A 56617-nucleotide genomic window follows, 5' to 3' on the forward strand; every position below is an offset into this window, starting at 1 on the left:
TGGCGCCACCAGCACCCGCAGTGGCACCCGTGCCCTCCGTTGCAGCACCCGCACCCGCACCCGTTGCGGCAGCGCCTGTCGCGCCTCCGGCCGCCGAGCCCGTTCGCGCCGAACGGCCGAGCGCACCTGCCCAACCGGCAGCCCGCCCGCCGCTTTCGGCTCCGCGTCCGCCCGTTACGGCCCGTCCCGCGACGGATGCACCGTCACATCGCCCCGGCGGTCCGCAGCAGCAGCGCCCGCGTCCGACGAGCAACGATACGCGCTTTGCTCCCCGCGCAGGCGGTCGGCCCATGCAGATCGATCTGCCGCGTCCGGCCGCTCCGCCGCCGTCCGGCGACCGTTCGAGCACCGAGCCGACGAAGCTCGTGCGCGATGTCCGCGCGCGTCCCGTTCCGGTCACGACGGCCGATGACGACGAGAGCCGCGCCATCAAGCGCGGCGGCAAGCTCGTTCGCGTGCCCGTCAAGGCGCCCGTCGTCGACGAGAAGCGCGAGCGCGGTAAGCTCACCATCAATAACGCCCTCGACGAGCAGCAGCGCGAACGGTCGCTTGCTTCGCTCAAGCGCAAGCGCGAGCGCGAGAAGCTGAAGGCCATGGGCATTCAGCAGCCCAGGGACAAAATCGTGCGTGAAGTCGTCATTCCGGAAGCCATCACGATCCAAGAGCTTTCGAACCGCATGACGGAGCGCGCCGTCGACCTCATCAAGTTCCTGATGAAGCAAGGCGCGATGCACAAGATCACCGACGTGATCGATGCCGATACGGCCGAGCTGATCGTGTCCGAGTTCGGCCATACGGCCAAGCGCGTGTCGGAAGCGGACGTCGAGACCGGTTTCATCGGCGAGAAGGATGCCGAGGAACACCAGCAGCCGCGTGCGCCCGTCGTGACCATCATGGGCCACGTCGACCACGGCAAGACGTCGCTGCTCGACGCCATCCGCCAGACCAACGTGGTCTCGGGCGAAGCCGGCGGCATTACGCAGCACATCGGCGCCTATCAGGTGACGACGCCCAGCGGCGACAAGATCACGTTCATCGACACGCCGGGCCACGCCGCGTTCACCGCGATGCGCGCCCGCGGCGCCAAGGTGACGGATATCGTGGTGCTGGTGGTTGCGGCCGACGACGGCGTCATGCCGCAGACGGTCGAGGCCATCAATCACGCCAAGGCGGCGAACGTGCCGATCATCGTTGCCATCAACAAGATCGATAAGCCGTCGGCCGATCCGAAGCGCGTTCAGACCGACCTTCTCTCGCACGAGATCGTGGTCGAAAGCATGGGCGGCGATACGCTCGAAGTGCCGGTTTCGGCCCTCAAGCGCACCAACCTCGACAAGCTGCTCGAGACGATCCACCTGCAGGCCGAAGTGCTCGACCTCAAGGCGAACCAGGACCGCTCTGCCGAAGGCGTCGTGATCGAAGCCAAGCTGGAGCGCGGCCGTGGCCCCGTGGGCACCGTGCTCGTCCAGCGCGGTACGTTGCATGTCGGCGACATCGTCGTGGCCGGCATGGCGTGGGGGCGTGTGCGCGCGCTCATCGACGACCAGGGCAAGAACGTCGAGACAGCGGGTCCGTCGATCCCGGTCGAAGTGCTGGGCTTCAGCTCGGCACCCGAAGCCGGCGATCAGATCGCTGTCGTCGAAAGCGAGAGCCGCGCCCGCGAGATCACCGATTACCGTATCCGTAAGCGCCGCGAGACGCTCGGCTCGGCCGGTACGCCGCGTACGCTCGAGCAGATGATGCAGACGCTCAAGGATTCGGCCGGCAAGAAGGACTTCACGCTGCTCATCAAGGGCGACGTGCAGGGCTCGCTGGAAGCGATCCAGGGCTCGCTGAAGAAGCTCGGCACGGACGAGGTGGAAGCCCGCGTCGTGCATTCGGGCGTCGGCGGCATTACCGAGTCCGACATCGCGCTCGCAGGTGCTTCGAAGGCCGTCGTCGTGGGCTTCAACGTCCGCGCCAACGCGCAGGCCAAGCAGGCAGCCGACGCACAGGGCATCGAGATCCGCTACTACAGCATCATCTACGATCTCGTGGACGACGTGAAAGCGGCCATGTCGGGTCTGCTCGCGCCGACGGTGCGCGAGAACTTCCTCGGCTACGCCACGATCAAGCAGGTCTTCAACGTGTCGAAGGTCGGCAAGGTCGCGGGTTGCGTGGTTACGGAAGGCAAGGTCGAACGCGGCGCAAAGGTGCGATTGCTGCGCGACAAGGTCGTTATCCACGAAGGCACGCTGTCGATCCTCAAGCGCTTCAAGGACGATGTTCGCGAGGTGCCCGCCGGCCAGGAATGTGGCATGGCGTTCGCCAACTACCAGGACATCCGCGAGGGCGACGAAATCGAGTGCTTCCAGGTCGAGACGATTAAGAGAAGTCTCTAGGCGCTCACGGGCGCTGATCCCGTTCGCCGAGAGGCGAACGGGGCGCCCTCCGCGGGGGCGGCGCATTGGCGCCGGGTCGCCTTGCTCCCGGGCTGCTTCGCAGCGGGTATTAGTCACGAAGAGGCAATAGCCTCGTGCCGGTCCGATCCCGGTGGATTGAGAAGACATGTCCAGAAGAAAATCACATTCAGCCAAAGGCCCGACGCAGCGTCAGTTGCGGGTGGGTGAACTGGTCCGCCACAAGCTTGCCGAGATGCTCGCGCGCGGCGAGATCTATGACGACGTGCTTGCCTCGCACGTCGTGACGATCACGGAAGTGCGGATGTCGCCGGATCTCCGGCTCGCAACCGCCTATGTCATGCCGCTCGGCGGCAAGGACACCGAGGTCGTGCTTGCCGCATTGGCGCGCAACAGCAAATACGTGCGTGGTGAAATCTCGCAGGCGGTCGATCTTCGCGTCGCGCCCGAAGTGCGCTTCCGCGAGGACGAGACCTTCGACGAGGTCACGCGCATCGATCGGCTCCTGCACAGCGAGAAGGTTCGCCGCGACGTCGAGAAGCGCGGCGACGCCGATAACGACTGAGCGCGTTTCGCTCCCGTTTCGCGGACTGATCGCGAGATCGCATCGTCGTATCGAAAAATCATATTCACCCTTCCTCTCCCTGCTCCAAGCCGAGAGGCACGCGAGACCTTCCATGGCACGACGCAAAAAAGGCAATCCCATTCACGGCTGGCTCGTGCTCGACAAGCCGCTCGAGATGACCTCGACGCGCGCGGTCGGCATCTTGAAGCGCCTGATGTTCGCGCAGAAAGTCGGGCACGCGGGCACGCTCGATCCGCTGGCGACCGGCATCCTACCGATTGCCTTCGGGGAGGCGACCAAGACGGTGCCGTTCGCGGTGGACGGCGAGAAGGTCTATCGCTTCGTCGTGCGCTGGGGCGCGGAAACCAAGACCGACGACGCCGAGGGCGATGTCACGGCGACGTCCGATGCGCGCCCGACCGTGCACGACATCGAAGCGCTGCTGCCGCAGTTCATCGGCGAGATCATGCAGGTGCCGCCGCAGTTCTCGGCCATCAAGGTGGACGGCGAGCGGGCCTATGCGCTTGCGCGCGACGGCGAGCATGTGGAGCTCGAGGCGCGCCCCGTGGTGATCGACGAGCTCCGCCTGATCGACGTGCCGGACGGCGACACGGCCGTATTCGAAGCTCGCTGCGGCAAGGGCACCTATGTGCGTGCCATTGCGCGCGACATGGGCCGCGCGCTCGGATGCCGCGGCCACGTTGTCGGGCTCAGGCGGACGCGCGTGGGGCCGTTCTCGGAGGACGCCGCCGTCGACCTCGCTGAGATTGAGGATGCGGCCGAGGCCGGCGAGGACCTGTCGACGTTCCTGCAACCGGTGGAAGTGGCGCTGGGCGATATCCTCGAAGTCAACGTGAGCGCGGCCGATGCGGCTGACCTCGCGCAGGGCCGCAGCGTGCTGATCCGCGGCCGCGATGCGCCGATCCTGGGCGGGACGGCTTACGCCATGTCGAAGGGCCAGATCGTGGCGCTGGGCGAGATCGAACGCGGCGCGCTGCATCCGACGCGCGTCTTTAATTTCGGCTAGGGCAATTTCCGATCTGACGGAATCGGCAAAAGGATCCAGGTGACTGGATCCTGGCGTCAGCCCAGGATGACGTTGGGAATGAGCGGTCCGTAGCGACCAATAAACCCGTCACCCTGACGAAGGTCAGAGCCCAGTCACGCTACAAAGTCACGCCTCAAGCCATGCGCATCGGCGGACGACGCGAAGCCGTGTGATCGGAAAATGCTCCAGGGCTGTCGGCAGGCTCGGCTGGCCCCCGCTGGTCATCAAATACGACGTCTGATCTTTTCCAGGCGGCGTGCTAAGACGTCCTCATGCGCTGGCGCGATCCTGCGCGGTGATGAGGAGGCTGGCCATGTTCCCGCACGACATCACGCAAACGAACCGTGCCGTGCGCAGGCTCATCGACAAGACGGAAACCCCGCGCCATCGGTTTCTGCTGATGGCCTTCGATCGCCATCGCAACCTGGAGATGGCGGGGCGTTACGAAGAGCTGTTTACGCCGGACATGATGGTGGGCGAGCCCGTCTATCACATCCGCGCCAACCGGGTGAATCTCAAGCTCGAAGGGGCGGACCTCGTCAAAAGCCTTTACCGGATGTGGGCGGCGACCAATCAGTCTGTTTTCTACGTCGAGAACGAAGAGGTTGCGGTGGCCGACAATTTCGTCGCGTCGGTGGCCGTCGGCTTTCAGCAGGTGTCGGGGCGCTCGCTCCGCATTAATCGTATCCTGAACTATGTTCCGAAGTTCATCGGAGACCGGCTGGTCAAGCGCGTGCTGGCGAGCGGCAAGTTCGAGGCCGATGACAACGCGATGTATCTCTACAAGAGCACTTATCAGATGTTCTGGCCGTACGACGCGCAGGGCCGCCTGCTTGGGGAGGACATCTGGGAGCCCGATCCGGACAAGGCCGTCATTACCAAGCTCGATCCGGCCGACGTGCTGACCATGGAGCAGTCGCGCCGCCTGCTCGATCCTCTCATCGCGCCGCTGCCCTCGCATGACGAGATGGTGCGCGGGACGCGCGCCTGAGATTGCGTTGCTCCGCCGGCGATCCGGGATCGACCGGATCTGTTTTGGTGCGAGTGCATCCCCATATGCCTTTCAAAGCGGCGCGGTTTCTCGCCGGAATCCGTGGGCAAGGGAGGTTGGATGCACGCCTTCACGCACGTCTCAAACGGCGGACGATCCGTCTTCGCGCCGATCTTTGCCGCGGTGGTCGCGGCGCTTCTCGCTTTCTCGATCGCCGTCTCGCCCGCTTTAGCGCGCAGCGAGTCGAGCGCCGAAGTGTTCGACGAAGCGGCACGGCTCGTGCGCGACAACTTCTACGATCCCAAGCTGCGCGGGAAGAACTGGGACGCCATCGTCGCGCGGCACCGGCCAGGCTATCTCGCGGCGGACGGCGCGAAACAGAAATCGGCTGCGATCAACGCCATGCTTGCTGAACTCGATGCGTCGCACATGATCCACGCGACGCCGGAGGAACCCGCGTACTACCAGCTCGCGGACATTTTCCGGTTTGCTATCCGCGATGACATGAAGAGGCATTTTCCCTACGGCATTTCGTATCCCGGCATCGGCATTTTCACGCGGGAGATCGACGGCAGGACGTTCGTTTCGGGCGTTCTCGCGGGGCTCGCGGCGGACGAGGCGGGGATCAAGACGGGCGATGAAATCCTCTCCGTTGACAACGCGCCGTTTCAACCTGTGGCGTCGTTCCGGGAGAAGACGGGCTCCGCCGTCAAGGTTTCGATCCGGCGCGACAAGGACGGGCCGGTGTCCGTGATCGAGGTGCGGCCGGAGCGCATCGAGCCGGGCAAGGCGTTTCGCGCGGCAATGCGCGACAGCGCGCGGATCGTCGAGGCGAACGGCAAGCGCATCGGCTACATCCGCGTGTGGTCGTATGCCGGTCAGGACTATCAGGACATTCTGGTCGACGAGCTGAGCAAGGGTAAGCTCAAGGACGCCGACGCTTTGATCTGGGATCTGCGCGATGGATGGGGCGGCGCGCAGCCGCGCTATCTCGACGTCTTCAATGCCCGGGCGCCGGACATGACGTTCACCGGGCGCTCGGGCGACCGGGACTTCGCAAGCTTCAGGTGGCGCAAGCCGGTGGCGGTGCTCATCAACGGCGGCACGCGCAGCGGCAAGGAGGTGCTCACCTACGGCTTCAAGAAGTACGGCTATGGCGAGGTGATCGGCACGCGGACCGCGGGTGCGCTGTTGGCCGGGCGCGGATACTTGCTGTCCGACGGCAGTTTCCTGATGGTGGCCGTGAACGATGTGGCGGTGGACGGCGAGCGGCTCGAAGCCAAGGGCGTGACGCCTACAATCGAGGTTCCGTTCGACATCCCCTACGCCGGTGGGAAGGATCCACAACTCGACAAGGCGGTCGAGGTGCTGAGCGAGGGGACGCGGGGGTGATCTTTTGACGGTGCGCCTGTTCACACTGTCATCCTCGGGCTTGTCCCGAGGATCCAGGGTCGCGCTCTGGGAAGGCAGACAAGGTGCGGCGATCCCTGCGCGAGCGGACGGATGGATCCCAGGCACAAGGCCTGGGATGACAGTCGGCAAACGAGGATCGATAATTTTCTATATTTATCAGCACCTTGATTCATATTTTGTTTAAGGGCTAGGTGTGTCGCCGTTCGTTCAAACTCCTGACAACGAGCTGTTGCGGTTTCTGCGCCATCCCGTATAAAGCGCCATCCCGTTCGTGCCGTCAGGCGCGGACGGCGTTTTCGTTTGCGACCTGGCTGGACGACATCCCGGCCAAGGCCGTCATCCGACCGGAGCCGAAGGCGCCGGTCCTCCAATCTGAAAGGAGCTCCCGATGTCGCTGACGCTCGAACAGAAGTCCAAGGTCATTAAGGACAATGCCACCAAGGCGAACGATACCGGTTCGCCCGAAGTGCAGGTTGCGATCCTCACGGAGCGCATCAACGGTCTGACTGAGCACTTCAAGGCCCACAAGAAAGACAACCACTCGCGCCGCGGTCTGCTCAAGATGGTGAGCCAGCGCCGCCAGCTTCTCGACTACGTGAAGCGCAAGGACGAGCCGCGTTATCAGAAGATCATCGAGAAGCTCGGCATCCGCCGCTAAGCTGCCACATTTCCTGCCGGCGTCGGCCCTACCGGGGTTGGCAGTGAGCGGACACTCGGTTTCCTCTCTGTTTTTGCAGGGACAAATCTATCCGTAGCACTGATGGCGCCGCTGACCTTTTGGTTCGCGGCGCCTCTTGCATTCGTGCTAAGGAAACCGCGCATCAAAGATACAGAAAACAGACACAACGAAAGAACGGACATGTTCGACATCCACCGTGTGGAAATTGAATGGGGCGGACGCACGCTCAAGCTTGAAACCGGGCATATGGCCCGCCAGGCCGACGCGGCAGTCTACGCACAGTACGGCGAGACCAGTGTTCTCGCGACCGTTGTCGGCGCCAAGAGCCCGAAGCCGGGCATCGACTTCTTCCCGCTGACCGTGAACTACCAGGAACGCACCTACGCCGCCGGCAAGATCCCGGGCGGCTATTTCAAGCGCGAAGGGCGCCCCACCGAGAAGGAGACGCTGACCAGCCGTCTCATCGACCGCCCGATCCGCCCGCTGTTCGTCGAAGGCTTCAAGAACGAAGTTCAGGTCGTCGTCACGGTGCTGAGCCATGACCTCGAGAACGATCCCGACATCGTCGGCATGGTGGCCGCGTCGGCCGCTCTGACGCTCTCGGGCCTTCCCTTCCTCGGCCCGATCGGCGCGTCGCGCGTCGGCGTGATCGGCGGCGAGTTCGTGCTCAACCCGATGATCGACGAGATGGCCGAGAGCAAGCTCGACCTCGTCGTGGCGGGTACGCAGGACGCCGTGATGATGGTGGAGAGCGAGGCCCAGGAGCTTCCCGAAAGCCAGATGATCGAGGCCGTCGTGTTCGGCCACAAGCACATGCAGCCGGTGATCGCTGCGATCATCAAGCTTGCCGAGAAGGCCGCCAAGGAGCCGTGGGACATCCAGATCCCAGACAAGGCCAAGTACAAGGACAAGGTCACGGCGATCGCCGGCGACCTGCTCAAGACCGCCTTCTCCACCAAGGAGAAGGGCAAGCGCCAGGATCTCGTCGGCGAGGCCAAGAAGGCCGTGCTCGCAGGCGTCGAGCTCGCGTCCGACGATCCGAGCGAGAAGGTGCTGCTGGTTGACGCGTTCAAGACGCTCGAAATGGACATCATGCGCGGCGACGTGCTGAAGACCAAGCGCCGCATCGACGGCCGCGATCTCGAGACGGTGCGTCCGATCCTGTCGGAAGTTCACGTTCTGCCGCGCACGCACGGCTCGGCGCTGTTCACGCGCGGCGAGACGCAGGCGCTCGTGGTGGCGACGCTCGGCACCGGCGAAGACGAGCAGTACATCGACAGCCTGGAAGGCACGAAGAAAGAGCGCTTCCTGCTGCACTACAACTTCCCGCCCTACTCGGTCGGCGAAACGGGCCGCATGGGCTCGCCGGGCCGCCGCGAAATTGGCCACGGCAAGCTCGCTTGGCGCGCCGTGCGTCCGCTGCTGCCGAAGTCCGACGAGTTCCCCTACACGCTGCGCGTCGTCTCGGAAATCACCGAGAGCAACGGCTCGTCGTCGATGGCAACCGTGTGCGGCACCTCGCTCGCGCTGATGGATGCGGGCGTGCCGCTGAAGTCGCCGGTGGCCGGCATCGCCATGGGTCTCATCAAGGAAGGTGACGACTTCGCCGTGCTGTCCGACATCCTCGGCGACGAGGATCACCTCGGCGACATGGACTTCAAGGTGGCTGGTACCGCCAACGGCGTCACCGCGCTGCAGATGGACATCAAGATCACCGGCATCACCGAGCAGATCATGCGGGTTGCTGTGGAGCAGGCACACAAGGGCCGGCTGCACATCCTGGGTGAAATGGCGAAGGCTCTGACGGGCGCTCGCGAAGAACTCGGCGAGCACGCGCCGCGCATCGAGACGATCAAGATCCCGACCGACAAGATCCGTGAAGTCATCGGTTCGGGCGGCTCGGTCATCCGCGAGATCGTCGCGGAATCGGGTGCCAAGATCGACATCAGCGACGACGGTACCGTGAAGATCGCGTCTGCCAACCGCGAGAGCATCGAGAAGGCGCTCGCGCGCATCAAGGGCATCACGCAGGAGCCTGAGGTCGGCACGATCTACAAGGGCAAGGTCGTCAAGATCATGGAGTTCGGCGCGTTCGTGAACTTCTTCGGCGCGAAGGACGGCCTGGTGCACATCTCGCAGCTCACGCAGGGCCGTCCGCAGACGGTTGGCGAAGTCGTGAAGGAAGGCCAGGAAGTCTACGTGAAGCTCTTGGGCTTCGACGATCGCGGCAAGGTGCGTCTGTCGATGAAGATCATCGACCAGGAGACGGGCCAGGAGATCCCGCGTGCCGAGGGCGAGCCGGAGGAGGTGTTCTCCGCCGAGCGTCCGCCGCGCCGCGAGCGTGAAGGTGGCGGTGGCGGCCGTGGCCGTCGCCGGGAGTAGATCTCTCCCTTTTTCTGAACGAGACAAGGAAAGCCGCGGAGCATGTGCTCCGCGGCTTTTTCATTTGGTGCAGCGTTGCGTCCGGCGCGTTGGCTAGGCGATCGGTGTTTCCGCGAATGTGCGGAGCGCGGCGGCGATGAGGGGGGCTGCGGCAGGGGAATTGCCGATGGCGCCGGTGTAGAGCGCGCGGGCGCCGGTTTCGGCAATCGCTTCGGGCACGTCGTCGCCGCCATGCATGCCGTCGCCGAAGAAAAAGCCCGCGACGACGGTCGGCGCATGACTTGCGCGCAAGGCGTCGTCGACGAAGGGCTCTTCTTCGAGGAATGCGGTCGCGACGCTGGCGAAACGGCGGGCGAGGGCGGCGCGGGCGGCGACCTTGCGCGTGGCGCTTGCGGACGCGGGGCCGAGCTTCGAGCCATGACCGACGATCAGGAGACGCGAGGCTTCCGGTGCGAAGCCGCCGCGTTCGGCAGTTTCGGTCGCGCTCGCGACGATCAAGTCCGGCAAGGCGGGATCGAGGCCGAGAGGTGTGAGGAGCTGCGCCCTCTCCGCGAAGCCCGCAGCGGCGATGCGGTCGCGGACCTTCTGGACGAAGTAGCCGTCGGCCATGAAGAGAGGATAGACGGCGATGCGTGGCGCGCCCGATGCGGCTGCTTCGGCGAGCGCGCTTTCGAGTGCGGGTTCGCCTTTCAGCACGCCGGTCCAGACGAGAAGGCCCGTGAGCGCGCGAACGGCCTCGGCCTGGCTGCGCAGCGCTGCGTTCGGCTCAGATCCGCCGCGGTCGCCGTGGCTGGCGAGGACCACTGCGATCGATGCCGGGTCGAGGGTCATGGCGCTGCGGCCGCCAACAATGCCGCATCGAGCGCGGCGCGCACGGGCGCTGGAAGATCGAGCGTGAGGGCGGCTGCTTTGCCTTCGTCCGACATCTTGGCGAGCGTCTTGACGAGGATGGAGACGACCTTTTCGGGCGGGTGCTTGGCGGCGAAGTCTGCGGCGTAGTGGGCTAGGAAGACGAGTGAAGCGATATCCTCCACGGCCTGCGCCTCGGCGTCGCGCCGGAAGTTCTCCTTGCGGACGAGCGCGCCGACGCGGGCCACTTGCTCGGCGCTGTAGCCGACGCGCTCCAGGATTTCGCCCGCCCATTCGGCGTGCTTGCGGCCAAGATCCTTGCGCCAGCGCAGGTAGCCGGGACGGTCCATCGGGTAGCTCGCGCGCGGCACTTCCCAACGCCGGATGTGCTGGGCGCGCACGGCGAGGCGCACGTCGTCGGACGCGTCCGGGTAGACGCGTGCGAGCATCGCAGTCATGCGCTGGCCGTAGAAGAGCTCGGCGGGCACGCTGGCGCCGCCGTCCGAGATCAGGTTCGGATCGCGGGCGTTCGCTTCGTCGATCAAGGCATAGGCGGTTTCGAGGTTGGTCACGCGCGGCTCCGCTGCGATGGCCCGTGTAGCGCGCGCTACAGCGGTCCGTGGAAAATGAAGTAGGCGCCGCCAATGATCAACCCGAAGCCCAGGACGTGATTGATCGTCAGCGGCTCCTTCAGGAAAAAGACCGAGAATCCGGCGAACACCACGAGGGTGATGACCTCCTGGATCGTCTTGAGCTGGGCGGTTGAGTAGTACTCATGGCCGATCCGATTGGCCGGGACGGCGAGGCAGTATTCGAAGAAGGCGATGCCCCAGCTCACGAGTACGACGATCCACAGGGCGGTCGTTTTGTACTTCAGATGCCCGTACCAGGCGAATGTCATGAAGATGTTCGAGACGAGAAGCAGCAGCACCGGCGTAAGTGCATTCGACAGTCCTGGCATCGATCCCCGTGCCTCCGCGATAGGGTTTGAGACAGTGCAGCCCGGGCAGGGCTTCGCGCTTTTCATTAAGGCAAGCTGCCGTTCCTGTCTCGACAGTCCACGGCAATTGGCTATTACTGTGCGCGGCCTGGCCTGCCGCCGAGACGCGGGGGGCGGTTCGACGGCCGATCGGGGCGAATGGATATGTCGCGTCACCAGCTCGATGCATTGATGGCCGGCGTCGCCCGAGGCGACGAGGCGGCCTTTGCCGAGCTGTATCAGGCAACTTCCGCGAAACTCTACGGTGTCGCCCTGCGTATCCTTCGCAGCAAGGAGGCTGCGGAGGACGTGGTTCAGGATAGCTTTTTCAAAGTCTGGGAGCGGGCAGGGGATTTCGATCCCAAGTTGGCCGGACCTGTGACGTGGATGGTCGCCATCGTCCGGAACCGGGCGCTCGACGAGCTTCGGCGCCGCGCCGCGCGGCCGTCGTCGGATGTGTCCGAGCTTGACGACCTGCCGGGCGACGACGAGCATCCGATCGAGGCGATCGGCCGGCGCGAGGATTTCGACCGGCTTCTCAAGTGTCTGGAAGGCCTGGAGCCCGACAAGCGCCAGATGGTGCGGCTCGCCTATCTGGACGGCCTGAGCCGGGAGGCGCTCGCGCAGCGGTTCGACCGGCCCGAGGGTACGATCAAGACGTGGCTGCATCGCAGCCTGGCGATGTTGAAGGGATGCCTCGAGCAATGAGCGAGCTCGACAACATCGATGGACTGGCGGCCGAGTATGTTCTCGGAACGCTGACGCGCGCCGAGCGTGCGGAGGCGGAGACGCGCCGGGCGCAAGACGCGGCGCTCGACACGGCGATCCTGGCCTGGGAGCGGCGGCTTGCGCCGCTTGCCGATGTCGTGGCGCCCGTGACGCCGCCGGCCGGGCTCTACAACAAAATACGCGCCCAGATCGGGCTCGCTTCGCATGTCGTATCGCTCAAGGCGCGCGAGCAGGCGATCACGCGGCGGGCCAGCCGGTGGCGCGCGGCAACGGCGGGCATGACGGCGCTGGCGGCATCGCTCGCGGGCGTTGTCGTCTGGCAGGATCATCAGCAGCGTCTGATGCCGACGCAGTATGTGGCGGTGCTGCAGGCGGGCGAGTCCCTGCCGGGCTTCCTGCTGACGGTCGATACCAAAACCAACATGTTCGTCATCTCGGCGATGCAGAAGCCGACGGAGCCGGAGAAGTCGTACCAGCTCTGGCTGGTACACGATGGCATGCCGCAACCGAAATCGCTCGGCGTGTTCGACGACAGCGAGATGGATGTGCGGCCGATGCCCGGCGGCAAGGACCACGACATGTACATGGACGCCACCTATGCGGTGAGCGTGGAGCCCAAGGGCGGTTCTCCCACGGGCGCACCGACGGGGCCGGTCGTGTTTTCCGGAAAGCTCGTCAAGGCGACGCCCTGAGTTTGGCCGCATTGATTTGCGCGGCCTGAATCCAAACGGCTTTTCCGGATTACGATTTTAAATCTCGCTGATTTGAAACCGCCGCGATCGACGCGCGTAATAACGGACATGCTTCTGCTGTCCGCAGCCCCCCGGGGACGGGAAGCGCCATGACTTTCAAAAGTCAGGGAGGTTTCATGAAAGGAAACGCCTATGAAGATTTCAGTCTCGTCGGGTTCCGCACTGGCTGCCGCTGCTGCTGCGCTTCTCCTCTCCGGCGCCGTCGTGGCCCCGAGCTTCGCTGCTGAAGACGCCAAGGGCCACTGCGTTGGCGGTAACGCCTGCAAGGGCACGAGCGCCTGCAAGACCGCGACCAACGCTTGCAAGGGTCAGAACGCCTGCAAGGGTCAAGGCATGAGCGAAACCTCGAAGGACGATTGCGCGAAGATCGACGGCGCGAAGTTCGAGCCCGCGAAGTAATCGCCAGAAACGGTGTCCGGCGGCGCGTTGCCGCCGGACTTCATTTGCCGGCTGTTACGTGACAGCTTGTTCGGGGCCGCCTGTTCGAAGATACGTGTTCGAAGGATGTGATGCGATGCATGCCGAGACGCAGGGCCGCGAGAAAAGCACCGCCATACGCCGTGACAAGCCGCCGTATCTCGGCTTTGGGCTCGGTCTCCGGCCGCAGCATTATCAGGACATTTTCGATACGGCGCCGAACATCGACTGGTTCGAGGTGGTGTCGGAAAACTACATGGTGGCGGGCGGCAAGCCGCTGCAGATGCTCGACCGGATCCGCGCCGATTACCCCATCGTCATGCACGGCGTGTCGCTGTCGATCGCATCGACCGCACCGGTGAATATGGACTATCTGCGGGATCTCAAGGCCCTCGCCCGGCGCAGCGAGCCGGTGTTCATTTCCGATCACCTGTGCTGGACCGGTGTGCATGGCGTCAACCTGCACGATCTCCTGCCGGTGCCGTATACGCGCGAGGCGCTCGATCATGTCGTGGCGCGCGTGCAGCATGTGCAGGACTATCTGGGCCAGGCCATCGCGCTCGAAAACGTTTCGAGCTATGTGCAGTTCTCGCATTCGGAAATGAGCGAATGGGAGTTCATCGCGGAGTTGACGAAGCGCACGGGCTGCTGGCTGGTGTTCGATGTCAACAACGTGTTCGTCTCTGCGTTCAATCACGAGTTCGACGCGCACAAGTTCATTGCGGGTATCCCCAAGGATCGCATTGTTCAGTTCCATCTCGCGGGGCATGAACACAACATGAGCCACATCGTCGACACGCACGACGCGCTGGTGTGCGACGAGGTGTGGGATCTCTACCGTTCGGCCGTGCGTCAGTTCGGGCAGGTATCGGCGATTATCGAGCGGGACGATCACATTCCGCCGCTCGCGGAGCTGGTGGCCGAACTCGACATCGCGCGCCGGGTCGCCGCCGAGACGCTCCGCGACGCCGCAGAGTAATGGTGCCGTCATGACAGGGCGCGCGCCCACGCTTGCAGACGTGCAGAGCTTGTTTCAGGCGGCTGTCGTCGATGGGTCGGACGATGTGCTGGGGCTGATCCCCGGCAATTCCCGCACCAGCAGCGATGTGTTGTTCGGCGTTTACCGCCATGCCTACGTGGCGCGTCTGGTCGAGGTGGTGCAGAACGCGTATCCGATACTGGCTGCGCATATGGGAGACGCGCGTTTCAAGGACATGGCGCGCGCGTATGTGGCGCTTTATCCGTCTCGCCACACGAATGCGCGCTGGTATGCGTCGGACGTGCCGGACCTGCTCGGACGGCCCGAGTATGCAGAGACGCCGGAGCTGCGCGAGATTGCGTTGATCGAACGGCAGCTCGATCTTGCGTTCGATGCAGCCGACGGCGCGGTGCTTGACCTTGCGGCGCTGGGCCGCCATCAGCCGGAAACGTGGGGTTCACTTGTGTTTCGCCCGCACCCTTCTGCGGCGGTGCTCAGGCTTTCCACCAATGCTTATGAGATCTGGGCGGCGCTCAAGAACGACGCCGTCGCGCCAGACCCGGCGCGGCTTGCGGATCCGCATGCGGTTCTGATCTGGCGGCGCGAGGGCGTGGCCACGTCGCGTGTGCTCGGGGCCGAGGAAGCGATGCTGTGGATCGAAGCTTCGCGCGGAAAGCCTTTTGGTGGGCTCGCGGAGATGGCGGCGGTATTCGCCGATGCGGACATGGCGGCGCTACGCGTGGCGCAGTACCTTCAGGGCTGGCTCGTGTCGGGATTAATCAGTGAGGCCGACGTCCACGAGCTGACGGCGACGTCTTAGAAGGCAGCGGCCTCTCCCCATTCAGAGAAGAGGCCGCCAACAATCAGATCTTCAGCGTGCCGGCTTGTGCCGCGGCATAGCGTTCGCCAACGGCCTTCCAGTTGACGACGTTCCACCATGCCTTGAGGTAGTCGGCGCGTTTGTTCTGGTACTTCAAATAATAGGCATGCTCCCAGACGTCGTTGCCGAACAGGACCCTGTTGCCCTCCATGAGGGGCGTGTCCTGGTTCGGCTTCGAGACGAGCGCGAGCTTGCCGGACTTGTCGACGGTGACGAAGACCCAGCCCGAGCCGAAGACCTTACCGCCTGCCGTGTTGAAATCGCCCTGCAGCTTTTCGAGGCCGCCGAGATCTCGGTCGATGGCTGCCTTCACGTCGCCTTCGGGCGCGGAGCCGCCCGGAGGTCCCATGACCTCCCAGAACATGGAGTGATTGGCGTGGCCGCCGCCGTTGTTGCGCACGGTGACGCGGATGTCCTCGGGAACCTGATCGAGCTTGGTCAGCAACTCTTCCAGCGGCAGCTTGGCCAGCTCGCCGTGATCCTTGAGGGCCTTGTTGAGATTGGTGATGTACGCCTGATGGTGCTTGCCGTGGTGAAGCCCCATGGTCGCGGCGTCGATGTGGGGTTCGAGGGCCGCCGGATCGTAAGGCAGTGCGGGGAGGGTGAATGGGCCGTCAGGGGGCGTTTCGGCGAAAGCCGTGCCCAATCCGCGGGCTGACACGGTGGTCATCAGGGCGATGGCGCCTGCGGTGCGAAGGAAGCTTCGGCGATCAGGGGTCAACATCTGCGGTCTCCGTAGTAGGCTTCTCGACAGTCGCCCGTATCTCGAGGCGGGGTCAGGCGATATATAGCGACCCGTCACTGCAACGCCAATCGCGGCGACATGGTTCATCACTGGGTACAAGGCGAGCACGGATCAATGGGGCTTCGGCTCGACAAGGCGCTGCTGGCGCGAGGTTTGGCGCCGACCCGCTCGCGGGCGCGGGACCTCATCCTGCGCGGCGCAGTGCGTGTAAACGGCGCGATCTCCTCCAAGGCGGGAACGGTCGTGGCCGACGGGGCGGAGATCGCGCTGACGGAGACGTTCGACTATGTGTCGCGCGGGGCGCTCAAGCTGATCGCGGCCCTCGATGCCTTCGGCTTTTCGGCCGAGGGGCGCGTGGCGCTCGATGCAGGTGCGTCTACGGGCGGTTTCACGGAGGTGCTGCTGGAGCGTGGGGCGGCGCATGTGTTCGCTGTCGATGTGGGGCGGGGCCAGCTCCATCCGCGCATCGCCGCCGACGCCCGTGTCACGTCGCTCGAAGGAATGGATGCGCGGGCGCTGACGGAGCAGGAGATCACGCGACGTGTCTCGGCAATCGTGGCCGACGTGAGTTTCATCTCGCTCGAAAAAGTGCTGCCGGGCGTGCTGCCCTTCGCGGAGCCGGGGACGTGGCTTGCGGCGCTCGTCAAGCCGCAGTTCGAGGCGGGCCGAGAGGCGATCGGCAAGGGCGGCATCGTGCGCGATGCGGCCGTGCGCGATGCGCAGGCCACGAAGATGTCCGATTGGATGGCCGCGCAGCCGGGATGGCGCGCGGTGGGGGTGATCCCGTCGCCGATCGAAGGCGGGTCGGGCAATCAGGAGTTTCTACTTGGAGCCGTTTTCGATGGCTGATGCCGTCAAGCTGACCATCGAGCGCGTCGGCGCAAAGGGACACGGCATCGCCATGCGCGATGGCGAACCGGTCTATGTGCCGTTCGCGCTGCCGGGCGAAGCCTGGGCGCAGAACGCCGGGGCGTGGAGCCTGGCGTCAGATGCGAACCCCGAACGTGTTTCGCCCGTCTGCCGTCATTTCATGCAGTGCGGCGGGTGCCTCACGCAGCATATGTCGCCCGCGGCCAACCGTGCCTGGAAGCGCGACCTCGTCGTCGATGCATTCCGCCATCGCGGTCTCGATGCGGAGGTCATGCCGGCGGTGGTGGTCGGCGCGGCGTCGCGGCGGCGGGCGTTTCTGGGTGTCGAGCGGCGTGGACGCGAGGTGATCATCGGCTTCCGCGAGGAGGGGCAGCACACGCTCGTCGATCTTTCCGAGTGTCCGGTGCTCGACCCCGCTATCGTGGCCGCCGTGCCGGGGCTGCGCGAGATCGCCAAGCGCGTGATGGTGGACCGGGAGGGCGGGCGTCTCGTCGTGACGCGGCTCGATCATGGTCTCGATGTATCGTTCGACAACGGGCGCAAGGATCTCTCGGCGCACGAGCGCTCGACTGTTGGGGCGCTCGCCGAAACCATGCGGCTGCTGCGGCTCTCCGTTGGCGGCGAGGTGATCGTCGCGCGCGGGCCGCCGGTCGTGACGATTGCGGGCGTGGCGGTGACAGTCGAACCGGGGCTGTTCCTGCAGGCCGTGCCCGAAGCGGAGACGCTGCTTGCGGATCTCTGCGTCGCGGCGCTGCCGAAGCGGCTCAAGACGGCCGCGGATCTCTTCTCAGGCGTGGGGACACTGACGCTGCCTCTCGCGCGGCGTGCGGCCGTGACGGCCTACGACAGCGACAAGCGGGCAATCTCATCCCTCGCGAACGCGGTGCGCCATGCGCAGGGACTGAGGCCCGTGGCGGCTATCGTGCGCGATCTCTATCGCGATCCGCTTTCGGTGCGGGAGCTCAATGCGTTCGATGCCGTGGTGTTCGATCCGCCGCGCGCGGGCGCGGCCGAGCAGGCGGAGCGGCTGGCGAAATCGAAGGTACCCGTGGTAATGGCCGTGTCGTGCAATCCCGCGACGCTGGCGCGGGACGCGCGCACGCTGATCGACGGGGGCTATCGGATGGGACCGGTCACGCCGATCGACCAGTTCCTGTACTCCGCGCACGTCGAGGCATTCGCCGTGTTCCGGCGTTGATGCGGTCAGCCCGGAAGCCGGGTCGAGCCGAGAGAATCGTTACGCCGAAGCCTTGGCCTTAGCGGCGCGGGCCTTGCCGGCCTGCTTCTTGGCGCGGGTGCGGGCGGCGCCCGTGTTGCCCAGCGAGCGCGTGACCTTCGGGCGCGGAATGGCGCGGCGGGCCTTCTTCTTCTGGGTCTCAACCTTGCGGTGATGGCGGGCGGTCATGAGCGAAAATCCCTTTAAAAGCCGGGCGCTTCGCCCGTATCTCGATCTCAGACGCCTCGTCTAAGCGATCTTGCTGCGGGAGGCAAGTCGAACAGGGGTCGCGCCCCCGGGGGAACCGCCAATTTCGGCCAGTCCCGGCGTTTTCCAGGGCCGCCCCTCTCCTGTCCCTGGCCCTGTCACAGGGATGAAACATGACGGTTCTAGTCCAGCCGCATGACTTAGCTTATCGCGGGGACTGCAATGGGCGGACTGGCCGAGGCGCAGGTACAAGGTGAAGGTGCTGTCGAGGATGGGCGGCGCAATCGCCGGCTCGCTGAGGCCGTGCACCGCTACGGGGCGGTGAGCCGCAAGGGGCTCGAGGAGCGGTTCTTCACGCTCGCCTTTTCCGGGCTCGTCTATCCCCAGATCTGGGAAGACCCGGTTGTCGACCTCGAAGCGATGGCGCTCAAGCCTGGCCAGCGGGTCGCGGCGATCGCGTCCGGCGGGTGCAACGTGCTCTCGTACGTGACGGCCGTCGACGTGCGCGTCACGGCGCTGGATCTCAATCCGGCGCATGTGGCGCTGAACAACCTCAAGGTCGCCGCCGTCCGGCACTGCCCCGACTACGAGACGTTCGCGCGCTTCTTCGCCTCCGCCAACGACCGCGAGACCGCCGATCTCTACGACCGGCTGCTGGCGCCCAACCTCGACCGGACGACGCGCGCCTACTGGGAAGGCCGCGACATGCTCGGCCGCCGCCGGATCGGCTACTTCGGCCGTCACTTCTATCGCCAGGGCCTGCTCGGCTGGTTCATCACGATGGGCCACGGCATCTCGCGCCTGCATGGACGCAACCCGGCGCGGATGCTCGAAGCGAAGAACCGCGAAGACCAGAAGCGCATTTTCGAGGAAGAGCTCGCTCCGCTGTTCGAGATGCGCCACATGCGCTGGCTGATGGACAAGCCGGCTTCGCTGTTCGGCCTCGGCATTCCGCCGTCGCAGTTCGATGCGCTCAAGGGACAAGAGCGGCACATGGCCGACGTTCTCAAGGCGCGGCTCGGGCGGCTGGCGCACGGCTTCGATCTCGCGGACAACTATTTCGCATGGCAGGCCTTCGGTCGCGGCTATGCGGCGGGGGGCGCCGGTCCGGTGCCGCCGTACCTGGCGCGCGAGAACTGGCAGACGCTCAAGGAGCGCGCCGACCGCGTGACGGTCGTGCATGCGTCGTTCGACGAGCACCTGTCGCACTTCCAGGGTCCGGCCTACGACGCCTATGTGCTGCTGGATGCGCAGGACTGGATGACCGACGCGCAGCTCACCGCGCTCTGGACCGAGATCGTACGCACGGCCATGCCGGGCGCGCGCGTGATCTACCGGACGGCCGGTGAAGATACGATCCTGCCGGGCCGCGTGCCGGACGCCATTCTCTCGCGCTTCCGCTACGATGCCGACTACGGACGCGGCATGGTCGACAAGGATCGCTCGTCGATCTATGGCGGCTTCCATCTCTATACGTTCGAGGGTTGAGCGGATGGCGAGGGCTGAGCCGATGGTTGATGCCGCTCAGGAAATGGACTCCATCTACCGGCTGCAGCGTCACATCTACGATGCGTCGCGTAAGTACTATCTGCTCGGCCGCGATGGGATGCTCGATGCCCTCAATCCGCCGCCCGGCGGCACGGTGCTCGAAATCGGATGCGGGACGGGGCGTAATCTCATCCTGGCGTCGGGCCGCTATCCGGCGGCGCAGCTCTACGGCATCGACGTTTCGGCGGTGATGCTCGAGACGGCGCAGGCGTCCGTCGCCAAGGCCGGTCTCTCGCACTGTATTCGGTTCGCCCAGGCGGACGCGAGCAAGCTCGACACGCAGGCCGACTTCGGCATCGCCGCGTTCGACCGTGTGTTCGTGTCCTATGCGCTCTCGATGATCCCGCCGTGGCGCGAAGCGCTGGAGCAGGCGTACAGCGTCGTCAGGCCCGGCGGCTCGCTGCACATCGTCGATTTCGGCGAGCAGCAGCGCCTGCCTGTGATGTTCCGGTCGGGCCTCCGGGCGTGGCTCAGGCGGTTCTCGGTCCATCCGAGAGCGGAGCTCGAAGCGGAAGTGCGCAAGCTCGCGGAAGCCAACGGCGCGCACGCGACGTTCACGCGACCGTTCCGCGACTATGCCTGCCGGGCCGAGATCCGGAAGCCGGCCGCGCCTACGCGATAAGCTTGGTGATCAGGACGGCGGGCAGGATCAGGGCGGCCGACCAGATCAGCGCGCTTACGGCGCTGACCGCGAGGACCGGGATAGCCGGTCGGCTCAGAACGCCCATCTCCAACGGCACAAGGCCGCGATTGAAGCCCTGAAACTTGCTGATCAGCAGGCTCACGAGGCCGCTGCGCTCGACGAATGCGGCGGCGTCCGCGTGCTGCTTCGGGGTGGCGCTGAAGGGCCAGGTGTCGATGCGGTCGCGCCGGCCGCTGCGGCCTTTGGCATAGGCGTAGACGTCGCCTGCGAATGCGCCTGCGGCGGCCGCGAAAGCGATCAGCGGCACGTCGCCCTTGCCGAGCACCATCAGGGTCGCGAGCCCGAATGCGAGGATCAGCGTCGGCACGAACAGGATGGGGCGGGGGATGGAGTTGGCGAGGGCGAGCGCGAACAGTGCTGCGGCGACCGCATACTGATGGGCGGCGAGGAACGCGATCACCTCATCCTTGAAAGTGACGAGGAAGAACGCGGGCGCAATCACGCCGCCGGCCCAAATGAACGCGCTCAGAACGTTGGCGATCTGGAACGGTATCTCGCGCATGCGGAACATGCCGGCGACAACCGGAATGACCGCGCGAACCGGCCCGAAGAAATGCCCGAGGAAAACACCGAACGCGCCGTAGGTGTCGAAGAACTCCTCGGCCTGCGAGATCAGGTGCGGACGCGTGGTGAAGGGCCAGATCTTGTGGACGCTGTCCTGGAAGTAGCGGCCGATCCAGAACGACACAGCATAGCCCAGCGTGCCGCCGAAGCCGGCGGCGACAATGGCGGGCCACAGCACGTGCATCTCGATGCCGCTTGCCGCGAGGAGCGCTGCGATGCCGACGAGAATGGCCGTGCCCGGAATGAGGAGCGACAGAAAGCAGAAGCTCTCTCCGAACGCGACGACGAACGCGACCGGCGCCGCCCAGTGCTCGTGCTCTCGAACGAACGCCACCACCGCTTCGACCGTTGCCTCAAGTGCCATCTGGCTCGTCTTTCTTCATGGGAGGCCACGGCACTCAGCGCACGGACCAGCGTATGGAAATGCAGTCGCCCGGCGTGGGCTCTGTGTCAGTGTGACGGCGGTCAGGCCTTCTTGCAACGGCGATCGATCTCGCGCTGAAGCTCGCGGCCGACTTCACCCGCCAGCATTGCGCTGCGCGAGACCTGGGCCGGCGTGAGCCGCACGCCGACGCTCGCGAGGCTGGTCTTGGCCGTGTCGGCTTCGAGCTTGCCGCGCTTCAGCTCGTCGCACGTCAGCTCTTTCTTCTTCGATTTGTACGCGAAGAGCCGCACGCCCGAGGCATAGGCCTCCGGGGTCGGTGCTTCGTGGACCCAACTGCGGGACTTGTCGTCGACCATGTGTTTCAGCGTCGCCTGGCGGCGGCTGATGCATTCCGGGCTGTCGTCGACGCAGCCGAGACCGGCTCTCGATCCGATTTCAGGGCTCGACCCAATGGCGCAGGCCGCAAGCGAAAGAAGGCCGGCAACGAGGCCAAGGTTCGCCGCCAGTCGCAACGCGGCGTAGCAGATCGTCATCTCCGGCCCCTTGTTCTAACGTCGTTAGGCCAATAGAAGGCAGCCGTGGCAGGGTCAAGGCGGTTCGTCCGGCGGTCGAGACGCCTTAAGATGCCGATGCGGGTCTGCACATAATCGCGTTCCATTTCATGGAGTTCCAGATGGTCCATGGTGTCCGGTTGCACGAGCTCGGCGGTCCTGACCGGCTGGTCTGGGAGGAGATTCCGGTTGGAGTCCCCGGGCCTGGCGACGTTCGAATCAAACAGCGGGCCGCTGGGCTCAACTATATCGACGTCTATTTCCGTACGGGTCTCTACCCGCTTGCGAGCCTGCCGGCGATCATCGGCATGGAGGGCGCAGGCGACGTGATCGCGCTGGGCGAGGGCGTGACGTCGCTCAGCATCGGAGACAGGGTCGCTTATGCGGGCGCGCTCGGCGGCTATGCCGAGGAGCGCATCATCGCTGCGGACCGGCTGGTGAAGATCCCTGAGGGGATCTCTTACGAGACCGCGGCGGCCATGATGCTGCAAGGCATGACGGTCCGCTATCTGCTGCGCGAGACGTTCGCCGTCACCAGCGAGAGCGTGATCCTGTTCCATGCCGCTGCGGGCGGCGTCGGGTTGATTGCGTGCCAGTGGGCGCGCGCGCTGGGCGCGACGCTGATCGGAACCGTGAGCACCGACGAGAAGGCCGAACTCGCACGTAAGGCGGGCGCGACGCATGTGATCGTCACGGCGCGCGAGGATTTCGTGGCGCGCGTGCGCGAGATCACGAACGGGCGGTTGTGCGATGTCGTCTATGACAGCGTGGGCAAGGACACCTATCGCGGCTCGCTCGACTGCCTGCGGCCGCGCGGAACGTGGGTGAGTTTCGGCAACGCCTCCGGACCTGTGCCGCCGTTCGAGCTGACGCTGCTCAAGGGATCGCTGTTCGCCACCCGTCCGTCGCTGATGGCCTACACGGCGACGCAGGCCGCGCTTGCGGCCAACGCGGCCGACCTGTTCGCGATGGTGGCGTCGGGACGCATTACGATCCCGATCAATCAGACGTATACGTTGCGCGACGCGGCGGAAGCGCATCGGGCGCTCGAAGCACGCCGCACGACCGGCTCGACGGTGTTGACGATTTGATTAGCGAGGGGAGACCTGAATGGCTGACGCTCCGATCGACTTCTATTTCTGGCCGACGCCAAACGGCTTCAAGATCCGCATCATGCTCGAGGAATGCGGGCTCGCCTACCGCTTGAAGCCGGTCGACATCTCGAAGGGCGATCAGTTCAAGCCCAAGTTCCTCGCCATCTCGCCGAACAACAAGATGCCGGCCATCGTCGATCCGGATGGGCCGGGCGGGGAGCCGATTTCGATCTTCGAAAGCGGCGCCATTCTCCAATATCTTGGCCGCAAGTCCGGTCAGTTCTATCCGACGGACGAGCGCGCGCGCGTGCTCGTGGAGCAGTGGCTGTTCTGGCAGGTCGGCGGGTTCGGTCCGATGGCGGGGCAGGCGCATCACTTCCGCCACTACGCGCCGAAGAAGGTCGCCTACGGCATCGAGCGCTACACGACCGAGGTTACGCGCCTCTACGGCGTGCTCGAAAAGCAGCTCAAGAAGCGCGATTTCATCGCCGATACCTACTCCATCGCCGACATGGCCAGCCTGCCGTGGGCGCTGAACTGGGAGAAGCAGGGGCAGGACCTCAAGGCCTTCCCGCGCGTGAAGGCCTGGATCGAGCGTCTTTCGGCCCGCGACGGCGTCCAACGGGGGCTTTCCAACAAGCTCAAATGACGGGCCGCCGGAGAAACTTCCGGCATGGTTACCGCAAGGTTTCCAAATTGCTTAAGCTTTGATTTCTTGCCGGCCGGAAGCGGCCCGTTCGCCTCGAAACGAGTCGCGGGGCAACCGTTCCTTGGCGAAACGCCTGTTCCCTCGTTTACTGCTTATCATGAGCGCGCCCCCTATCGTTTGCTTCCAGAGGCCGCGGCACACCTGGCATTTCAGGCCGTGCCAGCCGCCTTCGGATCAGAAGCGACAGCGCTCAGAGGTAAACAGGGATGGCACGTTTTGAATTTTCTTCCGAAGACGTCGTTGACGTTTCGGCACAGGGCGGCAGCACGGATGCGCTCTACCAGCTCGGACTGATGTACTGCGTCGGCCGGGATGTCGGCGTGAACCTCGTCGAGGCCCACAAGTGGTTCAATCTCGCTGCCATGCGCGGCAACGATGACGCCAAGGCCTACCGGCTCGAAATCTCCCGCGAGATGACCAAAAAAGAAATCGCGGCCGCCCAGAAGAGCGCCCGCGAATGGTTGCGTTGCCACTAAAGAAGCTGGCGTAGGTTTTTTAGGCTGCCTCGCCGGCTTCTTCGACCCGCGCGGCGCCCTGTACAGCCTTCTGGACCTTCTCGAAGGCGCGCACTTCAATCTGCCGAATACGCTCGCGTGAGACGCCGAATTCCGTCGACAGCTCCTCGAGCGTGACGGGCTCGTCCGCGAGACGGCGCGCTTCGAAAATTCTCCGCTCACGATCGTTGAGCGTTGCCAGTGCGTCGCTCAGATACGACTTGCGGCGGCCCATCTCGTCGTCCTTGACGAGCGTTTCCTCCTGGTCGGGCGCATCGTCGACGAGCCAATCCTGCCATTCTCCGGATTCGGAGTCGGCACGCACGGGCGCGTTGAGCGAGGCGTCGCCGCCGAGACGGCGGTTCATCGAAACGACGTCTTCTTCCGACACGCCGAACTTGGTGGCGATCGTCTTGACGTGCTCAGGCTTCAGATCGCCTTCTTCCAGGGCCTGAAGCTGGCTCTTGGCGCGCCGCAGGTTGAAGAACAGCTTCTTCTGGGCGGCCGTGGTGCCCATCTTCACGAGGCTCCACGAGCGCAGGATGTATTCCTGGATCGAAGCGCGGATCCACCACATCGCGTACGTCGCCAAGCGGAACCCGCGTTCGGGCTCGAAGCGCTTGACGGCCTGCATCAGGCCGACGTTGCCTTCGGAGATCACTTCGCCGATCGGCAGGCCGTAACCGCGATAGCCCATTGCGATGCGCGCGACGAGACGCAGATGCGAGGTGATCAGCTCCTGCGCCGCATCCGTATCGCCGTCATCGCGCCAGCGCTTCGCCAGCATGTATTCCTGATCCGGCTCCAACATCGGAAACCGGCGGATTTCCTCGAGGTAGCGCGACAGCCCATTCGAGCCGCCGGCAATCGTCGGAAGTGATTTTGTCGCCATGTCTGTTTCACGCTCTGGCGGGATTGACCCGTCAGTGTACGCTCCCCATATCAACGTCGCGGACAAACTCTCGATATTGGAGGTTGTTCCGTACGCGCCTGCTTGCGGCGGGCTAGGTTTCCAGCACGTTTCAGCATGCCGAACTGCAACGTGCCAGTTGCATTGGAGTTTCGTTTTCTTAACGCAACCTTATGTCGGAATCCGTCGGTCGGGATAATTACGGTTTGGAAATTTTGCGCTTCGCTTTGGCGCGAGGGCCACTGGCCGCCTGTAAATCCGGGCCTTTTAGCGCCTTGTAGAGCCTTTCGATGTCGGCCGGTCGCGAACTTGTGAAGTGGAGCGAGCGGCCCGTGACGGGGTGCTCGAACCCCAATTCCACGGCATGGAGCGCCTGGCGACCAAGTGCGGTCAAGGCTTCGGCGGCGTCGGCCGACAGTGTGCGGATGCTGGCCTTGAAGCCCGTGCCGTAGGCCGGATCACCCATCACGGGGTGGCCCAGGTGCGCGAGATGGACGCGGATCTGGTGTGTGCGGCCGGTTTCCAGAACAAGCCGCAAGCGTGTGGCGGCGGGCGTTCCGTTCAATCCGTTGAAGGTTTCGATTGCCTCGTAGTGCGTGATGGCGTGCCGGCCAAGCGTTTCGCGCACAACAGCCATGCGTGTGCGGTTGGCCGTGCTGCGTGCGAGGTTGGCATCAATGGCGCCGCTGGCCCGCAGCGGCACGCCCCAGGCGAAGGCCTCATAGGCGCGCACGAGACGGCCGTCGGTGCCGTGCGCGGCGAACTGCTCGGAGAGGCCGCGATGGGCGGCGTCGGTTTTCGCGATCACCAGCAGGCCCGAGGTGTCCTTGTCGAGACGATGGACAATGCCCGGGCGCTTCACGCCGCCGATGCCGGAAAGCTCGTCGCCGCAGTGGGCGATCAGGGCATTCACCAGCGTTCCACCGGCGTGGCCGGCGGCGGGATGGACGACGAGGCCGGCAGGCTTGTCGAGCACGAGCAGGTGCGGGTCCTCGTAGACGATGACGAGTGGAATCGGTTCGCCGGCCGGCTCGGCCGCGACAGGCTCGGGAACATCGACGACGATGTGCTGGCCGATCTTCGTCTTGGTGCCGGGGTCGCGCTCGGGCGTGCCGTCGCACGTTACGTGCCCCTGGCGGATAAGGGTCTGCAAGCGGGCCCGGCTCAGGGCGGGCGAGAAGTGGGCCGCGAGCACACGGTCCAGCCGCTGGCCGGAAGCGGCTTCTGCAACCGTGAGCTCCTGGCGGCCCGTCAGCACGACGGGTTCTTCGAACTCCGGATCTGCGATCTCGGTGTCGTCGTCTTCGATCATGGCGTCTTCGTCTTCGGTCATGATCGGCCGCCTTTTTCACCGGATTTCTGTCGCCTTGGGCGTTCGGATGCTGTTAGAGCACGGGGGTGACCAGCTTCGTTTCCGAGAGACGACACCATGAGCGAGCCCACGCCCGTCCCGCATGCCGCCGATCGCGCTGAGGCGGCCGCGCGCAATCGCAAGGAACGCGTGCTGGTGTTCATCGTCGCCTTTCTCGGCCTGCTCATCGTGGCGGGCATCGCGGCCGTGGTGCTCAGGATCATCTATCTCTCCGCAAACCCTGCCGCAAATCCCACCGCACCCCCGGGGCTACAACAGGGTTCGGTCGAAATCGGCCCGCGGACGCAGCTCGGAGCCATGGACGCGTCGCAACTTGCGTTGCCAGAGGGCGCTACGGTCAAGTCGCTCTCGTTAAGCGGTGACCGGCTTGCCGTCCACTACGAGGCGGGGGGCAAGGACGCGATCGCCATTCTCGATGTCGCATCCGGGGCGGTGCTGCGGCGATACGACGTGGTTCCGGGCGCGCCGAAGCCGTAGGTTTGCCCGCGCAAACGCAAGTTCCCGCTTGATCGCGTGCCGGGCCTCTCTTATAGGTGGCCGCTCCAGCGAGAGCCCCGTTCGTCTAGTGGCCTAGGACACCAGCCTCTCACGTTGGTAACAGGGGTTCGAGTCCCCTACGGGGCGCCACACCAGCCATAAGCCATTGAAATTGCGCAAACCCTTGGTTTCCAAGGGTTTCGCTAGCTCGACTGCTACGAATTTCTGCTTCGTAGCATGACTATGAGGGACGTGGCTAAGTTCCCCTTTCTGACCCAACGAAACGGCAGCGCAATGGAACTGCAAGCGCGATGTCGACCCTGGGCTGAGGGCTGAGGGTCGAGGCAAACAGATTGGGTGTTCACTGAAAACACCGGATCGCAGATTGGCAGAGAAGGCCTACGCGGCTCAGCACTCGGAGGTCGAGCAGATCTTCGATCGGTGGCGTACGGAGGACAGGCAACCGATTGGTAGGTCTGAACCTGATAAGAGGCCTCCATCGAAACTTGCTGTGTGACGCCGGCGCTGCTTCGGCGTCTTGCTGATATCCACTATCTGGAGGATGTCTATCGACGCATCTGCCAGGTCAGGTCCGCTTACGAGCGACAACGGGGCATCAGCGCTGGTTGGTGATCCGTCCTATGACCCCGACCCATCGACGCCAACGACGGTGTACCCTCGTGCAACAAGATCACGCGCGACAGGTACGCCTGCTCCGCAACCTATATCGAGGACCCGGCCCTCTTCGGCTGGCAAGTCCTCGATGAGGTGAACAACCCATTTTCGATGTACGGCAGAAGTTCCGAACCGTTCGAGGTAGACGCCTGCGCCGTCGTTATAGCCTGAGACGACAATCCATTTGGGGGCATTGGACGTGCCGACAACGTTTGCAGATTGGCGATCGAACGTTGAGCCCGACTGCCGCTCCTGGCCCGTCGCAGACGTTGCAGCCTAGGCAGATCCGTCCCAGAAGCCGAAGTCGGATCAGAGGCCGCCCGCACGCTCGGCCATGTTTGTCCGCTTCTGATCCGGGCTCCGCCGTCACGGCATGACAGGCTTGGAGCCATTTGCAGCACGAAGACGTATTGTGCTAATGGCCCAGCCGATAGTGATCGAGCGAGCACATGCCCGAACCCGACACCTCACTCTCCATTCTCATTATCGATGAGAATCGGCTTCGGGCGGCCGTGATCCAAGACGGGCTGCGCGATGCCGGCTACAATAGGCTTACCGTGGTCCACGACGTTGTCGGTATCGCGCGACGCATCTCGGACATATCGCCAGACGTCATCGTCATCGATCTGGAGAATCCCAATCGCGACGTGCTCGAGAGCATGTTCCAGTTGTCCCGTGCAGTGAAGCGTCCGATCGCCATGTTCGTCGATCGCTCCGACCAGGCGGCGATCGAGGCGGCGGTGGACGCCGGCGTTTCGGCCTATGTCGTCGACGGACTGAAGCGTGAGCGCGTCAAGCCTATCCTGGACATGGCGATTAGCCGATTCAATGCGTTCGCACGCATGTCACGCGAGCTGGAAGAGGCGCGCTCGCAGCTCGAAAGTCGCAAGCTCGTGGATCGCGCGAAGGGAATCCTTATGAAAACGCGCGGCCTGTCGGAAGCCGATGCGTATTCATTGCTGCGCAAGACCGCCATGAACCAAAATCGCAAGATTTCCGAAATTGCAGAGAGCTTGATCACCGCTGCCGGCCTGTTGGCTCCGCCGGAGGACACATGAACGAGCGCCGTTCACACGAGATTGTCGCCGGCTTCATGCCGCTGCTTGACAGCGCGATTCTCGTCGCTGCCAAAGAGAAGCGCTTCGCGGCCGCGGAAGGCATCGATCTCACACTCGTGCGCGAGACATCTTGGGCCAATATCCGCGATCGCATGGCCGTGGGTCATTTTCAGGTTGCCCACATGCTGGCGCCCATGCCGATTGCAGCCAACCTGGGCCTAACACCGCTCGCCGCCGACACCATTGCACCCATTGCGCTTGGCCTGGGTGGCAATGCCGTCACGGTATCGAACGCACTCTGGATCCGTATGGCTGTGCATGGCGCCATAGCCGATCTCGATCCCGCTGCAGCAGGACGAGCACTTCGACACGTGGTCGCCGAGCGACTTGGAGCGACGGATGCGCAATTGCGCTTCGCCGTGGTCCACCCGTTCTCGGGGCACAATTATGAGCTCCGGTATTGGCTTTCGGCCTGCGGGGTCGAACCGGAGCGCGATGTTGAGATTGTCTACGTGCCGCCGCCGCTCATGGCGGACGCTCTCGCGAGCGGAACCATAGACGGCTACTGCGTCGGCGAACCTTGGAACACCGCCGCTACGTCGAGCAGCCTTGGACGGATCGCGACGATCAAGGCGGCTCTTTGGCGATCGAGCCCCGAAAAGGTTTTGGGCGTTGCGGCGAAGTGGGCAGAGCGGGAGCCGGAGGCTCTTGCCGGGCTATTGCGCGCCCTATGCCGCTCGGCGCAATGGTGTGCGTCTCGCGAAAACCACCGCGAGCTTGCGGAGATGTTGGGCGCCCGCGCGCTCATCGACCGCCCGGCGGAATGGATGCTCCATGGCCTTTCCGGCACGCTCGACATTGGTGGGGGCGAGGCGCGGCAGGCCGATAACTTTTTCGTGCCGTTTGACAAGGCCGCGACCTTCCCGTGGAAAAGCCACGCGCTCTGGTTCTATTCGCAGATGGTCCGATGGGGACAGGTCGCGCACAGTGCCGGGAATGCGTCGATCGCGCGCGAGACCTATCGGCCCGACCTCTACCGTAGCGCGTTGAAGCCGCTCGGGATCGCACTTCCATCGGCGAATGCGAAGGTGGAAGGAGCGCTTGTCGCGCCGACTCCTGTCGGCTCGGCGGGCGCAAGCCTTACGCTGGGACCGGATGGATTCTTCGATGGCACTCTGTTCGATCCAGACCGCCTCGACGACTACATCGAGGCTCAGCGGCGATGAGACTTGCGGAGTTGCACTGCACAAACTTTGTGCCTCCGAAGTGAAAACTGTCTGTTCTTTGGCCTTGCTGAAATCCCGCCAACGCGCGTATTCGTTAGATAAGTTCTGATCAGGAGCCATTTGCTGCAGCGCCACCGTAGGTACGCCAGCTGGCTCTAGATCCTGACAGGTGCCCAACGATGGGCGCTGATTTGGCAAAGCCGCCGTTCAAGCCATTGCGCACCAGCGCAGGGGTTTGACCGGCGGCTTTTTTGTTTTCAAGCCTCGCGGGCACGGGAGACCGGATCGATGAACGACAGCAGTAGCTCAGATCTCAGTTTGGCGCGCTCGGATGGCCGCGCACTGTGGATGTCCACGTTCGCCTTCACCGTGTGCTTCGCGGTGTGGACGATTTTTTCCATCATCGGCGTGAAGATCAAACAGGAGCTTGGTCTCTCGGAAACCGAGTTCGGCCTGCTGATCGGAACTCCGATCCTGACCGGCTCGCTCTCGCGCATTTTCCTCGGCATCTGGACCGACCGCTTCGGCGGTCGTCTCGTGTTCACGGTCGCGATGCTGATGACGAGCTTTGCGACAGTGCTGCTCGCCTTCGCTGAAACCTATCCGCAGATGATTGCCGCCGCCCTTGGCGTCGGTCTGGCGGGCGGATCCTTTGCAGTCGGCGTCGCCTACGTTTCGCGCTTTTATCCGTCGCGACGGCAGGGTACGGCGCTCGGAATTTTCGGCGTCGGTAACGTCGGGGCAGCGGTGACCAAATTCGCAGCGCCCTTCGTGCTGCTTGCCTGGGGATGGCAGGCAGTTGCTCTCATATGGGCGGCAGTGCTCGCCGTCATGGCGGTCGCCTTCTACGTCACGACCGTTGACGATCCGGTCACCATCGAGCGCCGCAAGACCGGCGCCGCTGCCGCACCTTTCATGTTGGAACTCTCAACGCTGCGCGATAAGCGCGTCTGGCGCTTCGCGCTCTACTACTTCTTCGTGTTCGGGGCGTTTGTGGCGCTGGCCCTCTGGCTGCCGCGTTACTTGATCGGCGTCTACGGCTTCGACATCGCGACGGCCGGCATGATCGGCGCGCTCTATTCGATCCCGGCCAGCATCTTTCGGGCCTACGGCGGCATGCTGTCGGACCGGATCGGTGCACGCACAGTGATGTACTGGAGCCTCGGCGTCTCGGTCCTCGCAACGCTCATCCTATCCCTCCCACCGACGAGCTACGTCATGCGCGGCATCAACGGCGACATCTCCTCTCATTTCGAGATTGGCGTCGGCGCGTTCATCGTCGTTACATTCGTGCTCGGGTTCTTCATGAGCCTAGGCAAGGCCGCGGTGTTCAAGCACATCGCGACTTACTACCCGCAGAGCGTCGGCGCGGTCGGCGGCCTAGTCGGCATGATCGGCGGCCTCGGCGGCTTCATCCTTCCCATCGCGTTCGGTGCGCTGAACGACCTCACGGGGCTGTGGTCCAGCTGCTTCATGCTGCTGTTTCTCATCGTCGCGGGATCGCTCGCGTGGATGGACGTCACGATCCGGCGCCTGAACAGAAACGGGCAGCCCCTCTCCCCTCGCGCCGTCGTCGCAGCAGAATAGCGGGAGGCCAGTGGAATGACTGAGAAACTCATCATCATTGGCAATGGCATGGCCCCCGGGCGCATGCTGGAGTATCTCCTCGAGAAGGCGGCGGGGCGTTACGAGATCACCATCTTCAATGCCGAGCCGCGCGTGAACTATGACCGCATCATGCTGTCGCCGGTTCTCTCCGGCGAGAAGGACTACGAGCAGATCATCATTCACGGTGACGGCTGGTACATCAAGAACGGCATCACCCTCTACAAGGGCCACAAGGTCGTTGCGATCGACCGCGCCGCGAAGACCGTGACCTCCGACAAGGGCGTCACGGCCGCATACGACAAACTGGTGATTGCCACGGGCTCGGTACCATTCATCCTTCCGGTGCCAGGCAACACGCTGCCGGGCGTTCTCTCATACCGCGACCTCGACGACGTGCAGGCCATGCTGCTCGCGGCGCAGTCGCGCTCGAAGGCAGTGGTGATTGGCGGCGGCCTTCTCGGGCTGGAGGCGGCTGCCGGGCTGAAAGAGCGGGGCATGGACGTCACCGTGCTCCACCTCATGCCGACGCTGATGGAGCGCCAGCTCGATCCTGCCGCCGGCTATATGCTGCAGCAAGAACTCGAGAGCCGCGGCATCAAAGTCATCACCAAGGCTTCGACCAAATGCATTCTGGGTGCGCGCAAGGTCGAGGGCGTGGAGCTTGACGATGGGCGGATCATTCCGGCGACGCTTGTGGTCATGGCTGCCGGCATCAAGCCTAACGCCTGGATCGCGAAGGAGGCCGGCATCGCCACCAATCGCGGCATCCTCGTCGATGATCGCATGCAGACATCGGATCCCGACATCATGTCTCTCGGCGAATGCGCCGAGGTCGGCGGACACGTCTATGGCCTTGTCGCGCCACTGTACGAAATGGCGCGTATCGCCGCCGCGAAGCTCGCGGGCGAACAGGGGCCGGGCTTTGTCCACAACGACACCCCCACCAAGCTCAAAGTCACCGGCATCGACGTCTTCTCGCTCGGCGATTTCGCCGACGGTGAGGACCGGCAGGAGATCGTGCTGCGGGACGCTGCGGCGGGTGTCTACAAGCGGCTGGTGCTCAAGGAGAACCGGATCGTCGGCACCGTCCTCTACGGCGAAACGGCCGACGGCGCGTGGTTCAACGACCTCAAGAAAAAAGCGATCGACATCTCGGACATGCGCGAGACGCTGATCTTCGGCCAGGCCTACCAAGGTGGCGCGCCGCTGGACCCTACGGCGGCCGTTGCAGCGTTGCCCGATGACGCAGAAATTTGCGGCTGCAACGGCGTGTGCAAGGGCAAGATCGTCTCGACGATTAACGACAAGGGCCTGACGTCGCTCGACGACGTGCGGGCGCACACTAAGGCGTCCGCGTCGTGCGGTTCGTGCACGGGCCTCGTCGAGCAGGTGATGAAGTTCACCCTCGGAGACGCCTACAATCCCATTGCCGTGCAGCCGATGTGCGCTTGCACGACATTAGGCCATGACGACGTGCGCCGCTTGATCAAGGCGAAGGGTCTGAAGTCCATCTACGCCGTCATGCAGGAGCTGGAGTGGAAGACATCTTGCGGCTGCGCCAAGTGCAGGCCGGCGCTCAATTACTATCTCATCTGCGACTGGCCCGGCGAATATGCCGACGACTATCAATCGCGCTTCATCAACGAGCGCGTTCACGCCAACATCCAGAAGGACGGCACCTATTCAGTCGTTCCGCGCATGTGGGGCGGCGTGACGAACGCCAGAGAATTGCGCGCCATCGCTGACGTGGTCGACAAGTTCCAGATCCCGGCCGTGAAAGTCACCGGCGGCCAGCGGATCGACATGCTCGGCGTTCGCAAGGAGGATCTGCCTTCGGTGTGGGCCGATCTCGGCAAGGCCGGGTTCGTATCCGGGCATGCCTACGCCAAGGGTCTGCGGACGGTGAAAACGTGCGTCGGCAGCGAATGGTGCCGCTTCGGCACGCAGGATTCCACTGGCCTCGGCATCCGCATAGAAAAATTCATGTGGGGTTCCTGGACACCCGCCAAGGTGAAGATGGCCGTCTCTGGCTGTCCGAGAAACTGCGCCGAAGCCACCTGCAAGGACGTCGGCGTCATCTGCGTCGATAGCGGATACGAGATCCACTTTGCCGGTGCCGCCGGCCTCGACATCAAGGGCACCGAAGTTCTTGGCCTCGTCAAAACGGAGGACGACGCGCTCGAGGCCGTCGTCGCGCTGACGCAGATGTACCGCGAGCAGGCACGGTATCTCGAGCGCATCTACAAATGGGCAAAACGCGTCGGCATCGACGAAATACGCCGGCAGATCCTCGACGATCCGGAACGCCGGCGCAGTTACTTCGATCGCTTCGTGCATTCGCAGAAATTCGCCCAAGTCGATCCCTGGTCGGAGCGCGTGTCCGGCCTGCACAAGCACGAGTTCCGTCCGCTCGCCACGGTCGGCCTTCCCCAAGCAGCGGAGTGACGCCATGCAGTGGATTGCAATCGGACAGCTATCGGATATTCCGCAGCGCGGCGCGCGATGCATCAAAACCCCTCACGGAAAAGTGGCCGTGTTCCGCACGGGTGACGATCGCGTGTTCGCTATCGAAGATCATTGCCCCCACAGGGGTGGCCCATTGAGTCAGGGCATCGTCCACGGCGCCTCCGTGACGTGTCCGTTGCACAACTGGGTCATCTCTCTTGAGACCGGAAAGGCGCAAGGCGCAGACGAAGGAGCCGTGCGCACCATTCCGCTGAAAACAGAAGGCGGAACGATCTATATCGCCAGCAGCGCCGCAGTAGAGGCGGCCTGAGCGATGGAAATGGCCGCCCCGCGCTCCGTCAAGACGACATGCCCCTATTGCGGCGTCGGCTGTGGGGTTATTGCCGAAATCGGCTCGGGCGGTGACGCGAGCGTCCGCGGAGACCCGGATCATCCGGCGAACTTCGGGCGGCTCTGTTCCAAAGGCTCGGCTCTGGCGGAGACGATCGGGCTCGATGGGCGGCTGCTCGATCCCGAGATCCAGGGCGCTCGAACGAATTGGAACACGGCGCTCGATCTCGTCGCCACGAAATTTAGCAACACGATCCGAGAGCACGGGCCCGACTCCATCGCCTTCTACGTTTCCGGACAGCTTCTCACAGAAGACTACTACGTCGTGAACAAGCTGATGAAAGGTTTCATTGGCACGGCGAACATCGACACCAACTCTCGCCTGTGCATGGCGTCGTCCGTTGCCGGGCACCGCCGCGCTTTCGGCTCCGATACCGTGCCCGGCTGCTACGAGGATCTCGAACTCGCCGATCTCGTCGTGCTGGTCGGCTCGAATCTCGCCTGGTGCCATCCCGTGCTCTACCAGCGCATCGCCGCCGCCAAGGAGAAGCGGCCCGAGATGAAGGTCGTGCTGATCGATCCGCGCCGCACCGCGACAAACGACCTCGCGGATCTTCACCTGGCGATACGGCCTGACGGCGACGTCTCGTTGTTCCTCGGCTTGCTGAGCCACCTCGGGCGCAACCGCGCGATCAACGCGCAATACGTTAGCCGCCACACCTCGGGCATCGTCGAAGCGCTTTGCGCCGCCGATGAGCTTGACCCCTATACGCTGGTACGAAGAACGGGTCTGCCGCTTGCAACGCTGGAAAGGTTCTATGCGCTGTTCGCGGCGACCGAGCGCACCGTCACCGTTTACAGCCAGGGCGTGAACCAGTCCGCATCGGGCACGGACAAAGTCAACGCGATCATCAATTGCCACCTGGCAACCGGACGCATCGGCAGGCCCGGCATGGGACCGTTCTCGGTCACTGGCCAGCCGAATGCGATGGGCGGGCGCGAGGTCGGCGGCCTCGCAAATATGCTGGCCGCGCACATGGCCATCGAGAACCCCGAGGATCGTGACCGCGTGCAACGCTTCTGGCGCGCGCCGGCCATCGCCACGAAGCCCGGCCTCAAGGCCGTCGATATGTTCCGCGCTGTCGCCGATGGACGGATCAAAGCCTTGTGGGTGATTGCGACGAATCCCGTCGTCTCGATGCCGGACGCAGAAAACGTCAAAAACGCCATCGCGGCCTGCCCGTTTGTCGTTGTGTCGGACGTTACGGCGCAGACTGACACAGCAAAGCTCGCGCATGTTCTGCTTCCCGCCCTCGCCTGGGGCGAGAAAAGCGGCACCGTCACCAACTCAGAGCGCCGCATTACGCGCCAGCGCAGTTTTCTACGCGCGCCCGGTGCAGCCCGGGCCGACTGGTGGATCGTCTCAGAGGTGGCTAAGCGCATGGGTCATGGAGAGGCGTTCTCCTATCGTGGGCCGGAAGACATCTTTGCCGAGCATGCCGCGCTTTCGGCTTTCGAGAACAACGGGACGCGCGACTTGGATATCGGCGCGTACGCTCAGCTCGACGCCGCCGACTACGACGAACTCCCGCCGTTCCAATGGCCAAGCCCGAAGCAGGGCGAAGCGAGGGTGCGCTTGTTCCACGACGGCGGATTTTATACGCCGGACGGCAAAGCGCGCATCGTTCCGATCAGCCCCGGCGCTGAGGAGCCTGCTACGCCGGGCTTCCCGCTGACCCTCAACACGGGCCGCGTGCGCGATCACTGGCACACGATGACTCGAACCGGCAAAAGCGAGCGGTTGTCGCAGCACTACGCCGAGCCGTTCGCTGAAATTCATCCTGACGACGCTGAGCGTTTCCGGGTCAAAGACGCCGACCTGGTTCGCGTCTCCACGGGGCTGAACTCCATACTGGTGCGGGCGCTCGTGACACCTCGCCAACAACCGTGCTCGATCTTCGTTCCGATGCATTGGAACGATCAGTTCGCTTCGAGCGCACGCGTCGATTGCCTCGTCCCCAGCATTACGGATCCGATTTCCGGCCAGCCGGCCTCTAAAAACGTTCCGGCTCGGATCGAGCGCTACGTAGCGGCCACGTACGGCTTCGCGGTGCTGCGTTCGCGGCCCGCGCGCGTTCCCGCGCAATACTGGGCGATCGCCAAATGCAAAGGCGGATGGCGAGTTGAGTTTGCTCTATCGAGCGAACCCGGCGACTGGCACGCCTTCGCGCGCGGCCTCCTCTCCAGCGCAAACGACCCGGCCAACTACGAGGATACGCAAACAGGACGCAGACGCTTTGCGGCCTATGGCGACGGGCATCTCACCGGAATGCTGTTTCTAGCGCCGGAACCGGTTGCCGTCTCGCGCGAATGGGCCATTTCACAGCTCGCCGCGTCGAACACCTCAGCGGGCAAGCGCAACGCAGTTCTCGCAGGACGCCCCGGAGCTGGCGTCGTCGACCGCGGTGCGACGGTCTGTGCCTGCTACGGCATTGGCGCGAACGAGATCTCTGCGGCCGTTCGAAACGGCTGCTGCACCGTCGCGGCCATCGGTGAAGCCACTCAGGCAGGTACCAACTGCGGCTCGTGCCGTCCCGAGATCAAGAGGATCATTCATGACAACACGCTCGCGAAGGCCGGCTAAAGGTGTGCGAAACAACGGCGGGGGCGTCACCCTGGTGGGAGCCGGGCCAGGTGATCCGGATCTGCTGACTCTCAAGGCTATCAAGGCCATGCAGGACGCAGACGTCATCTTGTTCGACGCGCTCGTCTCCTACGAAATCCTCGCGTTCGCCAGAACAAACGCGAAGCGTATGCTCGTCGGCAAGCGCGGGCACCGTCTATCCTGCCGCCAGGACGACATCAACGACCTGATGCTGAAGCTCGCCCGGCGGGGCAAGCACGTCGTACGCCTGAAATGCGGCGACCCCTCTATTTTTGGCCGCGCAGGCGAAGAGATCGCCCATCTAGAAGCGGCCGGCATTCCCGTGAGCGTCGTGCCGGGAATCACCAGCGCTTCCGCCATGGCGGCATCCCTCAACATGTCGCTGACGCATCGCGACTGCGCTCATTCCGTCCGCTTCGTCACCGGCCACGCAAAAACCGGGGACATGCCAGCCGATCTCGACTGGAAGGGGATTGCCGATCCCACAACGACGCTTGTCGTTTACATGGGTGGCCGCACGAGCGGGGCGATTGCACGCCGCCTCATGGCCGAAGGCCTCGATGTGTCGACGCCGTGTGTCCTCGCAACTTCGATTTCGCAGCCTAGAGCGCACCACCGCCTTGGCACCCTCCAAGATCTCGCCAGCGGAACATTGCAGAGTGAAAGTGACGACCCCGTACTGATCGGCATCGGCTCTGCATTCGCTGTGGCCGCGTCGCGCGCGAACGACATACCGCTAGCCGCCGCATCCTGCCAATCGTGACACCTACGCAGTAACGACGGGTCGCACATGAAAATTCGCATAGCTCCGTGCCTTTCACCGTTCGCCATCGCTTCTTCGCTCATCGCGGCAGGCGCACCAGGACTGGCGGCTGACATCTCCGGAGACTGTTGCGCCGATCTCGAGGCAAGGATCGCGCAATTAAAGGCCGCAACGGCCCGGAAAGGGAACCGCAAAGTCAAACTCACCATCTCGGGGTATGTCGCGCAGGAGATCACCTGGTGGGACGATGGCGGAGAGCGAAACGCGTATCTCCACGGTCTCGGTCCGACGCAGGCAACGCACGTCAAACTCAATGGCGAAGCTGTCATCTCGCCGGGCTGGAAAGCCGGCCATCTGATCCGCATCCAAAATCTTTCGGACAATCCGTTTGGCCGTAGCGGCGCGGCCGCCATGGACCAGAACAGCAGCACGTTCAATCAAGGCCTCAATCTGCAGATGTCTTATTGGTATCTGCAGAGCGAAGCATTTGGGACGCTGAGCATTGGAAAGCTGGCACCCGCTGCCAAGAGCATAGCCATGTTTACCGATAAATCTGGAACTCAGATTATCGACAACGACACGTTCCTCGATGGCTTTCCGCAGTTCATCATCCGCAGCGGAGGCGATCTCTCACCTGCGGGACTGACCTGGGGGCAGCTCGCCTTTTGCTACGCGCAGAACGCGCCTCTCGGTGGCGATTGCGACGGACTCGTCATGAATGCGGTGCGATACGACACGCCTGTATTCGCGGGCTTCAGCGCGTCCGCGAGCTGGGGCCAGGATGACGACTGGCAGATCGGAGCGCGATATGCCGGAGAAAAATCGGGTTTTAAAGTGCTGCTCGGCGTCGGCTACTCCGGGAGCACCGACGAGAATCTCTCTGTCGTCCTGCCGAGCCTGATCGAAAAAGATTCTCGTTATTTCCAGGCCGGCGGATACGCTGAGCACGTGGACACCGGGTTATTCCTGCACGTTGCCTATGGCCGCGAGGATAACGGCGGCACCCGTCTCGCCGGCAACGCAACGCCTCCAAACGGTGAGCATTGGTTTTTGAAAGGAGGTGTGCGGAGGAAATGGACACCACTCGGGGCCACGATAGTTTATGGCGACGCCGGAAAGTATATCGACCAGGTTGGACCCGCTGCCGTTTCGTTCGGGATCACGTCGAGCGAACTCAACCAGTTCGGTGGTGGAATCGTCCAGGAGCTGGACTCGGTTTCAATGTCCGTCTGGCTCAAGTATCGCCAGCAGAGCGCCGAAATCTCCGGCGCCGGCGCGATGGGTCCGCTTGAAGACCTACAAACGTTATCAATGGGCGTCCTCGTCAGTTTCTAGAGCGTTCATGGGTATGCCTGTTTCGAAATTTCTGTTCTGGGCTTTCGAGAAAGATCTCTACATCTGACGTCGCAACTCCCCTCTTGAGCAGACATGGTCGGCGATGCCGAGGAACGCGCAGTTTGCGAGGAGGCAGACTGCAGCTATTAGGACCTGCCAACTTGCATTCGCCTGTTATGGATCAGAACCGGTCCACATCGATAGCGAGCCGCTTTGTGTGCTGCTATCAGGTGCCCCAACACTTACTTTCAAAGCAACAAATGCGCATTGTCGAAGGCGTCGCCAAACTCGGGCGCGCTGCGTGCAATCGCGGGGACTTGCGGCGGCGTCAAACGCCGTTGCCTTCGCGCTATATACGTGCCTATATAACGGGCAGAGATGCCGGGGGGCATCGAGTATTGCGTGGGGGAAACTGATGTCGCGGCCTGCCGCTGCAGCTATTGCTGCGGGCGTTTTTCAAACAAATTCGACGTTCGCTGAGGCTCAGCGATTTCGCTGCTCCGGCAGCAGATCCAAGGTATCGAGCCTGCGCCCGGGGTTTCCAGCCCCCATTCGAGCTCAGAGTGACGGACCAGGTGGTCCTCCCGCCTAAGGGTCGCGTCTCACGCTTTTCCCGCATGATTTAGCGCTCTGCTATCCGCGACCAGCACCCTCACGCCCATCAGAACAGGGCCGACCGGTCCTGCGCGGAACCGATCATGCCGACACCCAACAACATATCAAACGTGGTGAGCCACATCGGCCATCGCGCGTATCGCTAGGAGCGTTGCGTATGAGAGAAGTGAAATTCGCGCTGACTGCTGCATTGTTTATGGCGCCCATGCCGGCGCTGGCGCAGGAAGCGAAGACCAATGAGAAAATCGAAAGCCTGCCGCCTGTCACCGTGACCACCAATTCGCCGGCGAAGGCAGCAAAGTCCGCTGTTGCGAAGAAAAAGCCGCAGGCCGCGCCTGTAAGCACTCAAAATGTGCAGATCGAAGGGGCCAACGAGGCCCCGTCAACTCCCTCCGTCACGAGCAAAATTGTCGGCGGCGTGATTGTCACGAATCCGGATCTCGGGCGGGTCAGTAGCGTCACGCGCGAGGGCCTCACACTGTTCGGTGGTGGGGCGCAGACGAGCTTCTATCAAGCCGCCAACATCCTGCCTTCCGTGAACGTTGAGAGCCCTGATCCCTACGGCCTTAGCGCGACGCGCAACATCAACATTGCGGGCAAGTCAGACTTTCATCTCTCCCGCAACATCAACGGGCTCCCCGTCGCCGGGATCGTGGGTGGTGCCGATCTCTACGATCTCGAGAACATCTATCGGCTTGACGTCTATCGGGGAGCGATCCCGGCTGACAAAAGTCTTGGCATGTCCAACGCGTCCGGCGTGATCGACCAGATTATTCTTGGTCCGCAAGACAAATCATCGAGCTTCTTTTCGCAGAGCTTCGGATCCTGGGATTTCAGCAAGACGTTTGCGCGTTTCGACAGCGGGCTGTTGAGCACGGGCACGAAGTTCTTCGTCTCGGGCTCGGTTACGGACGCGGACAAGTGGACCGGAGTGGGCGATTCATCGCGCGATAACGCCGCTTTGGGCTGGAGCCAGAAGTTCGGAGACAACCTGAACGTCGACGTCAACGCCGTCTACAACAAGTTCGACGGCAATCCCTATCGTGCGCTGACCTATGCGCAGACGCGCGATCTCAAGAGCAACTACAAATTCGACTACAACACCGCTTTGACCGGCAATCCAGCGGCCGACGTCAACTATTACAAATTCAACCGCTCGAGCGCAGAGACCTACGCGCTCCAAGCAAACATCGACTACGAGTTCTCCGAAGGCCAGCACGTCGTGTTCAAGCCCTACTATTGGAACAACGATGGCGTGCAGTATTCTGCAGCCGGCAACAACGTCCAGATTTGGCGTCAGGAAAACGATAACGTTGGCGGCGTGCTCGAATACAAGGGCCAGTTCGGAACCGGCACAGACCTCACAGTCGGATACTGGTGGCAGTCCATGGCGCCTCCTCCGCCGCCGACTGACCAGCGTCGCTTCAGAGTCACGCCGACTGGGGACTTGGCGTTCGTGTCGTGGAACACGATCGCAAAGATCGATGATTTCGTCATCAACAGCCCGTACGCGCAGCTTACGCAGACTTTCGGATCGATCACCGTCACCGGCGGATTGCGCTACATGAGCCTCGGTGCGCCGGAGATGCAGTATTTCAACGGAGCGGGCGTGCCTGATGGCACCTTGGATGATGCCCTGGCCACTAATCCTGCTCTTCTCCCCGGCACCTCGGTGGCGCAGCACGACTACAACGAGTTCCTTCCGAACATCGCCATCACCAAGGATTTCGGCGCCGGATGGAGCGCAAACATCGCATACGGTCGCAACCTGGGGCGGCCGGACTGGGGTCCGCAGGCAAACAACTACATTTCCAACCGCGCTGCCTTCCAGGCCAAAGGCATCACGCTTCAGGATCTCGTTGACAAAGTTAGACCTGAAATTGCCGATCAGATTTCGGCTCAAGTCAGCTTCCAGGGAAATGGCCTGACGGTCATTCCCTCCGTCTTCTATGCTGAGCGCGCCAACAAGCAGGTGAAGATTATCGATCCCGGCATCGGCCCCAACATTGCCTATTACGAAGGGACCGGGTCGAGCACGGAATACGGCGCTGAATTGCAGGTGGGCTATCAGTTCGGGTCGGAACTTTTTGTCTTCGGTTCGGGAACACTCGCCTCTGAGACCTTCGATGCCGACACGGCAACGCTGAGCGGCGGCGCGCTGCTCGGCACCAAAGGAAAGCAGATCCCCAACACGCCCCAGACGATGCTCAAAGCCGGCCTGACCTATAGCTGGGAAGGCTTCTCGTTCACGCCGGTCGTCCGGTACATCGGGGAACGCTATGGCGACGCGTCGAACCTACAAAAGGTCTCTGCGTATACGGTGGCCGATTTTACTGTCGGCTATGACGCCACCCGCCTGTTCGATCTGGAAGAGGTGACAATGAGGGTTGGCGTCATGAACGTGTTCGATAGCAAGTATGTGTCTCAGATCGCGCCTAACGATTTCGATCTGAGCTCGAACGCGACGTACTACGTGGGTGCCCCGCGTACCTTCGTTGGCACCGTGGCGGTGAAATACTAGAGGACGGCACGAATGGAGCGTCGCAGATGCTCCATTCGTGTGCTTCCGGGAACGACTGCATGCTCCTGATGCAAACGATCGCTCGCCGATCTATCCCGCTATGGCTCTCTCTCGTCGTGTTGGTTGCTGCTGGAGCGTCCCCTGTCCGCGCAGATCGCCTCGTGACGGATATGGCCGGACGGACTGTGAAGGTGCCTGACAGGATTGCGCATGTGGCAACCATCGGGCCCGTTCCGGTTCTGAACAGCTTTGTGTTCGCCATGGGAGAAGCGGCGACGATCGCCAACAATCTACCGCCCAATCTCGGAGGACCGAGGTGGCGCTTCCAGTATGTGTTCGCGCCGCAAATCGCAAAGCAGCCGGTTATTCAAACTGGTGACGGGCCGAGCATAGAGGGTGTCGCCCAGCTTGCCCCCGATGTCGTTTTGACGATGGATCGGCCCACCATCGATCTGGTGGAGCGGGCGCGCACGCCCGCGATCTATTTGGCGTGGCGGGAGCCGGACGATGTGAAGACGGCAATGCGTCTGCTTGGGGCCTTGTATGATAAGCCGGATGTGGCGGAAACCTACTGCCGGTACTTCGACGACTCTCTCGCCAAGGTCAGCGCCCGTACCGATGCGTTGTCCGCAGCCGATCGGCCACGCGTTCTTTATGCAAACCTCAAACGCCTAACGCAGCCGCATCGCATCGCCGAGTGGTGGATCGCGAAAGCCGGAGGAAAAAGCGTAACCGATGACGGTCGCACCAGCGAAGCGTTCAACTTTTCAATCGAGCAGGTTTTGCTCTGGGACCCCGAAGTGATCATCGTTAGCGGAGCCGACGAGATCGCTGATGCCTACGCCGATGCGCGGCTCGCCGGCGTTTCGGCCATAAAGAAGCGTCGCGTGTATGCCGTGCCGATGGGCGCGCACGTTTGGGGGAATAGAACAGCCGAGCAGCCCCTGACCGTTCTCTGGGCGGCCAAGAACTTCCATCCCGAGCTATTCAAAGATGTGTCCCTCACTGAGGAAGTGCGCTCCTTCTACGCCAAGTTTTTTAAGGCCGGCCTGAGCGACAACGACATCGATGTGATCCTGGAGGGTCGCGCCGGTGCCCGATAGACAGAAACACGAAGGGGCTCTGAGCTGCGACGATCAGAGGCGTCAAGCTTCGCCCGATGCCGCAGCGCCAATGGGCTCGACGGTTCGCATCGGCCTTTCCGGATGCGGCGGCGGCCTGGAGTCGATCTCGTCATCGAAGCTGCTGGATCTCGTGGAGAGGATCGAAGCCTGGGGGTTCGATGCGCTGTGGCTGAACGAGGAGCACTTCCAGGGCAGCATCGTTGAAGTCGAAGGGCGCCGATGCCATTCGCCTCTCATCCTTGCGAGCGCCGTTCTTGCGCGTACGCGCAAATTGCGCGTCGGCTTTTCCGTGCTGCTGCTTCCGCTTCATCACCCGGTGCGTCTCGCGGAGGAAATCGCGACACTCGACGTGCTGTCCGACGGCCGGGTCGATTTCGGCATTTCGCGAGGCGGCAATGGTCGTTATCTCGAAGTGTATGGTGTGGCTCCCGAAAGTGTGGAGGAGCGCTTCCAAACGACACTGGAGTTTTGCCTCCAGGCTTGGCAGCAAGGCACGATGACGTTCGGAGGGAATGCCTACTCGATCGAGCCGAAGCCGGTCCAGAAGCCTCACCCTCCTGTCTTCATCGGCACCTATTCCGACGAGATGGCGGGCTGGACGGCGCGCGAGGGCCACGCGCTGATATGCCATGGCATCACGAGCATGGACAATCAACGCCGCCTGGTGAAGGCCTTCAGTGACGCCGGAGGCGACGTGCGACGCGTCCCGTTTGGACGATTTGTCTATGTGAGCGAGACGGACGCGAGTGCGCGCAAAGAGCTTTGGCCGACGGTGCTGAAATTGACGGAGAGGCTGAGAGGCTTCGGTCTGTTCAATCGTAAGGGTGTTGTCGCCGAGCGGGATCTCGATCCGGAGGTCTTCTTCAACGAGATGGTCATTGCGGGCAGCCCCGAGACGTGCGCGCGGAAGGTTCTCGCGCTCCATGACGAACTCGGGTTGACGTACCTCAATGCCTTGAGCGCGTTCTTCGGCTTTTTGCCGCTCGAACTTCTCGAAAAGTCGCTGGCTCTATTGGGAACTGAAGTCCGGCCGCGCGTGGAGCGCGTGCTGGCTGCCGGTCTCACATCATGAGACGGCCGCGTTTATTCTCAATCAGTGCGCTGCTGATGCTGGCGTTGCTTGGCATGACGGCAGTGTCGCTCGCTGTTGGCCGTTATCCGCTGAGCCTCGCGGACATTTGGGAGTTCCTGCAGGCGTCGGTCGGCCTGCGCGATATTGGGTCAGAACGGTACGCGCTGCTCTACAACATCATCGTCGAAATTCGATTGCCGCGAGTTCTGGCGGCCATCCTGATCGGCGCGGCGCTGGCGATATCGGGCGCCTCATTCCAAGCCGTGTTTCGCAACCCACTGGTCTCTCCCGGCATCCTCGGCGTGCTCGGGGGTGCCAGCTTCGGAGCGGCGCTTGGCCTGCTGCTGTCGGATCAATGGCTCGTGATTCAACTGCTTGCCTTCACGATGGCGCTTTTGGCAGTTGGGTTTGGGGTTTTTATCGCCAATCTCTTCGGGCCAGCGACGATGGTGACGCTTGTTCTCGGCGGCATCATCAGTGGTGCGCTGTTCACAGCCTTGTTGTCGATTACCAAGTACACGGCGGATCCCTACAATGAACTGCCGGCAATCGTTTATTGGCTGATGGGTAGTCTCCAGGCCGTGCAGTTGACGCACATCACCGCGGTGGCAATCCCGATCATCGCCGGCATCGTGGTGCTGACGCTGCTCGGTCACGCACTCGATGCCCTGTCGATGGGTGACGACGAAGCCCGTTCACTGGGAGTTCCCGTCACGGCTGTTCGCTATGGTGTGATTATCATGGCTACTCTTATCTCCGCACTGTCGGTGTCGATCGCGGGGATCATCGGATGGGTTGGGCTCGTGGTCCCGAATTTCGCGCGTCTGGCGTTCGGGCCAGCGAACACCCGCCTTCTGCCGCTCAGCGCGCTTATTGGATCGTTGTTTCTGCTGAGCGCCGACCTCATCACGCGTGTCATAACTCCTGCAGAGATCCCCATCGGGATCGTTACAGAGCTGCTTGGCATTCCCGCATTCCTACTTGTCCTTGGAAGGGCTAGGCGGGCTTGGATCTAGATCAGGCAAAACCCATCCAGATGGAGATGTCGCGAGGGCCTCATCTCGTGGCGCGCGACATACATTTTCGGATTGGCGCGCACAACATCCTGAAGGGCATCGATCTGGCCATTGGTCCCGGTGAGATCATGTCGCTCCTGGGTGCCAACGGAGCGGGCAAGACAACACTGCTGCGCGTATTGCTGGGGCTGATTTCGCCCGCCCAGGGACAGGTTCTTATCGACGACACCGCGACTTCGTCTCTGGCGCGACGAGACGTGGCGCAACGCATGGCCTATGTGCCGCAAGTCCACATGACGCCGTTCCCCTACACCGTCCGCGAAGTCGTCGCGATGGGACGGCTGTCGCGGAAGGGCTTGTTGGGCAATCCGTCCGATCGCGATCAAGAGGTCGTCCAAAGCGTTCTCGAGCAGATCGAGATTTCGCGCCTCGCCGATCGCGTCTACAGCGAGATTTCCGGAGGTGAGCGTCAGCTCACGCTCATCGCGCGGGCGCTCGCGCAGCAAGCGTCGATCCTCATCCTGGATGAGCCGATGGCTAACCTCGACTTCGGCTATCAGACCTTGCTCAGCACGCATCTGAGAAAACTCGCCCAATCGGGTCACACGATCCTCATGAGCGGCCACGACCCGCAGCTCGCTTTTCATTCGTCGACGCGCATCGGGCTGCTGTTTGATGGCCGTCTCGAGCTGGACGGCAAGCCACAAGACGTTTTGACCGCAGGGACGATGCAAAGGCTTTACGGGGTCGATGTCGACATCATCGCGCTCGCTGACGGCCGAAGAGCATTTTTCCCGGTTGTCAGCCCGGTTAGTCAGTGAGTGAACCGCTCCGCGTACTTCGATGAATGTGCAGGCTACCCGCGCTTGGGCGATTGATCCGTCGGCTTCTGCGCGACGAGAAAGATGCGGGCGTCTTTCCGCGTAGATCCATGGCGCGCGCGTTCGATGATCGTAAAGCCGGCAGCTTCGATCTCTCCTTCGAGCTCAGCCGCAGAGAAGCACGATACATACGGAGCCTTGCCCGCGAACTGAGCAATCGGAATGGCGTATCGTATGAGGGGGTTCATCTCGGAGAGGCACGGGGTCTTCGAGATGAACAGGCCGCCGGGCTTCAATCGTCGATGGAGCGATGAAAGCGTCGAGGGCCGTGCAGGGATAAGATGTAAGAGGTTGAACGCGAGAACGGCGTTGTACGCGGCATCCGGTCCCGGAACGTCCCCAGCGGCCGCAACCGCGAAGTCGACATTCGTGCATCCTGCGGTCGCCACCTTTCCGCGCGCGATCGCGATCATCTCGCTCGACACGTCCGTTGCAATCAGGCGCCCCACGGCGGGAGCGAGCTTCAGCGCGGTCGTGCCCGTCCCGCAGCCGACCTCGAGCACGGTGTCTGTGGCTCCGAGGATTTCCCGCGTGCGCTCGATCGTGCGCTCGTAGCCAATCGTGTCCTTGATCGGCGCGGCCGCATATTTGCGCGCTGCCTTGTCCCAGAACTGCGTGTCGTCAGTGGTGCTGACCATTGCGATCCCCCTCGGCCGCAACGATCTAACACATGCAAAATTCATTGGTATTGCCGCTGATTGCACATGGCATATACAAATATGCATGGATGAGATCGATTGGAACCTTGTGCGGGCCTTCCATGCGACGGCCGATGCCGGCTCGCTCTCGGCTGCGGCACGCAAGCTGGGGCTGACACAGCCGACGTTGTCGCGCCAGGTTGCGGCGTTGGAAGCAAAGCTCGGCGTCACTCTGTTCGAGAGAGTGGGCAAAAAGCTCATAGCGACCGACGTCGCCCTTGGACTTCTCGCGCATGCCCAGAACATGGCGACAGCGGCCGACGCAATGGCGCTCGCGGCCGCTGGATCCGTTCAGGACGTGGAAGGTCGCGTCACCATTTCGGCAACGGATACGATCGCGGCGTATGTCCTGCCCGATATCGTCGCGCGCCTTCGGCGCGAGGCGCCTCAAGTCACTGTTGCCATTGTGGCCTCGAATTCATTCAGCGACCTGAGACGGCGCGAAGCCGACATCGCCATCCGTCATGTGCGTCCGACTGAGCCCGAGTTGATCGGCCGGCTGGTGCGCGAAACGACGGCTCACTTCTACGCCTCCGCCCGGTGGATTGCCGAGAACGGATTGCCGGCCTCGTTTGAGAGCATTTCCGCAGCGGATCTCGTGGCCTTCGAGCCTGTCGAGCAATTTGCGGAGCATCTGGCTCGCATCGGTATCACTGTCAGGCCCGATGAATTTCGCATGGTCTCGGAGAACGCGGTCGTGCTGTGGGAGATCGTTCGCAGCGGGCTTGGCGTTTGCATGATGCTTCGCGAAATCGCGGAGCGCACGCCGGGTATAGTCCGTCTGCTCCCCGATTTGCCCGGAGTTCCTGTGCCGATCTGGCTCGTCAGCCACCGCGAGCTGCGCACGAGCCGGCGCGTGCGCCTGGTCTTTCAGATCCTCGCCGAGGAACTGAGTGGCGAGGGCTGCGTTCCGTGTTGAGTGTGTGCCGGATGTCGCGGAACCGATACGTGTGTGAGGCAGTGTGGTAGCTGTGCGCCACCTCACTGTATGGATGACGCGACGCCCAACAAACGACACGATGCCGTGGCCGTTGGTGGCCAAGGCTGATGTCAATTTCGATCGAATGCAAATGAGCCGTATCCGCAGACTGGCCGCGAGCTTTCTGATCGTTCTGCTGGTGCCATCTTTGGCGCTCGCGGCGACGCCGCTTCGCTATTGCATCGGGCCGTCCGGTCATCAGGCGCTCGAGTTTGTCATCGACGGCATCTCCCACAGCGGCAATCACGCAAGCCACGGTCACTCATCGCAAGATGCTGACGACTGCAGCGATGCCGGCAGCACGGCGTTCTTAGACGCCGAGAGGTGCACCGATACGGCGTTGATGGACACGGCTTCGGCGCCGCCCGTGGTGGACCTGAAGCACCTCACAGTGTCGTCGCTGTTAGCGCAGCCGTTGTTCGTGATGCCCGCAGCGTCCGCCGACGATTTGCGCGGTCCTCCTATCGCCAATAGTCACAAGCCTCAGCTTGTCGATCCGCGCGTTGCGATCCGTCGCACGACGGTGCTGCTCATTTAGAGCCATCGCGCCCTGCGCGTGCCTCACCTGCAATGCGGGTGAGCACACTTTTCCAAACATCTGACAGCTCCGGCCTTGCCTTCGGCAATGCTCCAGCGTGCTCACGCTAACCGCCTCATTTCGATGAGTGGGGATCGATGAGTCGTGCGCGGATGCAAGTCGAGTTGGCCGCGCGGACGCTACGGACGTCACGGAGGCGGGCGCAAGCCCTGCCACCTCAAGGAACACGGCAATCGACAAGGAGGAAGCACGCCCTAAGCGACGAAACATTCATTGCGGCCGGTGAGGCCGTTCCAACCTCAACGCAGACCTAAACCTGGAGATGAAAAATGAAATCAGTTGTTCGTATCGCAGCACTTGCTCTGAGCCTCGGCGCGCTGTCGCTTCCCGCGTTTTCGGCCGATGATCACGGGCATTGCTCGGGCGCAAATGTCTGCGCCGGTGACGCTGCTTGTGAAAAGCAGGGCTACAAGGAGCTGACGAAGGACGAGTGCTCCAAGATCGACGGCGCCAAGTTCGAGGCTTCCTCGCATGAGGGCGAAGGCCACAAGGACGGCGATCACTCCAAGCACGACCACGACAAAAAGTAACGGACAGGGCCGCGCGGCATTCTTCGGATGCCGCGCGGCTGCCCGTTCCGTTGGGCAACCCATAGGGAGTACGACCCATGCAAAAACTAGTCTGCCTTCTATTTGCAGGCTTCGTCTTTTCTCTCAGTCCGGCATCGGCGAATGTCGGCTCAGGCCTGCTCGCCAAGGCGTCCAGCCTCGACCGCGGTGTCACCGAAGGGCAGGTGCTTGAGATACGCCATCGCCACCGGCACTGGCGGCGGCATCATCACCATCGGAGATGGGGGCACCGCCATCATCGTCGGCACTGGGGGTTCAAGCTTCACCGGCGCCATCATCATCATCACCGCTATCATTGACAGCGGTGGGCGCGGCGGTTGGGAAGTCCCGCCGCCGCGCTTGTCATATCCGCTGCGATAGCGGGCGCGTCCGGTGCTTCGGCGATTTAAGGTCCGGTCGGCCTCGTTGCGCGGCCTTCGGAGCCTTCGCTGACGGTTAGAAACATGAGCTTCACCGGCGAGAGCGTGCGCTGGGAATGCCAGACGCCGGCCGGAATTTGAACCACGTCGCCTTTGCGTGCCGTCTTCTGAATCTCGCCGTCGGGCGTGAGCTGGGTAAGCTCCGTTTCGCCCTCGAGGATGAACAGCATCTCGTCGCCTCCGGCATGGCGCTCCCAGCCTGTCTGGCCGTGGAAATGCACGAGGCCCATGAGACAGCCTTGGAACGTGCCGAGCACACGCATGCAGTCGATGGCATCTCCCTCGGACATATCTGGCGTGACGTGAGCGACAGGCATGGCGTCCAGCAGGGTAGAGACGTCGTGGATGTTCATGCTCTCGATCCTGTTTCTTCTTTTGCATCCAACTCGAGACTGGGCGTCGACGGCCGTAGAATGGCCAGCGCCAGAACGACTGTGCTGACAGCAATGGTCAGGGCAAATCCGGCGGTGTATCCGATCTGGGCGGCCAGAGCCGTCGCCAGGCTCGCGGCCATGATCTCGCCGAGCACGTTGGCGCTCTTGAAAATTGTCACGTCCGTGCCCGCCTGCTCGCCTCGACGGGCGAACAGCATCAGCACCGTGTAGACCGCAACGGAGGCGAGCCCCATTCCTGTGCTGCCTACGATCCGGAGCGCCGCGGCCGTGACGATGTCGGGGCGCGTGTTCGTCCATGACAGCGCGAGCCACCCGGCAGACGACGCCATCAGTAGGACAAGCCCTATGAGGAGCGACGGCCAGGCGCCGACGCGCGCGACGAGCCACGCCGCGGCGCCGCACCCCAGCACGATCATGGCGCCCATGCTGAGGGTGTCGATAGCGCCGATTTCGCTCGGGGCCCAGCCCTTGTCGACGAGATAGAGGCGAAGGAGCGAGCCATCTCCGGAGTGGGAGGCGGCATAGAGGGTCGCGACGATGAGCACGAAAAGGAAGTGAGGGCGCTTGACCGCTGCCAGGAGCGTGGCCCGCTTTCGCGGGGCGGGCGCGGCACTCTCGGTTTCGCGCCAGACAACAGCAGGGATCGCACATAGAACCAAGAGGCCGACGATGCCGAGGAGGCATCCGCGCAAGCCGATTGCGTCGACCGTCATCAGGACTCCGCCGCCACCGAGAAGCACGCCCGCCGCCATGCCGCCCACGCTGTAGGCGTTGGCGAGCGCGAGGTGGCGGCCTTCCAAGCGCTCTGCGGCGAGCCCATCGGTGGCGATGTCCTGTGTGGCGGCAAACAGCGACGCCAACCCTAGAAGGATGAGGCTGGAGGTTGCCCCGCTGCTGTCGGCGCCGGTCAGGATCAAGGCACCTATGGCTACGAGCACGAGGAGCTGCTGCAAGAGCAACCACGTGCGCCGGCGTCCGAGCGCCGGCCACCAAAGGCTGTCCACGAGGGGGCTCCACAGGAACTTGAGCATCCACGGCAGACCGAGCAGCGGTACCCACGCGAGGAGCGACAGCTCAACGCCTGCGGCTCGAAGCAGCACGGGGTACGAGCCGAAGATGAGCCCCAGCGGAAGCCCCTGGGCGAAATAGAGGGCGCCGAGCAGCAGCAGGATGAAGGCAGGGCTGTCCGTTCGTCCCTGCCTCGTCGCGCTGTGTGCAGTTTCAGTGCCGTGCGACGTGTCTTGGCCGAGTGAGGTGTGCACCTTGTCTTGCCTCCTCAATCGGTCAGAACGAGACCTTGGTGCGCACGCCGTAGGTCGCCGGGTCGCCGAGCGCGCCATAGGCGCCCACGCCGCCGGTTCCGGCGAAGTCGTAGGAGTTCACCACGTAGCGCTCGTTGAGGATGTTGCGGCCGAAGAAGGCGATGTCCATGTCGCCGTACTTGAAGCCGAGCGTCGCGTTGAGAAGCGTGACGCCCTTCTGCTTCGAGGCATTGGCTTCGTCGAGGTAGTAGTCACCCAGCGTGCGGGCATCGACAAGCAGGTAGCCGCCCCAGTCGGCCCGGTACTCGAAGCCATAGTTCGTTGTGAACGAGGGAATGAAGCTGACCTCGTTGCCGCTGAAATCGGCGTAGTCATTCACGAACTCGCCGAAAGTCGCATGCGTCACGCCGAGCCCGCCGAAGAGGCGGAGCTGGGACGTCATCTGCAAGCTCGCCTCCAGCTCGCCGCCGTAGCTTTCGACGCGCTCAGCATTATTGACGCCGAACTCCGACGGGCTGAACTGGTTCAGCACCTGATAGTTCTCGGTGTCGGAATAGAAGAGCGAGCCGTTGAGGGCGAGGAAGCGTCCGAACGGCCGGCTCTTGAAGCCGATCTCGTAGTTGTCCGAGGTTTCTTCGTCGAAGCGGAACTCGTTGATGTCGGTCAGCGCGCGGTCGGCGATGAAGCCGCCCGGCTTGAAGCCGCGCGCATACTTCGCATAGGCCGTGAAGTTCGAGGTCGGCGCATAGAGCAGCGCAATCGAGGGCAGAACCTTCGCATAGTCCTTCTCGGCTTCTGCGATAAAGGGAGCTGGATGCGCGTTTTCTCCCTCGCGCCCTGCCCACTCGTAGCGCATGCCGGGGACAATGGTGAAGCCGCCGCCGAGCCCGTAGCGCAGCTCGCCGAAGACGGCGACGTCGTCGCTGGTCGTCTTGGCGTGCCGCAACGGCATGCCGGGAATTTCGATGTCGGGATAGAGCAGTGTGCCGCCGTCGAAATCCATGACGGTGTGCGCGGCGAAGACGCCGGCCGACCACTGAAGCTGCGCCGAGGGATCGTTCGACGTGAGGCGTACTTCCTGCGTCAGCGAGCGGACCTCCTCTTCCGAGTAGCCGATGTAACGCCACATCGGATCGGGAATGGCCGTCTGGTCGCCGTCGTTGTGGAAGTCCCATGTCGAGCGGCGGTTTGCCGTGACCGACAGGATGTCGAACGTGTCGAAGCGGCTTTTGATGCGCAGGGCCTGCAGGTCCTGGCCGATGCGCTCCTTGCCGGGATCGTTATAGGTGACGTCGAACGGGGCGGTGGCAAGCTGCGCGAACGGAATGAACGGATCGCTCTGGTCGTCAAAGCGCTCGTGCTGCAGGATGAAATCGATGGTCGTGCGGCTTGTGGGCACGATGGTGAGCTTCGCCCGGCCGCCGTAGGATTCCTTGTCGCCGTAGGGCTCGTTCAGGGCGGTATTGTCATAGAAGCCGTCGCGCTTCTGGCCGATGAAGTCAGCGGTCAGGAAGGCGGAGCTTGAGCCGAGCGGCGTCGAGAAGCCTGCGCCGGCCTCGTACGCGTCGTAGTTTCCGGCCGATCCTGTGACGTAGCCGGTTGGCTTGTCGGTTGGGCCGCCCGTCTGGATGTCGATGACGCCTGCCGGGCGGCTGAACCCGAACGATGTGCTCTGCGGTCCCTTGAGCACGTTGATCTGGTCAACGCGCGTAAACATTGAGGCGCGGGCCAGTGTCGTCAGCGCGGGGATGTCATCCACGTAGTAGCCGACGCCGGGAACGACGCCAGGGGACGACTGGTAGCCAAGCTCGTGCACGCCGCGGATCGAGAAGGTCGGCATGCGGTTGCCGCCGGAGTCGAAGCCGGTGACGTTCGGGAACGATTGGGCAAGATCGCGCGCGGTGCTGAGCCCGCGTGTTGCGACCTCGTCTCCGGTCATGACGGAGACGCCCGAAGGAACATTCGCAAACTCGGCAGTGGCCTGCGAAATGCCATCCGCGGGTGGTTTAGCGGCGGGCGGAGGCTGGGGCTGCGGCGCGGTCGCAGCGACTGGCTGCTCAAGTGCCTTCTTTTGCGCCGCGGGTTTCTTCGCCTTCTTGGCGGTGACGCTCAGAGGCGGCAGATCATACGTCTCGTTGGCGTCCGCCGGCTTGGCGGCCTGCTGGGCCACAGCTTCTCCGGCGGCCACGACGGCGCAAGAAACGGCATATGCCAGAACGCAGGCCATTCGGCCCGATGCGAGAAAAGCGGTCATTCAGTAGCCCCCACGGCGATCAAACTCATGCTGGGATAGGAGGGCAGCAGGAGATCGATAACAATCGCCGCGGCTTTGGGGATTCCGTCTTTGTCTTTGGCTTTTCGCGTCGAGCGAAGGGGGCAACGGATGAGACCGGCGGCTAGGTCTCATCGCGGCCGACGCACGTGCTCGGCGATACGCCGAAACGCTTGCGGAACTCGGTCGAGAAATGCGCCGGATGGTAGCCGCAGCTGTAGGCGGCTTGGGACACGGACATTTCGCCCTGCTCGAGCAGCATCTTGGCGTGATCGAGGCGTGCCGCTTTGACGTAGGCGTAGACGCTCGCGCCGAACAGGGCGCGAAACAGCTCTCCCAACCGGTGGGCATTCATGCCGACTTTGCGGGCAAGGTCGGGAACGCTCGGCGGATCGGAAAGTGAGGCCAGTAACATTCCGCGAGCCGCATGAACGCGTTCGATCTCGCCGGCGCGGGCAGAGGGTACGCCGTCCGTGCCCGATGGACTGGCTCTGCCCATCGCATCGCTCTGGGCAACGACGGACAGCAGCTCCAGCGCCTTGCCGGAAAGGTAGAGCCGACGTGCGGGACCAACCAGCGGGCAACCGAGCATCTGCCAGGCCAGGGCATTCGCCGGGCGATGATTGTTCCACGATCGGTAGTTTGTCTTGGGAGGCGCGAGGGCGGTGCGGGCGCCGGGCCCGGCGATGGCGTCTACGCGCTCGAAGGGGAGACGGATGAAGACGGCGCTAAGCTGGCAGTCCTGCGGCACCCTATGCTCGATGCTCACCGGATCTTCGAGGCAGTAGTTGATCACCGTCCGCGGTGTCCAGGTGTTGTCGAAACCGGAGCGCGAGGTGGAAATCGTGCCTTCGGTCAGAATACCGCACCAGATTCCGGGCAGCATCGAAGAGTCCCAGCGTTGCGCTTCGGACAACGTCATCCTCGAGAGGATGATTTCCAGGCCGTCGAATTGGACGGTTTCCATATCTGGTTCCTACACCTGCAAACCTCACGCTTACATAATATTGACCGCAATAGTCAAGTTTAAGCCCGCGGCTGGCGCGCGACCGCAGTCGGGTGTGGCCGTCCGGGCGCCGGTTGGTCTGTCGGAGCTTTGGAAATTGGAATCTGGGTCGTCGGAGCGCCGGTTTGGCAGCACGCGCTAGGGATTTGGCCCTTGGGCCGCGCTGGGCCGGCGGGCGGAGTTCGGCCAGAGACCGTAGGCGCAAACGGCCACAGGCACGGCGAGAAGCGCCCAGGATATCGCGTCCCAACCGGCGTCGCCCGTCAGTCCAATGAGCAGACCCGCGATCGTCGCGACTGCCATGACGGCGGGATAGGTCCAAATGCCGGAGCGCCTTCGCACTATCTCCGACCTCCATCACGGAGGCGGCGTGCCCGCAGGATGCGGCCGGACCACAGAACCAGGCCCGATCCGAGAACGAAAATCGTGAGCAGGGTGAGGAGTGCCCAGATTATTTTGAGGGGGAGGCCACCGTAGTCGCCAAAGTGCAGCGGTTGCGAGACGAGAAGGGCCGTGACGTACCAGGGCATCGCGCGCGAGTCGACGACGCGGCCGGTGGCCGCATCGCAGACCACGGGTTTGAGAAGGCGCGATGTCAGGGGCGAGGCGCCCTTCATGAACACGGCATAGTGGCTGGCGCTCGAAAAGATCGATCCCGGAAACGCGATGAACGACGGCTTCATTCCGGTCGCCAGGGCTTGGGCGGCGTCGGCCGTTTGCTGGACGGAGGACAGCGTTTCGGGGCGCGGCCTGCCGGCTTCCTTGCCCAGCATGTCGGCGAGCTGGTCGTACTGCCAGTACTTTATGGTGAGATCGGCAAAGGCGTTGAGCACACCCGTTGACCCAACGACCAGCATCCAGCATCCGATCACGATGCCCACGAGGTTGTGAAGATCGAGCCAGCGCACGATGGCCACGCGATGGTGGCGGACTTCGCCAAATTTCAGACGCCGCATGGAAGGCCCGTACAGGGCAATGCCGCTGGCGATAGCCAGAACGAAGCAGGCGCCCATCACCCCGAGAAAGATCTTGCCCTTCAATCCAAGCAGCAACTCTGTGTGCAGGCGAAGGATAAAGGGAAGCACGCCCGACTGCGCATTTATCTCATCGAGGATAGCGGCTCGATGGGCATCGACGCGGACGGTGCGGTTCTTGGTGTAATCCGATGTGGGCGTTGCTCCGATCGAGAGGAGAACGACGCCCGGCTGATCGTCGTCCCAGAACACGAATTGGACCGCGTGACCTGGCAGATGCGCGTGGCCCGCTGCAACGATGCGGTCGAGGCTCGCGGGCTGTGTGCCAGGTGCGACGGGCTGCGGCGCGGCGTGTGTTCCGCTCAGCTCTTCGATCTAGTGGGCGAAAATGAGAGGCAGTCCCGTCAGGCATAGAACGAGCAGGAATGCTGTGGCTACCAGGCTGCTCCACGTATGGACGACCGACCAGAGCCGCCCGCTGCGGATACGGCGGGCGGCTGCGGGATAGAGGATCGTTGTGGGATGACCGTCCGCCGGCATTAGAACTTCTGGCTGGCGCCAATGCCGACCACACGGCCGTGCCCGACTGCCATGCTATGAATGTTCGGCGTGTACGTTGCGCCGAAATACTGCGCATGCTCGTCGAGCATGTTGTTGCCAAACCCGTAGATCTTCAGGTCCTGGTGCTCCCACTCGATCCGCAGGTTGACAATGCTGTACGGGTCCAGGTCGAACGTGTTGCGGATGTCTGCGGCGCGCGCGCCGACATACTGGTATTCGGCCTGGGTCAGGACGCTGCCGGGAATTCCCAGCTCGTGGCCGGGAATGCGATACTGCGCGGATACGTTCGCCGTCATATCGGCCGACAAGGGAACGCGGTTGCCGTTGGCGGCGCCGGTCATGCTGCCGGGCTTTACCCCCACCATTTCGGATTCAGTGACACCCAATCCCGCGGTGACGGTCAGCCGCTCAGTCAGACGGGCGGCGCCTTCGACTTCGAAGCCGTAAGAATTGTAGTCCTGGTTGGCGAATATGTAGACCGGCACGCCGCCGCTAATGATGTAGTCGTAGAGCTGACCATCGGCGATGTCGTTGAAGAAGGCGCTCACGTTCAAATCGGCGCGGCGGTTGAACCAGGAGGTCTTGGCGCCGACTTCGTAGGTCCATCCCGTCGATGCGCCGA

General features: G+C 63.3%; 52 protein-coding genes, 1 tRNA gene and 1 pseudogene (1 of these 54 cut by a window edge). 37 read left to right on the forward strand and 17 right to left on the reverse strand.

Features of this window, described 5'->3' with window-relative positions; all coding sequences use genetic code 11:
- The 7 genes from infB to pnp form a co-directional block, all read left to right on the forward strand.
- On the forward strand, positions 1-2381 hold a 2381-nt coding region (gene infB, locus K2Y42_RS17755), incomplete at its 5' end, for a translation initiation factor IF-2 (RefSeq protein WP_291154978.1).
- Positions 2382-2547: 166 nt separating this feature from the next.
- Positions 2548-2964, forward strand: coding sequence for a 30S ribosome-binding factor RbfA (gene rbfA / locus K2Y42_RS17760; protein WP_291154979.1), 417 nt, complete (start codon positions 2548-2550; stop codon positions 2962-2964).
- Positions 2965-3076: 112 nt separating this feature from the next.
- The gene (gene truB / locus K2Y42_RS17765; RefSeq protein WP_291154980.1) at positions 3077-3991 is read left to right on the forward strand and encodes a tRNA pseudouridine(55) synthase TruB; all 915 of its coding nucleotides are present in this window, start codon (positions 3077-3079) and stop codon (positions 3989-3991) included.
- Positions 3992-4325: 334 nt separating this feature from the next.
- Positions 4326-5003 carry a hypothetical protein gene (locus K2Y42_RS17770; RefSeq protein ID WP_291154981.1) on the forward strand — a complete coding sequence of 226 codons (678 nt, stop codon included), beginning with the start codon at positions 4326-4328 and terminating at the stop codon, positions 5001-5003.
- Positions 5004-5123: 120 nt separating this feature from the next.
- Positions 5124-6395, forward strand: coding sequence for a S41 family peptidase (locus K2Y42_RS17775; RefSeq protein WP_291154982.1), 1272 nt, complete (start codon positions 5124-5126; stop codon positions 6393-6395).
- Between the two features lie 409 nt (positions 6396-6804).
- The gene (gene rpsO, locus K2Y42_RS17780; protein WP_291154983.1) at positions 6805-7074 is read left to right on the forward strand and encodes a 30S ribosomal protein S15; all 270 of its coding nucleotides are present in this window, start codon (positions 6805-6807) and stop codon (positions 7072-7074) included.
- A 201-nt stretch (positions 7075-7275) separates the two neighbouring features.
- Complete coding sequence (gene pnp, locus K2Y42_RS17785; RefSeq protein ID WP_291154984.1) at positions 7276-9477, forward strand: polyribonucleotide nucleotidyltransferase; 2202 nt, start codon at positions 7276-7278, stop codon at positions 9475-9477.
- A 93-nt stretch (positions 9478-9570) separates the two neighbouring features.
- Here pnp and K2Y42_RS17790 read toward each other — a convergent pair whose 3' ends face one another.
- The 3 genes from K2Y42_RS17790 to K2Y42_RS17800 are packed head-to-tail and all read right to left on the reverse strand — an operon-like array spanning position 9571 to position 11287.
- Positions 9571-10308: a CbiX/SirB N-terminal domain-containing protein gene (locus tag K2Y42_RS17790; protein ID WP_291154986.1), complete on the reverse strand. Its 738-nt coding sequence runs from the start codon at positions 10306-10308 to the stop codon at positions 9571-9573.
- Complete coding sequence (locus K2Y42_RS17795) at positions 10305-10898, reverse strand: DUF4202 domain-containing protein (protein WP_291154989.1); 594 nt, start codon at positions 10896-10898, stop codon at positions 10305-10307. Before K2Y42_RS17795 ends, K2Y42_RS17790 begins: the two co-directional genes overlap by 4 nt.
- A 35-nt stretch (positions 10899-10933) precedes the next feature.
- Complete coding sequence (locus K2Y42_RS17800; RefSeq protein WP_291154990.1) at positions 10934-11287, reverse strand: DMT family protein; 354 nt, start codon at positions 11285-11287, stop codon at positions 10934-10936.
- Between the two features lie 210 nt (positions 11288-11497).
- Between K2Y42_RS17800 and K2Y42_RS17805 the strand changes: the two genes are divergently transcribed.
- The 5 genes from K2Y42_RS17805 (at position 11498) to K2Y42_RS17825 (ending at position 15002) form a co-directional block, all read left to right on the forward strand.
- Entirely contained in the window at positions 11498-12013 is a 516-nt protein-coding gene (locus K2Y42_RS17805; protein WP_291154992.1) for a sigma-70 family RNA polymerase sigma factor, read from the forward strand.
- Positions 12010-12726 (forward strand): anti-sigma factor, encoded by a 717-nt coding sequence (locus K2Y42_RS17810; RefSeq protein WP_291154994.1) that lies wholly within the window; start codon positions 12010-12012, stop codon positions 12724-12726. Before K2Y42_RS17805 ends, K2Y42_RS17810 begins: the two co-directional genes overlap by 4 nt.
- 192 nt (positions 12727-12918) lie before the next feature.
- Positions 12919-13185, forward strand: a complete 267-nt coding sequence (locus tag K2Y42_RS17815) for a hypothetical protein (RefSeq protein ID WP_291154996.1) — start codon at positions 12919-12921, stop codon at positions 13183-13185.
- A 115-nt stretch (positions 13186-13300) separates the two neighbouring features.
- The gene (locus K2Y42_RS17820) at positions 13301-14182 is read left to right on the forward strand and encodes a DUF692 domain-containing protein (RefSeq protein WP_291154998.1); all 882 of its coding nucleotides are present in this window, start codon (positions 13301-13303) and stop codon (positions 14180-14182) included.
- 10 nt (positions 14183-14192) lie between these two features.
- Positions 14193-15002 (forward strand): DNA-binding domain-containing protein, encoded by an 810-nt coding sequence (locus K2Y42_RS17825; protein ID WP_291155000.1) that lies wholly within the window; start codon positions 14193-14195, stop codon positions 15000-15002.
- A gap of 43 nt (positions 15003-15045) precedes the next feature.
- Here K2Y42_RS17825 and K2Y42_RS17830 read toward each other — a convergent pair whose 3' ends face one another.
- Positions 15046-15786 carry a superoxide dismutase gene (locus K2Y42_RS17830; RefSeq protein ID WP_291155002.1) on the reverse strand — a complete coding sequence of 247 codons (741 nt, stop codon included), beginning with the start codon at positions 15784-15786 and terminating at the stop codon, positions 15046-15048.
- A gap of 135 nt (positions 15787-15921) precedes the next feature.
- Between K2Y42_RS17830 and K2Y42_RS17835 the strand changes: the two genes are divergently transcribed.
- A complete protein-coding gene (locus tag K2Y42_RS17835; RefSeq protein WP_291155004.1) occupies positions 15922-16656 on the forward strand; it encodes a TlyA family RNA methyltransferase in 735 nt (244 codons plus the stop codon).
- A complete protein-coding gene (locus tag K2Y42_RS17840) occupies positions 16649-17875 on the forward strand; it encodes a methyltransferase (protein ID WP_291155006.1) in 1227 nt (408 codons plus the stop codon). Before K2Y42_RS17835 ends, K2Y42_RS17840 begins: the two co-directional genes overlap by 8 nt.
- A 39-nt stretch (positions 17876-17914) precedes the next feature.
- On the opposite strand, the gene K2Y42_RS17845 is transcribed toward K2Y42_RS17840, so the two are convergent.
- A complete protein-coding gene (locus tag K2Y42_RS17845; RefSeq protein WP_291155008.1) occupies positions 17915-18082 on the reverse strand; it encodes a hypothetical protein in 168 nt (55 codons plus the stop codon).
- Positions 18083-18331: 249 nt separating this feature from the next.
- Here K2Y42_RS17845 and K2Y42_RS17850 point away from each other — a divergent pair, with 249 nt between their 5' ends.
- Both K2Y42_RS17850 and K2Y42_RS17855 read left to right on the forward strand, forming a co-directional pair.
- Positions 18332-19588, forward strand: a complete 1257-nt coding sequence (locus K2Y42_RS17850; RefSeq protein WP_291155118.1) for a DUF3419 family protein — start codon at positions 18332-18334, stop codon at positions 19586-19588.
- 22 nt (positions 19589-19610) lie between these two features.
- Positions 19611-20270 (forward strand): class I SAM-dependent methyltransferase, encoded by a 660-nt coding sequence (locus K2Y42_RS17855; protein ID WP_291155012.1) that lies wholly within the window; start codon positions 19611-19613, stop codon positions 20268-20270.
- On the opposite strand, the gene K2Y42_RS17860 is transcribed toward K2Y42_RS17855, so the two are convergent.
- Positions 20260-21279, reverse strand: coding sequence for a DedA family protein (locus tag K2Y42_RS17860; RefSeq protein ID WP_291155017.1), 1020 nt, complete (start codon positions 21277-21279; stop codon positions 20260-20262). The genes K2Y42_RS17855 and K2Y42_RS17860 overlap by 11 nt on opposite strands.
- A 101-nt stretch (positions 21280-21380) precedes the next feature.
- On the reverse strand, positions 21381-21833 hold the full coding sequence (locus K2Y42_RS17865; protein WP_291155018.1) for a hypothetical protein: 453 nt from the start codon (positions 21831-21833) through the stop codon (positions 21381-21383).
- A 140-nt stretch (positions 21834-21973) separates the two neighbouring features.
- On the opposite strand from K2Y42_RS17865, the gene K2Y42_RS17870 reads away from it, so the two are divergent.
- The 3 genes from K2Y42_RS17870 to K2Y42_RS17880 all read left to right on the forward strand — a co-directional run bounded on the left by K2Y42_RS17870 (position 21974) and on the right by K2Y42_RS17880 (position 24130).
- The gene (locus tag K2Y42_RS17870) at positions 21974-22942 is read left to right on the forward strand and encodes a quinone oxidoreductase (protein WP_291155020.1); all 969 of its coding nucleotides are present in this window, start codon (positions 21974-21976) and stop codon (positions 22940-22942) included.
- A 19-nt stretch (positions 22943-22961) separates the two neighbouring features.
- Positions 22962-23594, forward strand: coding sequence for a glutathione S-transferase N-terminal domain-containing protein (locus K2Y42_RS17875; protein WP_291155024.1), 633 nt, complete (start codon positions 22962-22964; stop codon positions 23592-23594).
- A gap of 266 nt (positions 23595-23860) precedes the next feature.
- Entirely contained in the window at positions 23861-24130 is a 270-nt protein-coding gene (locus tag K2Y42_RS17880; protein ID WP_291155026.1) for a hypothetical protein, read from the forward strand.
- A 19-nt stretch (positions 24131-24149) separates the two neighbouring features.
- Here K2Y42_RS17880 and rpoH read toward each other — a convergent pair whose 3' ends face one another.
- Both rpoH and K2Y42_RS17890 read right to left on the reverse strand, forming a co-directional pair.
- The gene (rpoH, locus tag K2Y42_RS17885) at positions 24150-25040 is read right to left on the reverse strand and encodes an RNA polymerase sigma factor RpoH (RefSeq protein WP_291155027.1); all 891 of its coding nucleotides are present in this window, start codon (positions 25038-25040) and stop codon (positions 24150-24152) included.
- A gap of 217 nt (positions 25041-25257) precedes the next feature.
- Positions 25258-26391: an RluA family pseudouridine synthase gene (locus tag K2Y42_RS17890; protein WP_291155029.1), complete on the reverse strand. Its 1134-nt coding sequence runs from the start codon at positions 26389-26391 to the stop codon at positions 25258-25260.
- 96 nt (positions 26392-26487) lie between these two features.
- Between K2Y42_RS17890 and K2Y42_RS17895 the strand changes: the two genes are divergently transcribed.
- The 15 genes and pseudogenes from K2Y42_RS17895 to K2Y42_RS17965 all read left to right on the forward strand — a co-directional run bounded on the left by K2Y42_RS17895 (position 26488) and on the right by K2Y42_RS17965 (position 46202).
- Complete coding sequence (locus K2Y42_RS17895) at positions 26488-26907, forward strand: hypothetical protein (RefSeq protein WP_291155031.1); 420 nt, start codon at positions 26488-26490, stop codon at positions 26905-26907.
- Positions 26908-26981: 74 nt separating this feature from the next.
- Positions 26982-27057: transfer RNA gene (locus tag K2Y42_RS17900), tRNA-Glu, on the forward strand.
- Positions 27058-28031: 974 nt separating this feature from the next.
- Entirely contained in the window at positions 28032-28640 is a 609-nt protein-coding gene (locus tag K2Y42_RS17905) for an ANTAR domain-containing response regulator (protein WP_291155033.1), read from the forward strand.
- On the forward strand, positions 28637-29866 hold the full coding sequence (locus tag K2Y42_RS17910) for a CmpA/NrtA family ABC transporter substrate-binding protein (protein ID WP_291155035.1): 1230 nt from the start codon (positions 28637-28639) through the stop codon (positions 29864-29866). Before K2Y42_RS17905 ends, K2Y42_RS17910 begins: the two co-directional genes overlap by 4 nt.
- Positions 29867-30154: 288 nt before the next feature.
- Positions 30155-31453, forward strand: coding sequence for a nitrate/nitrite transporter (locus tag K2Y42_RS17915; RefSeq protein WP_291155037.1), 1299 nt, complete (start codon positions 30155-30157; stop codon positions 31451-31453).
- A gap of 15 nt (positions 31454-31468) precedes the next feature.
- On the forward strand, positions 31469-33919 hold the full coding sequence (nirB, locus tag K2Y42_RS17920) for a nitrite reductase large subunit NirB (protein WP_291155038.1): 2451 nt from the start codon (positions 31469-31471) through the stop codon (positions 33917-33919).
- Between the two features lie 4 nt (positions 33920-33923).
- Complete coding sequence (gene nirD / locus K2Y42_RS17925) at positions 33924-34250, forward strand: nitrite reductase small subunit NirD (protein WP_291155040.1); 327 nt, start codon at positions 33924-33926, stop codon at positions 34248-34250.
- A 9-nt stretch (positions 34251-34259) separates the two neighbouring features.
- Positions 34260-36914 (forward strand): nitrate reductase, encoded by a 2655-nt coding sequence (locus tag K2Y42_RS17930; protein ID WP_291155042.1) that lies wholly within the window; start codon positions 34260-34262, stop codon positions 36912-36914.
- A gap of 16 nt (positions 36915-36930) precedes the next feature.
- Positions 36931-37698: pseudogene (gene cobA, locus K2Y42_RS17935) on the forward strand (uroporphyrinogen-III C-methyltransferase); the annotation flags it as partial.
- A gap of 27 nt (positions 37699-37725) precedes the next feature.
- Entirely contained in the window at positions 37726-39033 is a 1308-nt protein-coding gene (locus K2Y42_RS17940) for a porin (RefSeq protein WP_291155044.1), read from the forward strand.
- Between the two features lie 772 nt (positions 39034-39805).
- Positions 39806-42169, forward strand: a complete 2364-nt coding sequence (locus K2Y42_RS17945; protein WP_291155046.1) for a TonB-dependent receptor — start codon at positions 39806-39808, stop codon at positions 42167-42169.
- Positions 42170-42228: 59 nt separating this feature from the next.
- Positions 42229-43272 (forward strand): ABC transporter substrate-binding protein, encoded by a 1044-nt coding sequence (locus K2Y42_RS17950; protein WP_291155048.1) that lies wholly within the window; start codon positions 42229-42231, stop codon positions 43270-43272.
- A 70-nt stretch (positions 43273-43342) separates the two neighbouring features.
- Positions 43343-44365, forward strand: a complete 1023-nt coding sequence (locus K2Y42_RS17955) for an LLM class flavin-dependent oxidoreductase (protein ID WP_291155050.1) — start codon at positions 43343-43345, stop codon at positions 44363-44365.
- Positions 44362-45381, forward strand: coding sequence for an iron ABC transporter permease (locus K2Y42_RS17960; protein WP_291155052.1), 1020 nt, complete (start codon positions 44362-44364; stop codon positions 45379-45381). Before K2Y42_RS17955 ends, K2Y42_RS17960 begins: the two co-directional genes overlap by 4 nt.
- A 47-nt stretch (positions 45382-45428) precedes the next feature.
- Positions 45429-46202 carry an ABC transporter ATP-binding protein gene (locus K2Y42_RS17965; protein ID WP_291155055.1) on the forward strand — a complete coding sequence of 258 codons (774 nt, stop codon included), beginning with the start codon at positions 45429-45431 and terminating at the stop codon, positions 46200-46202.
- Between the two features lie 35 nt (positions 46203-46237).
- On the opposite strand, the gene K2Y42_RS17970 is transcribed toward K2Y42_RS17965, so the two are convergent.
- Positions 46238-46900 carry a class I SAM-dependent methyltransferase gene (locus K2Y42_RS17970; RefSeq protein WP_291155060.1) on the reverse strand — a complete coding sequence of 221 codons (663 nt, stop codon included), beginning with the start codon at positions 46898-46900 and terminating at the stop codon, positions 46238-46240.
- A gap of 85 nt (positions 46901-46985) precedes the next feature.
- Between K2Y42_RS17970 and K2Y42_RS17975 the strand changes: the two genes are divergently transcribed.
- The 3 genes from K2Y42_RS17975 (at position 46986) to K2Y42_RS17985 (ending at position 49067) form a co-directional block, all read left to right on the forward strand.
- Entirely contained in the window at positions 46986-47879 is an 894-nt protein-coding gene (locus K2Y42_RS17975) for a LysR family transcriptional regulator (protein WP_291155061.1), read from the forward strand.
- A gap of 112 nt (positions 47880-47991) precedes the next feature.
- Positions 47992-48477 (forward strand): hypothetical protein, encoded by a 486-nt coding sequence (locus K2Y42_RS17980; RefSeq protein ID WP_291155062.1) that lies wholly within the window; start codon positions 47992-47994, stop codon positions 48475-48477.
- Positions 48478-48806: 329 nt separating this feature from the next.
- Entirely contained in the window at positions 48807-49067 is a 261-nt protein-coding gene (locus K2Y42_RS17985) for a hypothetical protein (RefSeq protein WP_291155063.1), read from the forward strand.
- 149 nt (positions 49068-49216) lie between these two features.
- On the opposite strand, the gene K2Y42_RS17990 is transcribed toward K2Y42_RS17985, so the two are convergent.
- The 7 genes from K2Y42_RS17990 to K2Y42_RS18020 form a co-directional block, all read right to left on the reverse strand.
- Positions 49217-49390: a hypothetical protein gene (locus K2Y42_RS17990; RefSeq protein WP_291155065.1), complete on the reverse strand. Its 174-nt coding sequence runs from the start codon at positions 49388-49390 to the stop codon at positions 49217-49219.
- Positions 49391-49491: 101 nt separating this feature from the next.
- Positions 49492-49878: a cupin domain-containing protein gene (locus K2Y42_RS17995; protein WP_291155067.1), complete on the reverse strand. Its 387-nt coding sequence runs from the start codon at positions 49876-49878 to the stop codon at positions 49492-49494.
- A complete protein-coding gene (locus tag K2Y42_RS18000; protein ID WP_291155069.1) occupies positions 49875-51182 on the reverse strand; it encodes an MFS transporter in 1308 nt (435 codons plus the stop codon). Before K2Y42_RS18000 ends, K2Y42_RS17995 begins: the two co-directional genes overlap by 4 nt.
- 22 nt (positions 51183-51204) lie before the next feature.
- The gene (locus K2Y42_RS18005; protein WP_291155071.1) at positions 51205-53436 is read right to left on the reverse strand and encodes a TonB-dependent receptor; all 2232 of its coding nucleotides are present in this window, start codon (positions 53434-53436) and stop codon (positions 51205-51207) included.
- 142 nt (positions 53437-53578) lie between these two features.
- Positions 53579-54421, reverse strand: coding sequence for an AraC family transcriptional regulator (locus tag K2Y42_RS18010; protein ID WP_291155073.1), 843 nt, complete (start codon positions 54419-54421; stop codon positions 53579-53581).
- A 380-nt stretch (positions 54422-54801) separates the two neighbouring features.
- Positions 54802-55809: a PepSY-associated TM helix domain-containing protein gene (locus K2Y42_RS18015; protein ID WP_366512426.1), complete on the reverse strand. Its 1008-nt coding sequence runs from the start codon at positions 55807-55809 to the stop codon at positions 54802-54804.
- A gap of 164 nt (positions 55810-55973) precedes the next feature.
- Positions 55974-56617: the 3' end of a TonB-dependent receptor gene (locus K2Y42_RS18020; RefSeq protein WP_291155074.1), read on the reverse strand. It continues 1606 nt past the right edge of the window; 644 of the gene's 2250 nt are visible here — the last part of the coding sequence; the start codon falls outside the window, past its right edge — the gene reads right to left on this strand; it ends in the stop codon at positions 55974-55976.

Source organism: Hyphomicrobium sp., from assembly GCF_019744875.1.
GTDB lineage: Bacteria > Pseudomonadota > Alphaproteobacteria > Rhizobiales > Hyphomicrobiaceae > Hyphomicrobium_C.

What these genes read in the sequence shown, in the direction of transcription:
- rbfA (WP_291154979.1), top strand. Translation starts at nt 2,548, where the DNA reads ATGTCCAGAAGAAAATCACATTCAGCCAAAGGCCCGACGCAGCGTCAG.
- truB (WP_291154980.1), top strand. Translation starts at nt 3,077, where the DNA reads ATGGCACGACGCAAAAAAGGCAATCCCATTCACGGCTGGCTCGTGCTC.
- K2Y42_RS17770 (WP_291154981.1), top strand. Translation starts at nt 4,326, where the DNA reads ATGTTCCCGCACGACATCACGCAAACGAACCGTGCCGTGCGCAGGCTC.
- K2Y42_RS17775 (WP_291154982.1), top strand. Translation starts at nt 5,124, where the DNA reads ATGCACGCCTTCACGCACGTCTCAAACGGCGGACGATCCGTCTTCGCG.
- rpsO (WP_291154983.1), top strand. Translation starts at nt 6,805, where the DNA reads ATGTCGCTGACGCTCGAACAGAAGTCCAAGGTCATTAAGGACAATGCC.
- pnp (WP_291154984.1), top strand. Translation starts at nt 7,276, where the DNA reads ATGTTCGACATCCACCGTGTGGAAATTGAATGGGGCGGACGCACGCTC.
- K2Y42_RS17790 (WP_291154986.1), bottom strand. Translation starts at nt 10,308, where the DNA reads ATGACCCTCGACCCGGCATCGATCGCAGTGGTCCTCGCCAGCCACGGC.
- K2Y42_RS17800 (WP_291154990.1), bottom strand. Translation starts at nt 11,287, where the DNA reads ATGCCAGGACTGTCGAATGCACTTACGCCGGTGCTGCTGCTTCTCGTC.
- K2Y42_RS17805 (WP_291154992.1), top strand. Translation starts at nt 11,498, where the DNA reads ATGGCCGGCGTCGCCCGAGGCGACGAGGCGGCCTTTGCCGAGCTGTAT.
- K2Y42_RS17810 (WP_291154994.1), top strand. Translation starts at nt 12,010, where the DNA reads ATGAGCGAGCTCGACAACATCGATGGACTGGCGGCCGAGTATGTTCTC.
- K2Y42_RS17815 (WP_291154996.1), top strand. Translation starts at nt 12,919, where the DNA reads ATGAAGATTTCAGTCTCGTCGGGTTCCGCACTGGCTGCCGCTGCTGCT.
- K2Y42_RS17820 (WP_291154998.1), top strand. Translation starts at nt 13,301, where the DNA reads ATGCATGCCGAGACGCAGGGCCGCGAGAAAAGCACCGCCATACGCCGT.
- K2Y42_RS17825 (WP_291155000.1), top strand. Translation starts at nt 14,193, where the DNA reads ATGACAGGGCGCGCGCCCACGCTTGCAGACGTGCAGAGCTTGTTTCAG.
- K2Y42_RS17830 (WP_291155002.1), bottom strand. Translation starts at nt 15,786, where the DNA reads ATGTTGACCCCTGATCGCCGAAGCTTCCTTCGCACCGCAGGCGCCATC.
- K2Y42_RS17835 (WP_291155004.1), top strand. Translation starts at nt 15,922, where the DNA reads ATGGGGCTTCGGCTCGACAAGGCGCTGCTGGCGCGAGGTTTGGCGCCG.
- K2Y42_RS17840 (WP_291155006.1), top strand. Translation starts at nt 16,649, where the DNA reads ATGGCTGATGCCGTCAAGCTGACCATCGAGCGCGTCGGCGCAAAGGGA.
- K2Y42_RS17845 (WP_291155008.1), bottom strand. Translation starts at nt 18,082, where the DNA reads ATGACCGCCCGCCATCACCGCAAGGTTGAGACCCAGAAGAAGAAGGCC.
- K2Y42_RS17855 (WP_291155012.1), top strand. Translation starts at nt 19,611, where the DNA reads ATGGTTGATGCCGCTCAGGAAATGGACTCCATCTACCGGCTGCAGCGT.
- K2Y42_RS17860 (WP_291155017.1), bottom strand. Translation starts at nt 21,279, where the DNA reads ATGGCACTTGAGGCAACGGTCGAAGCGGTGGTGGCGTTCGTTCGAGAG.
- K2Y42_RS17865 (WP_291155018.1), bottom strand. Translation starts at nt 21,833, where the DNA reads ATGACGATCTGCTACGCCGCGTTGCGACTGGCGGCGAACCTTGGCCTC.
- K2Y42_RS17870 (WP_291155020.1), top strand. Translation starts at nt 21,974, where the DNA reads ATGGTCCATGGTGTCCGGTTGCACGAGCTCGGCGGTCCTGACCGGCTG.
- K2Y42_RS17875 (WP_291155024.1), top strand. Translation starts at nt 22,962, where the DNA reads ATGGCTGACGCTCCGATCGACTTCTATTTCTGGCCGACGCCAAACGGC.
- K2Y42_RS17880 (WP_291155026.1), top strand. Translation starts at nt 23,861, where the DNA reads ATGGCACGTTTTGAATTTTCTTCCGAAGACGTCGTTGACGTTTCGGCA.
- rpoH (WP_291155027.1), bottom strand. Translation starts at nt 25,040, where the DNA reads ATGGCGACAAAATCACTTCCGACGATTGCCGGCGGCTCGAATGGGCTG.
- K2Y42_RS17890 (WP_291155029.1), bottom strand. Translation starts at nt 26,391, where the DNA reads ATGACCGAAGACGAAGACGCCATGATCGAAGACGACGACACCGAGATC.
- K2Y42_RS17895 (WP_291155031.1), top strand. Translation starts at nt 26,488, where the DNA reads ATGAGCGAGCCCACGCCCGTCCCGCATGCCGCCGATCGCGCTGAGGCG.
- K2Y42_RS17905 (WP_291155033.1), top strand. Translation starts at nt 28,032, where the DNA reads ATGCCCGAACCCGACACCTCACTCTCCATTCTCATTATCGATGAGAAT.
- K2Y42_RS17910 (WP_291155035.1), top strand. Translation starts at nt 28,637, where the DNA reads ATGAACGAGCGCCGTTCACACGAGATTGTCGCCGGCTTCATGCCGCTG.
- K2Y42_RS17915 (WP_291155037.1), top strand. Translation starts at nt 30,155, where the DNA reads ATGAACGACAGCAGTAGCTCAGATCTCAGTTTGGCGCGCTCGGATGGC.
- nirB (WP_291155038.1), top strand. Translation starts at nt 31,469, where the DNA reads ATGACTGAGAAACTCATCATCATTGGCAATGGCATGGCCCCCGGGCGC.
- nirD (WP_291155040.1), top strand. Translation starts at nt 33,924, where the DNA reads ATGCAGTGGATTGCAATCGGACAGCTATCGGATATTCCGCAGCGCGGC.
- K2Y42_RS17930 (WP_291155042.1), top strand. Translation starts at nt 34,260, where the DNA reads ATGGCCGCCCCGCGCTCCGTCAAGACGACATGCCCCTATTGCGGCGTC.
- K2Y42_RS17940 (WP_291155044.1), top strand. Translation starts at nt 37,726, where the DNA reads ATGAAAATTCGCATAGCTCCGTGCCTTTCACCGTTCGCCATCGCTTCT.
- K2Y42_RS17945 (WP_291155046.1), top strand. Translation starts at nt 39,806, where the DNA reads ATGAGAGAAGTGAAATTCGCGCTGACTGCTGCATTGTTTATGGCGCCC.
- K2Y42_RS17950 (WP_291155048.1), top strand. Translation starts at nt 42,229, where the DNA reads ATGCTCCTGATGCAAACGATCGCTCGCCGATCTATCCCGCTATGGCTC.
- K2Y42_RS17955 (WP_291155050.1), top strand. Translation starts at nt 43,343, where the DNA reads ATGGGCTCGACGGTTCGCATCGGCCTTTCCGGATGCGGCGGCGGCCTG.
- K2Y42_RS17960 (WP_291155052.1), top strand. Translation starts at nt 44,362, where the DNA reads ATGAGACGGCCGCGTTTATTCTCAATCAGTGCGCTGCTGATGCTGGCG.
- K2Y42_RS17970 (WP_291155060.1), bottom strand. Translation starts at nt 46,900, where the DNA reads ATGGTCAGCACCACTGACGACACGCAGTTCTGGGACAAGGCAGCGCGC.
- K2Y42_RS17975 (WP_291155061.1), top strand. Translation starts at nt 46,986, where the DNA reads ATGGATGAGATCGATTGGAACCTTGTGCGGGCCTTCCATGCGACGGCC.
- K2Y42_RS17985 (WP_291155063.1), top strand. Translation starts at nt 48,807, where the DNA reads ATGAAATCAGTTGTTCGTATCGCAGCACTTGCTCTGAGCCTCGGCGCG.
- K2Y42_RS17990 (WP_291155065.1), bottom strand. Translation starts at nt 49,390, where the DNA reads ATGATGATGATGGCGCCGGTGAAGCTTGAACCCCCAGTGCCGACGATG.
- K2Y42_RS17995 (WP_291155067.1), bottom strand. Translation starts at nt 49,878, where the DNA reads ATGAACATCCACGACGTCTCTACCCTGCTGGACGCCATGCCTGTCGCT.
- K2Y42_RS18005 (WP_291155071.1), bottom strand. Translation starts at nt 53,436, where the DNA reads ATGACCGCTTTTCTCGCATCGGGCCGAATGGCCTGCGTTCTGGCATAT.
- K2Y42_RS18010 (WP_291155073.1), bottom strand. Translation starts at nt 54,421, where the DNA reads ATGGAAACCGTCCAATTCGACGGCCTGGAAATCATCCTCTCGAGGATG.